Source organism: Ruegeria sp. CDSA021 (assembly GCF_059612325.1).
The window spans coordinates 1-56126 of record NZ_JBXWQJ010000007.1 but is presented as its reverse complement, the minus strand read 5'-3'; the positions used below and the strand labels follow the sequence as shown (position 1 = coordinate 56126).

Sequence of the window (56126 nt, the reverse complement as noted above, 5' to 3'; positions counted from 1 at the left end):
ACTTTGCACGGGTGCGGATCGCGGGGGAAGCGTCTGTCAACGCGCCAAACAGGCCGGTTCCGGTGGTAAAAACCAACCCGTCTGTCCCGGCGCCCAGGCCGCAGACATCCTCCAATACAAAGACCTTCGTAAAGCTCCCGCTGGCGACGTCGAACTGATGCAGTGCATTGCCGCGCGGGCAGGTGATGGCGATGGCCCCTCCGTCTGCCGAAAAGGCGACACTGCCCGCATAGCCCTGCAACGTGCTTTGATCCTTGTCGGGGGCTGACAGCAGACGCGGGTCTTCGCCCCGACGGTGCAGGCCCAGCAGAGGCGGATGTTCCGACGTGCTTCCCTGCCACTGCATGGCAAAACCCACCAGCCCGTCCTGCCGCACGGCCAGATGCCGGATTGAGTTCTTGTGCAGGTCGTGCGGCAACGAAACCTGATCCTGAACCGTGCCCGAAAGGCTCAGATAGGTCAGATTAGGGTCCATTACCGGCAGGTTCAGCTTGGTGCGTCCGGTTTCGGGATGCGTTTCGATCCCGCCATTGGCAATCACCAGCGTTTGCTCGTCGGGCATCAGGCGCATGTCATGCGGTCCGACGCCGCCCGAAGAAAACTCTCCTATCCTTGCAAAGTTCTGCGCGTCCCAGACGCTGATGACGCCGGTCCCGGCCTCATAGTCATTCTCGGTCGCGAAGAAAGTCGCACCATCCGCCGAGAACGTGCCATGGCCATAGAAATGGCGACCGTCAGGGGCAGTGAGTTGCGCAATCTGCGCGCCGGTGGCGCAGTCAACGACAACGGCAAATGTACCGGGGCGGCGGGCAAAGGCGACGGCCTGCGCTTTGAACGGGTGCGCTGCGGCGGCATGTCCACGAGCGGGCAAGGGCACCGAGAACAGGGTTTCGCCTTGTTCATCCAGCCCCGCCAGCCGGTATGAGCCATCAGAAAACAGCCCCGCCGCCAGAAAGTTTGGTGCACCAACTGAAGCCCATCCGCGGATTGGCGAGAGGGTGGCTGCGGCTAGACCGGCAAGGAAGTGGCGGCGCGACGGCATGGATCAATCCCCGTCCAGCGAATTAAAGCCCGCGCTGATCCCCAGTGTCGGGCCAAGCTCGGTTGAGGCAATGGCGCGGATGTCTTGTATAGATTGCTGCAAGGCTTCAATGCGGAACCGGGCTTGGGGATCTGTAACTCCGGCCAATGCCGGGTCGTCAATGGATTGGGCGTTCTCGATGGCGCGGGCAAAGGCAGCGTCCAGATCAGCGGCATTTTCGGGATGGTCAAAAGACAACCGTGCCGCCAGATCACGCAGGGCGATCAGCGACAGTTCCACATGCCGCAACGATCGCCCGGACCGACGTGCTTCGGCCCGGTTTGGGCGGGGGCGATCGAAGGTGCCCAAAGGGCGTCCCAACCGGGTATCGGCGGTGAACTCAAGACCAGTGGTCAGGGCTTTGAACAGCTCCTGCATCGCCTCATCCTGTGTTCGGTAGCGGCTGTCCTCTCCGGGCCGGGTCAGGCTTGGGGCATAGCTCTGCCAGTCTTCGGCCATCGCTTGCGCGCTGGCATCGATATCCGCCGTAATCGCCTGAACCAGTGCGCAGCGATATTCAGCTTTGCCCTGCTCTGCAATGACGGGGTCGAACAGCATCCGTTCGAGCGCAAAGAACCCACGCCCTGCGATGGACGTTTCGGAGTAAGCCTCAGGGCTTTGCACGGCGTCATCCTCAATCGCGATATGCTGGGAAAGGGCCTTAGAGGTGAACCCTTTCGTGTCGGGCCAAAAAGCCATGGCAAAAGCGCGATCATCGACCTCGGTCGGCCCAAACCGCAGATGGCTGGCGGAAATCCAGCTGTCAAAAGCGTCATCATATGCTGCACGCAACGCAGGCGAGGTCGGGGTGCAATCCACCAGCGCCGCGCTGACCAGCGCTCCGGTCGTTTCCGGCAGCTTTGCGAACCGGGGCAGGATATGCGTCTCAGCCACATCCATCAGGATCGGCGCACGATCTTGTGCCAGTGAAGCGACGGGCATTATCAACGCGGCGATTAGGGGCAGGTAACGCATGGGTCAAAGGCTCTCCAGAAAACGGATCAGGGCGTCGCGGTCCGTCTTTGGCAGCGACACAACGGTGTCCCGCGCAGCCTGTGCCTCACCGCCATGCCACAGGATCGCCTCTAGCAGATTGCGCGCCCGTCCGTCATGCAGGAATTGTGTGTGGCCCGATACACGCTCTGTCAGACCAATACCCCACAAGGGCGGTGTGCGCCATTCACGGCCCGTCGCGCGGGCCTCGGGGCGATTGTCGGCCAAACCGTCGCCCATGTCGTGAAGCAGCAGGTCGGTATAGGGCCAAATCAGCTGGAAACTGTGTTCGGGGCGATCTTCCATGCGGTGGGTGACATGTGACGGCGTATGGCAGGATGCGCAGCCGGTCGTGTGAAACACCTCTTTCCCGCGCAGCACCTCGGGATCGTCCACATTACGGCGACCGGGCACACCCAGATTGCGGCTGTAGAAATCAACCAGATCCATGCCCTGCTGATCGATCTCGAACCCGCGCACGTCATTGTCGCCATGCGGGGCCTCAACGCAGTTCACCTGCAAATCGGTGCAATCGCCGTGCGAAGCCGGATAGAGCGGGTTGGAAATGCCGATATCCCCGGCAAAGGCCGCAGCCGATTGTTCCATAATCGTCGGCATCCCGGCCTTGTACCCAAACCGGCCCATCATCGGCGCGCCGTATTCCACGGACCAGACGATGTTTGGACGGCCCGAAATGCCATCCCCATCCGCATCGTCAGGATCTGCTTTGACCAACAGATCCTCGACCGGGATCGCCTCTAGCAGGCCAAGCCCGATCATCTGAGGCGCGACCCGTGGGCTGAGCATTGCGTCCGGGTGCAGCGGGCCGTAGCCCAGATCGGCCGCCTGATAGGTCGGACTCCGCAACGTTGCGGTTTCGCCATCTGACAACTCTATCTGGATTTCCTCGTGCGAAATATCCAGTCGATATTCTGCCTGATGCCCTGTCAGTGCAAAATCCTGCATCTGTCCGCCATAATTGGGCTCGTGCAGGGTGGCGATGTAATCTGCGATCTCGGCATAGCCATCTTCCGGCGTGCCGGGAATCGAGACCCGAAGGAACATCGAAATCGCGTTGTCATCGTGCCCGTTCGGCGTATGCCCGCGCCCGTCCTTGATATGGCAACGCTGGCACGAGCGTGCGTTATAAAGCGGCCCCAATCCGTCAGAGGCCAGCGTTGATGACGGGGACGAGACCCAGATTTTCTTGAACAGCCCGTTGCCGACCTTGAAATCCAGCTCCTGATCGAAACTCAGATTGCCCGAGGGTTGCGAAAACGCATCGGCGTCATTGCGCACCCGGACTGTCGCGGCCCCGGCAGAGAGGTCTTCGAACGACTGCGGCGCGCTGAAATACTGCGGTGGCGCCGTCACAACGGCAATTCGAGCGCGCTCATCATCGGTGCGGGGGGTGATGTTCAAATGCAGATCCTGTAGCTCGGCTGACAGGGAAGGGGTGGCCGCAAGGGCGGCCACCGACAGGGCAAAAAGGCTACTCGCCTTCGTCCATTTTCGATGCGTTAAGTTGCGCATAATTGGCTTCGCCGATCCTTTCGTACAGGTCGAGCTGCGTTTCGAGGAAGTCGATATGCCCCTCTTCATCGGACATCAATTGCTCGAACAGCGACATTGAGACATAGTCGCCGGCCTCCCGACAATATTCGCGCGCTTCCTTGTACAAGGCCCTTGCATCGATCTCGGCCGCAAGGTCGCATTCCAGCGTTTCCTTGGGCGTCTGCCCGATCCGCAGCGGGTCCAGTTTCTGAAGGTTGGGGTGACCTTCCAAAAAGATGATCCGTTCGATCAGCTTGTCCGCGTGGCCCATCTCTTCGATGCTTTCCTCACGGCTTTTCTTGGCCATGTGGCCAAGGCCCCAGTCTTCCTGCAACCGGTAGTGCAACCAGTACTGACTGACTGCAGTCAGTTCATGCCGCAGAGATTTGTTGAGATATTCGATGACCTTTGGATCGCCCTTCATCTGCTTTCTCCTGTGATGCTCCGGCGCGTAAGGCGCGGAGCTGCATCGGTACTTCCAGATTATCGCTTGCCCGCATTGTGTCTAGGAAAAGAGGCATACACCCGCCACAATCCGCCGACTTTCCAAGAGCATGGTAGATTTTGCCGGGGGTGATGATTGTCCGCGGATCCGCTGTGCGCATCCAGTCGATGGCCGCGCGGATGTCGTGATCTGATATGTTTGTGCAGTGGCAGACAATCATTGTTGTTGGCTCTGTCTCGCGCCCCGATAGGCGATCAGGAGGGTTTGAAGGGACCGGAGAGTCGCTCTCCCCGGCCCGGTCGGAGATTACTGGAAGACGGCGTTGGGGTTATCCAGGCTGTCCGAACCTTCGAACGCGATCCCGTCCAGTTCCAGCGCTGACACGATGCGTTCGATTGTCTTGGTCTGATCCACCAGACCTTTGACACCACCCATGATCAGGGCCTCGCCACCTTCGTTGCCACGCTCCAGCATCTGGTCATAAGCAAAACCTGCCTCGGCGGTCGATTTGATGTTGCCCAGGGCCTGCATGGTGGCGCCCAGCTTCGCTTTCATCTCGGCATCCAGCGCCGGATCGGTCGCGATAACCAGATCGGCTAGCGATGCGCCCGAAACCGGAGTGCCATCGATGCGGGTATAGCTGCCCAGATAGACGTTCTGGATGCCCAGACCGTCATAGTAATGGCTGTTATGGGTGTTGTCCGAGAAGCAGTCATGCTCTTCCTCGGGGTCATTCAGCATCAGGCCCAGACGCATCCGTTCACCGGCCTGCTCACCATAAGACAGTGACCCCATGCCGGTCAGGATCGCACTGACACCTGCTGCTTCGTTCTCCATCAGTGCTGTGCGGGCCGCACCGCCTTCTTTCCACTGCTCCGCCATCCAGGCCAGATCGCTAACCAGCAGTTCGGTGGCGGCACTCAGATATTGACCGCGACGGTCACAATGGCCGCCAGTACAGTCGTCACCCGGCGCATAATCGGTGGCCGGTCGGTTGCCTGCGCCTGCGTCGTGGCCGTTCATGTCCTGACCCCACAGCAGGAACTCAATCGCGTGATAGCCGGTCGCCACGTTGGCTTCGATGCCATCGGCCTCGTGCAGCGTGTCGCTCAGCAGCTCGGGAGTAATTTCGCTGGCGTCGATGGTCTCACCTGACAGCTCGAAGCTGGGGTTGGCGATGACGTTTAAAACGGCGAATTCGTTTTCGTCAGTGGCGCCGCCATAGGCGGCATGCACATAATCAATCAGTCCTTCGTCCAGCGGCCAGGCATTCACTTTTCCTTCCCAGTCATCAACGATGGCATTGCCGAAACGGTAAACCTCGGTCTGCTGATAGGGCACGCGCGCCGCGATCCAGGCTGCTCGGGCTGCGTTCAGCGTGGCGTCTGTCGGATCAGCGATCAGTGTATTGACTGCTGCTTGCAAACGTTGCGCTGCAATCAGGCTGTCTTCAAATTTGGCCTCGGCAATATTGGTATATGTGTCCAGAACGTTGGCCTTCGACGGGACATCTTTGGCAAATGCGGTGGTTGTTGCGCAAAGAGCCAGAGTGCTGGCCGCTGCAAAAAACTTGGTCATGGAAGGTGGTACTTTCCTGTCTGATCGTGCGGGAATGTCCCGCTTTTGTTGTGGCGAAATATCTGAGTGAAAAAGTCGACAATGTCAACCTGAGTTTTATTGTCAGGTTAAGGGTGAAGCAAAGCGCGGCCGACCTCCCCATATCTGGCGGGGTCGAAACAGGTTGTTGAGATTGCGCGGCAGTTGATTCGCGCTAGAATCAACAACGTGATTCTGTTTGTGGTGTTCGGTTAATGAAGTGTGCAGTTTTGGCCATGTCCCTGTTTCCTGCAGTTCTTGCGGCGCAAGCGACGCAGATTGTTACGCCTCATAACCATGGTTCGGGCCAGTTGGATTTCGTGCTGTCTGAAACCGGGTTTTCTCTGACGCTCAAGGTCCCGAGCATGGATATCGTAGGGTTTGAGGCTCCGGCCGCCAGCGATGACGAGCGCACGCAAGTTGCTATTGCGATTTCCGAGCTGTCCAAGCCCTTGAACCTGTTCGTCGTGCCGTCCGAAGCGATGTGCTTCACCACGTCCGCCAATGTGATTCTAACTCATGAGATAACAGATCAAGGCACAGCGGGTGATGCCTCCAAAGGCGTGTCTGACGAAAGTCACGCAGAGTTTCAGGCGGACTATGTCATTCAGTGTCAGGACATCCGTGCGGTGAACAGCTTGGATCTTGCCTATTTCGAGCGTTTCAGCGGAACGGAAAAGCTGACTGTTCGCATTGCATCCAATGGGACAACACAATTCCATGAGACCACGCGCGCCACACCTCGTTTATCCTTACCGTAAACGTAAAGACCGCCGCTCCCGGTATCGAAGTGTTTCAATGGTCAGGAAGCGAGGCATTTTCGTAGATGATCGAGTGCAGAGACAGAAGTACCTCGGAGTTGCGGGTCACGATCATCGCTTGGTGAAACCCTCAGTCATATCGCGCGTGTAGGTTTCGCAATTTATCGTTTTCCTAAGGTGGATGACTGCGCATACCTGTCAAAGACGATGGTGACATGGTCGCGCCAATCTCTGATCTGGAAGAAACGGTGGGGATACGGATTGCAGATGGACAGCGAAGTACCCTTGCAAACCGCAACAATAAAGCATGCGGACGGGATAAGCACCGTGATCCGCGATGCCATCAAGCAGATCAATGCTAAAGATTATCCGCCATCTGAAGTTGATCGTTTGAGGCTGAATTTCCGAGCGACAAAGTCTTGGAGCTAATGGGCAAAAGGCAGACCTTGGTGGCAATGGCGGATGGCATTGTTTTTGGGACTGGAGCGCTCTAAGGCTCCGAAGTGAAATTGGTTTTCGTTTCTCCAGATTAGAAGGGTAAAGGCATTGGCACTGCTTTGATGAAAGAGCTGGAAGAGCATGCTGTTTGTTTCGTTCACGCCGTTCAGTAAATCAAATTGAGCATCAGCAAGGAAACCACCAAGAACAGAACTGTCATGACGCCTCCGGATCGCACAAAGTCCATTACCTTATAACCCGCCGGCCCCATAACGAGCGCATTTACCTGATGGGTCGGGATGATGAAGCTGTTCGAGGTCGAGATTGCCACTGTTAGCGCAAAGGCGGCTGGGTTTCCGCCTGCGGCTACGGCAATTGAAACGGCAAGCGGCACGAGCAGTACAGTGGCCCCGACATTTGACATAACCAGTGAAAACGCAGTGGCCAATATCGCGACACCGGCTTGAAGCGCCCAAATCGGCCAACCGTTCAAAATGAACATGATTTGCTGGGCGATCCAAGCTGCAGTGCCGGTGTTTTGTACTGCTTGTCCGAGAGGTATGAGGCATGCCAGCAGAAACACTGTGTTCCATCCGACCGCTCGATACGCCTCATCGACACTGAGTACACGCGTGAGCATCATTCCGGCTGCGCCTGTCAAAAGGCAAAGGGACAAGCGAACGTCGGTGAACAGTATCAGCGCCAACGAAATAGCGAAAAAGGCTAAAGCCCACCCGACCTTCTGAGGCCGTAATTCATCTTGTGGAAAATCCGTTGTAACGACCACAAAGTCAGGATCGCGTTTGATCCGCATCAGGTTGTCCCACCTTGTATGTGCAACAAGCATGTCACCCGCGTGAAATTCTTCGAGCCCGATTTGAGTGGACTGGTGCGTTTCAGTCTCGACATGGCTGAGCGTTTCTTCACCGCGATGAATAGCAAGCAGCGACATGCCGTATGTCTTGCGAAACAAAAGCTCGCGGGGGCATTTACCGATCAGCTTGCTGTCAGGTGTCACGACGACTTCGGCTATTCCGGCATTGGTTGGTGCAAACTCTTCTACGAAGATATCCAGTTCAGGAAGAACAGTCAGACCGAATTTCTCTGCAAACTGTTCGGCAACCAAGCGATTTCCTATGATGGCAAGCCTGCAAGGAGCAGCAATCTCGGCTGTCAGGACCTGTACCATAGACGTTTTTCCGCGATAAAACGTGGATATAATGTAGAGATGGTTTTCGTGGTTTATGTCAGCCAGAATCTGCCCAACCAGTGGGCTTTTTTTTGGCACGATCACCTCGAAAACATCCGCCTGCAACCCGTAAACCCGTCGCAGGTATTCCTGCGTACCTTGCCCTGTGCCAAGATTGTCAGACCCGGTATCTCGAGGCAGAACCCAGCGCCCAAGTAGAAGAAAATACCCGATCCCGGTTAGGATCAAAACCGCACCGATTGGCGTCACCGAGAACAGACCGAAAGGTTCAATTTTCTGACCTTCAGGCAGCCCTTCGTTTGCAGTTTGGACCAGGTCATTCAGCAAGATCAGCGGAGATGAGCCGACCATAGTCATCGTGCCGCCGAGAATGGCGCAAAATCCCATGGGCATCAGTAGGCGGGACAGGGGAATTCCAGATCTTGAGGAAATGCGGCTGACGACCGGCAGAAACAATGCAGCTGCCCCGACATTTTGCATGAATGATGAAATAACCCCGACCGTCCCTGAAACGATCGGCAACACCCGGTTTTCGGCCGTGCCACCATATTTGAGAATAACCGCAGCAACTTTGTTCATGATGCCAGTTTTGTCCAAACCGGCACCGACGATCATGACAGCGATGATAGAAATAACGGCATTCGACGCGAACCCATCGAATAGGTGCGTGACATCTGCCAGGTTCTCAAGCCCCGGTGCGTAGCTGAGAAGGCCAACGAGGACCAGAACCAATATGGCGGAGAGGTCAATTCTGACAATTTCTGAAACGAATAGAAAGACGGTGAAGGCCAACAAAGCGCAAACCACTCCCATCTCAAACGTAAAGGTAACTTGTTCCACGGAGTTCACCGAGACTTTGTTTTATGTTTAAAGTAAACACTTAGACTATCGCGCTTACCCTGTCATGATGTTTCGATTTTCATTGAGACAGCGCAACAAAGTTTCAAGGCATGTCAAGCAAAGACTCTGCCGTAAAGTTGTTATCGACCTCAAAATTGACGGCGCAATTTCAAAGAAATGCAATCCGACGCCTGTGCCGCGCGAAACTTGATTTACGTGAATTGAACGCGGATTTGTCTCTCCAACCGGGTGTGATTTCACTGTTTACAACGACCCGCTAGGCTCATCTTTAGACGCCTCCATTCAGGTAGTTGGCTAACCCACAATAGCACATCGAGAACAGTGGGGGCGTCTACACCTTCTGAACCGTTTAAATCTTTCACGCATTGATATCGGACACGGTAAAGCTGTCTTTGATTAGTCATTTGCGAACGCCTGCTTTTCCCGCTCAGCCGACCTTGATGCGGTCAGAACCGACTCTATGACCTATTGAAACCGTCAGATGACCGGTCTGAGCCCGATCAAGACATTCAAATCGATGTCTCGTCGGCGTCTGATAGGCCATTTGCTGTTGTTCGGAGTGCAGCAGGCTCATATTTACGGGCAAACAAGCCCGGACGAATACCCAAGCGATGCACGAGATTAATTTCACCCGATTGCCCGAGATCGATCCATCCGAGATCGTTGCGCACATGTCCGACCCGCGTGTGGCGGAACACATGCCTTTGCTGAATTTCGAATGGGATCAGGCCGCTGTCGCCAAGTTTGTCGCGACCAAAGAGGCGTGCTGGAACCGCGATGGGCTTGGCCATTGGGCTATATTGTCTAACGACAAGTATGTTGGTTGGGGTGGTTTTCAGAAAGAGGGGGACGAATGGGATTTCGGGTTGGTTCTCAAGCCGCGCTCATTCGGACTTGGTGCGCGCATTTCAAGAAAAGCGATCGACTTCGCCATTGCCGACAAGCGCATTCCATTCGTGACGTTTCTGCTGCCTCCGTCGCGCAAGAATCTTAGTGCGCTCGACCGACTTGGCGCGGTTTTTGTTGGTGAGCAGGAATATGATGGGGAGACCTTCCTCAAGTTTCTCCTGGAAACCGAATGACGGCTAAGTCCGCATAGCCGCTGTCTAAGACTACAAAGTGCTGCCCTTTGAGCCAAGTCCGCTTCCTGTGCATTGCCGCAGTCACTGAGGCCCAGTGCTGCATTCATATCGAGGGCCTGCATTGTGGCGTACAGACCGGATATTGAATCAGATTACAGCCAATAGTCGCGCCGCTGTCTGCAATAGACGCGCCGCGCCATACTCGCCGATGCAATTGTGAACGTGAGATTAAATGGTACAGATATGGTACCGGTAGCTTTCTAGAGGATGCACGCGCACGAACTGGATCGTCTAGGCATCTATTTTATGGATTTAATGGTAGCGGAGGTCCGTCTTGGACACAAACCCCACACATTAACACTCTGTAAAATATGGGTGCCGTGACCTTCAAGGGGTAAGCCGAAAGGTAAATTGTCGTAGCGGTGCCCTGACTGGCGAATTCGATCAAAAGAAATTGGCCTTCACCGGGGTGCTCTGCGTTGAAGGTTGTCGCTATTGTGGCAAGGGGAACGTCTTACATAGCCTCCAAGGTATGCTGGAGGCCATTTCGAATGTGATCTTCCAACAGCCTCTTCGCCGTGTCGGCGTCTCTGGCCAGCGCGGCATCGAACATGCCCTTGTGCTCCTTGACCGCCTCTTCGCCGCGATAAGTCAGCACAAGCATCTGATACCGCAAGTATTTGTCGTAGATGATGGAGTGCAGAGACAGAAGGTTTTTGGAGTTGCAGGCCGCGATCATCGCTTGGTGAAACTCCCAATCATATCGTTTCCAGGTTTCTTTCTCGGACTCGTCGCCCTTGAGAAGCTGCTGTTCCATCAGGTGCAGTTTGTGGTGTGCGGCAACGAGGTTGCCTTCCCAATCCGTGTCGCCATTCGCAATGGACAATTCCAACGCGTGGCATTCCAACAGGACCCGCAGCTCTGAAATCTCGGTCAGGTCTTCTCGTGAAACTGGTGTGACCAGGAAACCCCGTTGCTCGGGAGCTTCGACAAATCCGTCGCTGGCGAGCCTGTTCAGCGTTTCACGAAGTGTCGAAAGGCTTGCCGAGTAGCGTTCCTTCAAGGCGTCCAGCTTCAGTTTGGAGCCGGGCTGCAGCTCCCCGAAGATGATGTCCCGCTTGATGCGCTGATAGGTGCTTGCACCTATCGTAGACGGCTGTTTCGCCATGCGTTTCACCCGATATTATCAGTTTCCTCGTTCAATTAGCATTTTTCAGAGACATCAGCAATCCAAACTGATGTATGGTAAAAATAAAAATATCATACATTATTGCGGAATCGCGAAAACCCCAATACGGTCGTGGCCAAGTTGGGCAAAGCAGCCCGATCGCAATCATCGGTTTCGGGATTTTCCAGACCCTCCGAAAGGAAGCAAAGTGTCTAAGAATTTTCGCATTGCCATTGTCGGCATTGGTCTTGTTGGACGCCGCCACGCGGACGCTATCCGAGCGTTGCGCCATGTTGATCTCGTCTCGGTGGTCGACCCCAGCGATGAAGGTCGTGCTTACGCCGTTGAGCACGGGGTCGCATGTTACGAGACCCTTGAGGAAATGTTTGCAAATCAGACGCCGGACGGAGCTGTTCTTGCGACCCCGACCACGCTTCATGTTGAACAAGGCCTCACGTGTATTCGACATGGTTGTCCCGTTCTCGTCGAAAAGCCGATCGCCGTGGAAGCCACCGCTGCACTTGAGCTTGTTCAAGCAGCGGAGAAGGCCAATGTGCCACTGATGGTCGGACATCATCGTCGGCACAATCCTCTGATCCGGTCGGCTAAGGAAGCCGTTGTCGATGGGAAGATTGGAGATGTGCGCGCTGTCCATGCGAATTGCTGGTTCTATAAGCCAGACGAGTATTTTGATGCTGCGCCCTGGCGAAAGAAACCCGGTGCAGGGCCCATCTCGGTCAATCTTGTCCACGATGTGGATTTGCTGCGGTACCTGGCCGGAGAAGTCGTGACCGTTCAGGCTCAGTCGGCTTCATCGCAGCGGGGTTACGACAACGAAGATGTCGCCGGCGCGCTGTTGACGTTTGAAAGTGGGGCGATCGGGACCATAAGTGTGTCCGATAGCATCGTTGCTCCATGGAGCTGGGAGATGACGTCTCAGGAATATCCAATCTATCCGTCGACCACTGAGAGTAGCTACATGATAGGTGGCTCTCATGGTTCGTTGTCCGTTCCCGATCTTCGATTGTGGAGTTACCAGAGTGAGCAAAGGGACTGGTGGACACCTATTTCATCGACCGCGCTGAAGAAGGGTGCGTCTGACCCTCTGGTCAATCAGCTCAGGCACTTTGTTGAAGTAGCTCGGCACGAAGCAGTGCCGATTGTGTCTGGATGGGAAGGGTTCAGAACGCTTCAAGTTATTGAAGCTATTCAGAATTCTTGCAGAACTGGCGAGACTGTCAGGATAAGAAACCTTCAGGAAACGCAGCAACAGAGCTTGCAGGTAATGAAAAATATCTGATATTTTGTAAAACATCTTGCAAAATGTCCAAAATAGGTCAAAACTCTGAATCGCAAAAAAGAAGCATCATGATGTCTCAGGGAGGAGCAAAGTGATTACCAAACTTACCCGCCGGGCTGCTGTATCAGCCCTGGTCGCAACCGGTGTTCTGTTTAGCGCAACAAGTGGTGCGCTGGCGGAAGACAAAGTTCAACTTCGCCTCGCAACATCAGGATCGGAGACCGATCAGCGCTCGGTCGCAATGGCCGAGGTTTTCGCACCTATGGTCGCTGAATTTGCGGCGTATGAGCCCAGCTATAACGGGACAATCTTCGCCCAAGGTACGGAGTTGGACGCCATCAGCCGGGGCAACCTGGAAATGTCGATCACCTCGGCGCAGGAACTGGCACAGTTCTTCCCCGAGTTTTCGATCTTTACAGCAGGCTATGTCCACCAGGACGCCGCGCATCAGGTGGCTGTCTTCAACGATCCCTTGATGGATGCCTTCAAGCAAAAGGCCGAAGAAGAACTGGGCGTCAAACTGCTGTCGGTCATGTATCTGGGCCGTCGTCAGGTGAACCTGCGCCAACCCAAGGATGAACTGACCGTCAGCACCCCGGCTGATCTGGAGGGTGTGAACCTGCGGATGCCGGGCACAGATGCGTGGCAGTTCCTTGGCAAAGCGTTGGGTGCTGCCCCGACACCAATGGCGTTCTCAGAGGTTTACACAGCTCTGTCGACCGGCGCCGTTGACGGCCAGGACAACCCGTTGCCAACCGTGGTTGATGCCAAGTTTTACGAAGTGACCAATCAGATCATCCTGACATCGCACTTGGTCGACTTGAACTATATCGCCATTGGCAAAGAAGTTTGGGACGGGTTGACGCCGGAACAGCAAGCCAAGGTTCAGGAAGCTGCGGACGCAGCAGCTGAATCAGGCCGTCAGAAGCAACTTCAGAAAGAAGAGGATCTTGTCAGTTTTCTGAAAGAGCAAGGAATGGAGATCTACGAACCCGATCTCGCTGCGTTCCGCGATCAGGTACAGTCTATGTATCTGGACAGCGAATTCGCTGGCTCATGGCCCGAAGGCGTTCTGGATCAGATCAACGCTTTGGGCAACTGAGCCCAGTAAGACAAGGGAGGGAGAACCATAATGAAAGCCTTCATAAAGGGGTTCTCCCGACTGACCGAAGCGATTGCCGGTGGGATGCTGGCGGCAATCTTCCTGATCTTCCTATTGCAAATACTCTTGCGCTATTTCTTTACCCCCGCCGGATGGACGCTTGAACTCATCGGTATTCTGTGGGTCTGGGTGATCTTCTTTAGTTGCGCTTTCATAGTGCGCGAACGGGATCACGTGAAGTTCGACATCATCTACCTTTCCGTGCCGATGCGCGTGCGGCAGGTCTTTGCGATGCTGGCGGCCGCAGCGATCGTGGTCGGTATGCTCTACAGCTTCCTTCCAACATGGGACTACATCGATTGGATGAAAATCCGAAAGACATCGACTGTCCGCAATCCGTTTTCCGGCGAGAAGATACCTTTGCGCACAGTATTCTCGATTTACGCGGTATTCATGCTGGTCGTAGCAGCGCGCTACGCGTGGCTATTCTTCGACGTCATGCGCAATGGCCCCCCAAAGACAGAGTTGGAACTGGTTGTTGGGTACAACGTGGTTGACGACCATCCCCGTGTCGACGTCGAAGAGGACGAGGAAGTTAAGAAATGAGTTTTGAACTTCTTTCCTGCCTGCTCGCTCTCTTTCTTCTGGCAGGCATCGGGACACCTATTGGCTATTCCATCCTATTGGCCTCATTAGTGTACCTGGGCACGGCCGGATTGGACGTCGCACTCGCAGGCGAGAAGATCCTGCAGGGCTTCTACAAAAGCACGATCCTGCTTGCCGTGCCGTTGTTCATCGTCGCCGCGAATATCATGAATGCTGGTTCGATCACGGACCGTCTGCTGAACTTCTGCGTAGCCGCTGTCGGTCGTTTCAAGGGCGGCCTCGGGCACGTCAACGTGGTAGCGTCCCTGATCTTTTCCGGTATGTCCGGCTCGGCTGTCGCGGATGCCGCGGGGATCGGCAAGATCATCATTGAGATGATGACCAAGGATGGCCGCTACAGCCGAGGTTATGCTGCTGCTATTACCGCGGCGTCGGCGACGATTGGCCCGATCATTCCGCCCTCGATCCCAATGGTTTTGTACGCGCTCGTTTCCAAGGCCTCCATCGGATCTCTGTTCTTAGCCGGTATTCTGCCGGGCCTGATCATGGGCGTCGTCCTCATGGCGATGAACTACTATCTGGCCGGAAAGCGGAACTTTGCATTGGAAGAACCTGTTCCTCTGCGCGAATTGCCGGCTAAAACCGCCAACGCGTTTCCGGCACTGCTGATGCCCGCAATCCTGCTGTACGGCATATATGGCGGCGTCACCACTCCGACCGAGGCTGCAGCCGTGGCTGCGTTCTACGCCCTGCTACTTGCAGCGTTGTTCTACCGCGCACTGACCTTCCGTGGCCTTTATCAAGTGTTCGTCGACAGCGCGCGCTCTTCCGCGGCCGTCGGGGTGGTCATTGGTGGCGCGTTCATTCTGAACTTCATCGTCATTCAGGAGCAAATTCCTCAGTCGATCTCGGCGCTGCTGGAGGGTTCTGATGTAAGCCCGATTGTGTTCCTGATCCTGGTTAACCTGCTGATCCTTGCGTTGGGATGCGTGTTAGACGCAACAACGATCATCCTCGTGATTGTGCCCCTGTTCATTCCAACCTGCGAAGCGCTTGGGATTGATCTGGTGCATTTCGGAGTGCTGGTCGTCGTGAACTCGATGATCGGCCTGATCACTCCGCCTTATGGCATTCTACTCTTTGTGATCAACGCCGTGACGGACATTCCGCTGCGCGAAATCATCTCCGAAATCTGGGCCTTCCTCGCGGTTCTCATCTTCGCCCTGGTGATAATGATGCTGATGCCGGATCTGGTCCTGTGGTTGCCGCGTATGTTTGGATATCAGGGATAATGTGCCTCTCGGTTTCGACAACGTCGATCCCCGGTGATCTGGCCGAAAAACTGAGTGCTATCGCTGACGCGGGATTCGGAGGTGTCGAATTACACGAACCGGATTTGACCGCTTTTGACGGGCCGCCATCGCAAGTCCGCAAGATTGCATCGGACCTCGGCCTGAAGATATGCCTGTTACAACCCTTCCATAATCTTGAAGGCCAGCCCGAAGCCGGACGTGAGCGCGCCTTTGATCGACTGAAGCGCAAACTCGACCTGATGAGCGAGCTGGGAACGGAATTGCTGCTTATCGGGTCTGCCTTCGAGGTCGATGTCGCTGCGACCGAAGAACAGGTAGTCGCAGATCTTGGCGAAGCGGCCCAAATCGCGAAAGAGATGGGATTGCGTCTGGCCTATATGGGCTTGCCGTGGTCAGATCTTATTCACTCGGATGAACAGGCGTTAGGCGTCGTTGAAGCTGTCGACAGCCCTCATCTGGGGTTGGCTTTGAACTCATTCTTCTCGCTCGCTGACGGGTCTAAACCCGCCCGCCTTCGAGACATTCCCGGAGAGCGGTTGTTCCATGTGCAACTGTCCGATGCACCCCGGCTTGAGATGGATATCCGCAGGCTCAAGCGGCACTTCGGGCTTTTGCCCGGTCTGGGATCGCTGAACCTTGCGGGCTTCGTGCGGGTGCTGTCCCGCGCCGGGTACAAGGGGCCGTGGTCCATCGCGCGCGTCAACGAAGCGGCCCCGCAACCGGGTGGTCGAACACTGGCCCGAGACAGCTACAGATCGCTGGTCAATCTGCTGGACGAGGTGTCGCGGACCGAGCCGGGAACCGATTTCGGCATCCCGAACCTGCCGGAACGCGTTTACGCGTCAGGCTTTGAGTTCGTCGAATTTACAGCCGACGAAACAAGCGGCGCGCAGCTGGCAGATATGCTGTCAGCAATGTGTTTTCGAATGGAGCGAAAACACGTCGCCAAGTCCGTCGAGCTGTGGCGGCAAGGCGCGATCAACATCGTTGTGAATACCGAAAAGGAAGGTTTTGCCCATTCGGCCTTCCTGGGTCACGGCCCTTCCGTTTGTGATATGGGGTTGCGTGTCAAAGATGCGGATCAGACGGTTCAGCGCGCCAACGCGTTGGGCGCGCCGAATTTCTCACAGCCGGTGGGAACAGGGGAACTGGATATCCCGGCCATTCGGGGCGTTGGTGGCAATGTTGTCCATTTCATCGATGAGAAATCCGATCTGCATCGGGTGTGGGATATCGAGTTCGAGCCAGTCGCCAAGACCAAAGCGATCCAGCCCGCCGGTCTGCGCCGCATCGACCATCTGGCACAGACGATGCGTAACGATGAGATGCAAAGCTGGCTGCTCTATTACATCTCGACTTTTGAGATGGCAAAATCCCCGATCGTGAACGTTGCCGACCCGTTGGGTGTTGTGCAAAGCCAAGCCATCGAAAGCCCCGAAGGCGAAGTGCGTTTAAACCTGAATGGTGCAGTTGGGCGTCGAACACTGGCGGCTTCATTCCTTGAAGACGGTTTTGGTGCCGGTGTTCAGCACATCGCCTTCCAGTCGGACGACATATTTGAAACCTCAGCCCAATTGCGGAAGTCCGGTTTTCCCAGCCTGTCTATCCCAGAAAACTACTACGCTGATCTGCAAGCGACATTCGGGTTAAGTGAAGACCTGATCGCCCAAATGCGCAGGGATAACATACTCTACGATCAGGCGGCGGGTGCCGAGTACTTTCAGATCTACAGTCGCCCCATTTTTAACGGCTTTTTCTTTGAAATTGTTGAGCGCCGAACTGCTTACGCCGGCTATGGCGCGCGTAACGCTGCGTTTCGATTAGCGGCGCAAACGCGACACCACGTGGCGGAAGGAACAACCTAATATGAAGGCCGCACTAATCGGACAAGGGATTTCTGGCTCCATGACGCCTGAGATGCACGAGGCGGAGGGCCGGGCGCAGGGTATCGATCTGAGCTACGGTAGGATCGACACGGCAAAAGAGCCATTTCGTGGAATGTCGGTCGCTGATTTACTGCATTATTCCGTTGAATTAGGCTGTGCGGCGGTCAACGTGACACACCCCTACAAAGCGTCGGTCATTGATCATCTCGATGAGCTTTCCAAGACTGCTGAGGAGCTTCAAGCTGTCAACGCGGTGGTTTTTTGTGACGACCGAATGGTTGGCCACAACACCGATTACATAGGTTTCCACAGTGCCTTCGGAGATTTTTTGGGATCATCGAAGACTGAAACGGTTCTCATGTTTGGTGCTGGTGGCGCGGGCAGTGCAGTCTCTTTGGCTTTGCTTGATTCAGGTGTTCGAGATCTGGAGATCATCGATCCTGACTTCCACCGAGCGCAGGCGCTGGTCAGTCGACTAAAGGTCTTGCGCCCTTGTGCGAAGCTTCAGGGTTCCCCCTCGATTTCGTTGGAACGGGTCAAATTTGTGGACGGAGTGGTCAATGCAACACCGCTCGGGATGGATAAGTACCCCGGGTCGGTAATTGATCCATCATTGTTGCGGCCGGATGCTTGGGTGGCAGATATAGTATATTTCCCGCTCGAGACACATCTTCTGAGCAGCGCCCGCACAACTGGGTTAAAAGTGATGAATGGTGCTGGAATGGCAGTTCATCAGGCTGCAGCGTCTTTTGAAATCTTCACCGGCTGCACCGCCTCAATCAGTCGTCTTCAAAACGTTTTCGATTCACTTCGTCAGCAGCGCATGCGCGAGTTTAGAGGTGCAACGGTATGACAAACGACGAGCAAGCTATCCGCCAATGGTGGCGTACCTCCATCATCGACATGAAGCCCGGTCAGATCGCTTTTCGTGGCAACGCCATAGAGGACCTGATCGGGAACGTATCTTTCCCGCAGATGATCTGGCTGATGGTGCGGGGTGATCTGCCCAGCGACGCACAAGCGCGCTTGTTCGAAGCTGCTTTGGTCGCAGGCGTGGATCACGGCCCACAGGCTCCCTCAATCGCGGCTGCGCGTATGGCCGCCACCTGCGGGGTAGGTCTCAATAATGCGATGGCGACTGCGGTGAACATGCTGGGCGACGTGCACGGCGGGGCAGGAGAGCAGTGTGCAGAGCTGTACTATGATATTGCGGGCCGAATGGATGCGGGAGCATCGTTGAATGACGCTGTTCGGGATGGCTTGGACAGCTGGCGCGAGACCTACGGCAAGATCGTATCGGGCTTTGGTCACAGGTTTCACAAGCCTGTGGACCCACGCGCACCACGATTGATGCAACTTGTTCGTGATGCCGCGGCAGAAGGCACAGTTTCTGGCCGGTTTGCCGATATCGGAGAAGAGGTTCAGGCCGAACTCGGCCGTCAACGCGGAGGTCGGCCCATCGCCATGAATATCGATGGCGCGACAGCTGTGATCTTCTGCGAACTTGGCTTTCCTGCACCCTTGTCGCGAGGGCTGTTCTGCCTGTCCCGTTCGGTCGGAATACTCGCCCACGCCTGGGAGCAGATGGGGCAGGGCGGTCGGAACAAAGGGCCCATGCCACCGAATTACTTACCCCTTTACGAAGACAGGAATGATGACACGTGAGACATCGAAATCCTTCCGGGTCGGCCTTATTGGTTGTGGTCGTATCAGCGACATCTATCTAAAAACACTATCCAATTTTTCGAGCGTCGAGGTTGTGGCCTGCGCAAGCCTCGATCCTTTAGAAAGCCGCGCCAAGGCGGATCAATACGGCATCGTCAAGGCCTGCACGCCGGATGACGTGTTTGACGACCCGGCGATTGATTGCGTTCTGAACCTGACAATTCCGGCGGCGCATGCCGAAATCAGCCTGCGCGCGTTAGAGGCGGGCAAGCACGTCTATTCCGAAAAGCCACTGGTCATGAACCGATCGGATGGAAAGGCGATCCTGCACACGGCCTCTGAAAAGGGGCGACTGGTTGGTTGCGCGCCCGACACGTTTCTGGGCGGTCGTTGGCAGACCGTTCGGCGTTTGATCGATGAAGGCGCTATCGGGAAGCCAACAGGGGTTTTTGCCCATGTTGGCACCCACGGCACGGAACGCCATCACCCCAACCCGGATTTCTACTATCAGGCGGGTGGAGGACCTTTGCTGGACCTTGGGCCATATTATCTGACCGCCATGATCTGCTGTCTTGGGCCTGTTGACCGTGTCGCCGGAATGGCGCGGCGAACATTTGACCAGCGGATGATCGAAAACGGTCCGCGCAACGGAGAGTGGATGGATGTCGAGGTCAACACGCACTCCCTAAGCCTACTGCAGTTCTCGTCCGGCGCCATCGGGTCAATGACAATGAGTTTTGATGTCTGGGACAGCGAAACGCCCCGTTTCGAGATCTATGGCGAAGACGGAACTATAAGCATCCCTGACCCTGACCCGGTTCATGGCGCCAATATCTTTCAAGGGGATGTCTGGTTGAAAACGCGGGAGACCTCGCGCTGGTCTCATCAACCTCGTCCAACCGGTCGTGGGGACTGGCAGGTGGTCGAAAACAAACAAGGGTTTAACGAAGACAGCCGTGGCCTCGGCTTATTGGACCTGGCCCTGGCGGCACAAGAAGGCCGCCAACCCCGCGCGAGTGGAGCGCTTGCCTACCATGTGTTTGAGGTCATGGACGCGATTGAACGGGCGCCGAAATTTGGTGCTTACCAGACAATAGAAAGCCGTTGCGCAGCACCGAAACCTCTGCCGGTCGATTTCCTGAACGAAGAGAGGAAGGAGTTGGCGCATGCCGATTGAGACACTCGACTTTGCCCAGCCATTCTTTCGCGTCCAGCACATAACTGACGAAGACAGAATATCTGTCGAGGGTCGTGCAATTGTTCTGAACCTTGGGGGACGAGACCTTTCAGTCGTGGATCAGACCGTTGCACCGCTTTCGTCCGTTATCGTGCAAGATAGCACGCTTAACGGCGTGGAACATGCAGTCATTGTCCACGGTTTCGACGCCCATGCCGATGAGAACGAGTTATTTGAATGGGTGAAAGATACGTGGCCATCTGCTTTTGATATCCGCCAAGAGGAGCGTCTGCGCGGTGTCAGCCATTACATGTCGCCAAAGGTCTTTGTGGGTAACGTTGGATTGACTATGTACCACTCGGGCTCGGTTCCACTGAATGTTGGATTGCACAAGGAACATCCGTTCTGTCCGGTGCCGGGGTTCCGCGAAGTGCATACGCAAATTGTGGGCTTTGGTAAAATGCAGCAATGCCGCGAATGGGACGTTGAAACCCTTTACCTCGAAGAATTCATGGCCCCCGGCACGACGCACAAGCCGATGTATGACGCCGACGGCAACTATCCCTGGCATCAATACGAGACGATTACCCCCAGCATCTTCATGGCTGTCGAAATACTGCCAGAAGGCGCGCAGGTTCCTGAGATGGAGGTTCAGAATGGCTGAGAGACTTTTACCCGAAAATCTGAACTTTGACGGACCTTTCCCCCGCCTGTCTCGCCGTTTGCGGCTGGGTGTTGTTGGCGGCGGACGTATCTCTGTCACGCAGGCAACGGCCGCGCGGATGACCGACCGGTGGGAGGTCGTTGCAGGAGCGCTCAGTTCTAACGCCATGCGAAGCAAGGCGCGCGGGGCCGAGTGGTTCCTGCCGGCCTACCGGTGCTATGCGTCCTTCGACGAGATGGCAAAGGCCGAGGCGGCACGCCCGGATGGCGTAGATGCCGTCATGATCACCACCCCGAACCACGTTCATTTCGAAGCGGCCAAAGCCTTTCTGGAGGCGGGCATTGATGTACTATGCGACAAGCCCCTGACCAACAAAGTTGCCGAGGCCGAGGGGCTTGAGAAGATCGCCGCGCGCACGGGACAGGTCTTTGCCGTCGGATATGCGATGTCGTGCTTTCCGGTCATCCGTCAGGCCAAACAAATCGTGGCGGAAGGCGGCATCGGTAAAATCAACCAAATCCACGTCGAGTTCATGCAAGACTGGATGACGCCCGATGATGTGGCTGATGCGCCCCATGTCAAATGGCGGCTGGACCCAAAGATTTCTGGTCCGACCAGCTGTGTCGGCGATATCGGAACCCATGCCGCGCATCTGGCCAGTTTTGTCTCGGGCCTGCCCTTGACCAACCTACGGGCCGAGTTTCATGTCTGCGGCGCGCCAAAGCCTTTGGAAGACACAGCATTCATGTTCACCCGCTATCAAAACGAGGTTCCGGGAACCCTGATGGCGACACGCCTTGCCCCCGGGAATCGGGGAGGGTTGCGGTTGCGGATATATGGGAACGAGGGAGGTCTCGAGTGGGACCTGGAGAATTCGGAACAGCTGAAGTTCAATCGGTTTGGTGAGCCGGATCGTATCATTAGCCGAGGTCACGGGCACGGCATCGGACCTGGTGCGGAGCGTCTGATCCGTACGGCGCGCGGCTTTCCCGAAGGGATTATCGAAGCCTGGGCCAACCTCTATACGGAATTTGCCATGGCCGTAGCCGCGCGTCGGGATGGCGTTACCGTTCCGGCCGATTGGCTTGCTTATCCCAGTGTTGAACAAGGTGCAGACGGTGTCCGATTCATTGAAGCCTCTGTGCGCTCTCACCAGTCCGGTGGGGAATGGGTCACTCTCTAAGGTTCTGCCAACACGAATGTAAAACACGCCCGGGCAGTTGCCCGGGCGCTTTCATTTCCTGCTCAGCATTAAAAGTTGATATTTTAAAAAATATCAGATATTTTTTACTACGTGTGATGAAATTGAGATTCGCAGACACGTGGAGCTGTCGTTCATGGCGAAACCCGAAGAGGCTGGCGCAAGCCCCTCTCTTTACTCCTTGGCGCATCTGACGCTGATCGGCTGTACGCCGCCCGAGCTGGTCTATATCGCCGCGCGGGCCGGTTACGATGCCGTCAGCCCCCGGTTTATCCCGATGCATGTACCCGGTGAGTTCACTCAATCTCCAATCGACAAGGCACAGGTGCAAGCCACCAAAACTGCTCTCTCTACCACTGGCTTGAAAGTCCTCGATGTCGAACTTGCGCGCATCACAGAAGATGTCGATCCGCGCAGTTTTGAGCCTTCTCTTGAGATTGGCGGGGAACTGGGCGCCAAGCGCATGATCATGAGTGCGTGGACCAACACCCGCGATGATCGTGACTTTCTGATCGACGTCTATTCCGAGACCTGCGAGTTGGCAGCGACCTATGGGCTGACAGTCGATTTGGAGTTTCCAAGCTTCTCTCGCTTGCGCACTCTGGATGAGGCATTGGATATTGTCCGTGCCTCCGACCAGTCGAATGGCGGTATTCTGGTCGATACGCTTTATCTGCACCTCAGCCGCGTTGATCTCGGAGAGCTTTTGCACGTCCCCTCGGATCTGTTTCATTTCCTGCATATCTCTGATTGCCTGCCCGGCATTGCCGATACGCGCGAGGGCATGATCCAGCTGGCCCGTGATGCAAGGTTGTACCCCGGCGAAGGCTGGATCGATTTCACCGGCATCATCGAACGGATGCCGCCCGTCGACTATTCCATCGAACTGCCCAACCAAAGCCGCGTTGCCGAGTTGGGATATGAAGAACACGCGCGTCGCTGTCTCAGCCACGCCAAGCGAACATTCGGCCAGGCGCGGTCACAGCGTCGTATGTCCGATGCTGCAATTCCAAAACACCAAGAGGATCATCATGGGCAAAGAGCTCACTGAAAACGACCGCAACATGGCGGCCGATATGCTGGCACGCGCACGCGCTGCAATGGCCGAAATCGAGGATTGGGATCAGGACAGGCTGGACCGCCTGTCTCAGGCCATTGCGTGGTATGCGGGGAACGAGAAAACCTTCACGCGTCTGGCTCAGCAAGGCGTGGATGAAAGCGGTATCGGAGATCGCGAAGGACGCCCTGCGAAGCGTTTCAAGGTTCACATGGTATTGCGTGATGTCTTGCGCACTCCATCGACCGGTATCGTCGAGGTGGATGAGGAAAAAGGTCTGGTGAAATATGCCAAACCTGCCGGGGTGATCGCATCCTTGATCCCAATGACCAACCCGGCGATGACACCACCAGTGACCGGTGTTTCCGCCGCCAACGCGCGAAATGCGGTCATCTTCAGCCCGCACCCGCGAACCGCCCATACCACCTATGAAATGGTCGAGGTCATGCGTGCAGCTTGTCGTGCCGCCGGAGCCCCCGAAGATCTGTTTCAATCCATTCGCAAACCGTCGATCCCATTGACGCAACATCTGATGGAGATCTGCGACCTGACGCTGGCGACTGGCGGCAAGCCTATGGTCAAAGCGGCCTACAGTTCGGGGCGTCCAGCCTATGGCGTAGGCGCGGGCAATTCATCCATCGTTATCGATGAAACAGCCGACTTGGACATCGCCGCGCAGAACACGCGCATTTCAAAGACGTCTGACTTTGGGTCGGGTTGTTCGGCTGACGGTAACATCATTATCCAGCGCTCGGTTTATGACGATATGATCAAGGCGCTGGAGGCCGAAGGCGGGTACCTGTGTTCGGATGAAGAGAAGGCTATGCTCGAAGCCACTATGTGGGACGAAAAGGGCAACCGTACGTTCCCGACTATCGCCTGTCCGCCTCAGCAAACGGCTAAGGTCGCCGGGTTCTCGATCCCCGAAGATCGCAAGTTTCTGATGGTTGAAAATCAGAACCAAATCGGGCCGCAGCACAAGTTCTCAAAGGAAAAGCTGACCACGCTGATGGCGCTATATCACTTCGACACGTTCGATGACGCGTTGGAAACGGTCAGCCAGATCTACAACACCGGAGGTAAGGGCCATTCCTGCGGGATTTATAGCCACAATGACGATCACATCGATCGGTTGGCGCGTCTGGCTCCGGTCAGCCGTATGATGGTCCGGCAGCCACAATCTAAGGCTAATGCAGGTGCCTGGACCAATGGCATGCCGATGACCAGCAGCCTCGGCTGCGGCATCTGGGGCGGGAACATCACCAACGAAAACGTCACAATGAAACACATGATGAACTACACCTGGGTCAGCCGCCCGATCCCGGAGGATCGCCCCTCGGAGCCGGAGCTGTTCGGTGAGTTCTACGGACAGGAGGTCGCGTGATGGACGGAGCGAAACTGGACGGCAAAACCGTTGCCGAACATATCGTTGACTTTCTCGAACGCCGTGAGGTCAAGCACGTTTTCGGCCTGTGCGGGCACACGAACATTGCGGTTCTGGCTGCGCTGGCGGAAAGTCCCATCGATTTCGTCACAGTACGACACGAACAAATCGCCAGCCACGCGGCGGATGCATATGCCCGCGTGACGGGCAAGGCCTCGGTGGTGCTGTCCCATCTCTCCCCGGGGCTGACCAATTGCGCCACCGGGGTCGCCAACGCCGCACTGGACTGTATCCCGATGGTCGTGATCGCGGGTGACATTCCCACGCATTACTACGGTAAACATCCGCATCAGGAAGTGAACCTGCATGCAGACGCAGCCCAATGGGAGATTTACCGACCCTTCGTGAAGCGCGCTTGGCGCGTGGATCGCGCCGACCTGATGGCCGAGATTCTGGAGAAGGCGTTTCACCTCGCGGAAAGCGGTCAGCCTGGCCCCGTGTTGGTCAATGTGCCGATGGACATCTTCTCGGAAGTCATCCCGTCGGACAGCTTTGATCGTATTCTCGGTAACACGAACGCGCTCAAGAAACCATCGATCGACGACGAAACCGCGCGTGAGATTGTCGAGGCACTTGCGAAGGCCGAAAACCCAGTAGCTTATGTCGGAGGTGGTATTCTTCTGGCACAGGCCAGCGAGGAGTTGCGAAAATTTGTTGAACATATGGGCCTTCCAGTCGCGCATTCCCTGATGGGTAAAGGCGCGTTGCGAGACGACCATCCGCTTGTGCTGGGAATGACCGGGTTTTGGGGCACCGAATTGGTCAACCAGTCCTGCTTGAATGCGGACTACATCTTTGCCGTGGGCACTCGGTTCAAAGAGGCTGATTGTTCAAGTTGGTACCCTGGCTACACGTTCAACATTCCCGGATCGAAGGTCATTCATATCGACATTGAGCCGCAGGAGATCGGTCGGAACTATCCCACCGAGATCGGAGTCGTTGCTGACGCCAAGGCCGCTTTGTTCGTCCTCAACCGGGTCGCCCGCGAGATGTATCCGGACGGCTTCAAGCGCCCCACGCTGGAGCAGAAAATCGCTGGCTTCCGGACGGACTTCAAAGCGCGCAATGTTGAAATGGTGACCTCATCTACCTTTCCAATGATGCCTGAGCGTATTCTGGCAGATACCCGCAAGGCACTGCCCGAGGATGCCATCATCACCACGGACGTTGGATGGAACAAGAACGGTGTCGGGCAACAGTTCGACATTTTGACGCCGGGTTCAATCCTGACCCCGGGCGGGTTCGCGACGATGGGTTTCGGTCCTCCAGGCGCGATCGGCGCGAAACTTGCGGCACCTGATCGCGTGGTGCTTAGCCTGGTTGGCGATGGTGGATTCGGTCAAAATCCTTCGATGCTCGCGACTGCCGTCGAACTCGATCTGGGCATCATCTGGCTGGTTATGAACAACAACGCCTTCGGAACTATCGCCGGCCTTCAAAAAGCGCACTACGGTCTGACCTATGGAACGACGTTCCCCGGATCAGCCGCCGCACCCGCAAACGGACCGGGCTATGCCGACATAGCGCGAGCCTACGGCGCGGAAGGGCACAGACTCGGCGCTGCTGACGAGTTGTTGCCTGCATTGGAAGCGGCAATCGCCAGCGGCAAACCAACCGTGCTGGATGTGCCAATGATCAACAACCCGACACCAACGACCGGTCATTGGAACATCCTGGACATTTATTCGCCGGACAAGGATGTTTCTCACGTCGCGACCTGACGATACTGAGCGCGGTAAGCCGCGCCAGTTTTTTTCTTTCAATAGGCCCAAGTCAGCCAACCCTTCTGAGAGCGGGCAGTGCCTCAAGAAGATCTAACTGGGTTTACAGCCCTAACAGCTCTCGATCTGAGTCGCGTGAGATACGTTCGTGCAGAAGCTTGAGCAACCGATCAGCTTTGTCTCTCTCAATTTCCTCGAGAAGCTTCAAAACAGCGGCGCCATAGATAATCTTTTTGCGCGTTTCATTACGTCGTCGTTGTTTGCTCGCCCGTGCCTGCAGGTCCCTGAGTCTCGCGCGCGCCTGTTCGATTTGTTGATCCAGATCCGCCATTTCGTTCTCCCTTGATCGTGGTGGTCGAACAGGAAATGCGGCCTGGACCCCGGCTTCGCCACCCGGGCGCGAAAATGTGGCTTCGCCAGGCCGCTTGTGAGCGACCGTCCGCATGCCCGTTGGGCAATGCGCGCAGTTACGCAAACTTGGGGTTTGCCTGCGCGCCTGCCCCGGGCTTTTTTGTGCGGAGATCGGGTTGGGGCCCGATGTCCTTTACATGATACACCCCGCCAGCAGACTCGAAGTCATCCTGCATTCTCGTGCCGACGGTCGCTCCGCCGTCAAATCCGCCGCTTACACCGCGCGCACCACCTTCCGGGATGCGCGGGTTGGACGACGGTTTTCGCCGGGCAGAAAGGGTGGCCTACTGTCTCATGAATTGATCAACTGGACAGGAAACGCCGAGGAGCTCTGGAACGCTGCCGAGCGTTCGGAACGCCGAAAGAATGCAAGAGTCATCCGCGAACTGCGCCCATCCCTGCCGCGCGAGCTACCGCTTCCCGAGCAGGTCCGGCTTGTCCGCAGCTTCTGCCTCTGGCTTCGCGATAAATACGGCGTTGCCGTTCAAGCCGACATTCACGCGCCGCGTTTCTTGTGCCCTGAGGAAGAGAAACGGCACAGCGCGGGCAAACTCGAACTGACGCGAGAAGACTACGAGCGGAGGCTCTTCAATCCATCGAAGACCAACCTGAATTTCCACGCCCACATCCTGGTGACGACCCGGAAGGTTGATAGGATCACAGGCGACTTTGGTGAGAAAACGCGTATTTTTGACGACAGAACCTCAGGCCCAGGAGAAATCAAGCGTATCCGTGGAGAATGGGAAAAGCGGACCAACGCGGCCCTGCGCAGGATTGGCTCTCCAGCGCGGGTTGATCTTCGTTCGTATGCCGAAATGGCCAAGACGGGCGATGCACCGCAAGGCCTGGCAAGACAAGATCATGTCGGGCCACGCAGATCTGCAAGGTCGCGCCGCAGACTGCAAGAAAGCGGAAGCGACGACACAGTTGCCGGAGTACGGCGCCAGGCTGTCCAAGAACACAATTCAACACTCTGGCACTCTTGGTTGCAGCTGCGCGCCCTGGAGCGTCAGAGAGATGACCTCGAAGCGGAGCGTATCGCGCGGGAGAGAGAGGCTGTCCGCAAGAAAATGGCCAGCGATGAGAAACGTCGAATGATGGAGGCGAGATCCGAGCGCGAAGTGAATGCTGCGCTGGAAGCTTCGTCGCAAATAGAATGTCTCAGAACTGAAACAGCATACCAGAAAGCGGTACGATGGGCGACAGAAGGTATAGAAGCCGATCCATTAGATACCCTCGATGAGGAATTCTCCTCTGATGTCGACCTTGAGGCGTATCACCTACCTCAGCTCCAGCAGAATGATCGGGTTTCCAACATACGGCGTGTAAGAACACGCAAGCCGCGTCAGCGTACAAGATGACACCGAATCCCGTTTTTGCAGGGCACAATACTGGATGCGATCGATATTGTTTGGACTCGAGCCGTTGATCGGTTGACGAGCATGGGACGTCACCCGGGCCTTGCCTTTCTTTGCTTGGATTTTTCTGTGCCTACAACCGTAGAGCCAATTCCCGCGGATGAAGCACACCGATCCGCGCGACTTTGCCCCGCATTCAGATGACACCCACACCGTTTCGCCAGAGGAGTATGTTCAGCTTCTCCATCCCGTCGGTGCGGTTGGTAAGCCTGCCGTTCTGATCAAGAATTCCGGGGAGGCCAGCCAACAATTCACCCGCTCTCCGGATGGGATTGTAGCGTGCCTTCATGCGCTGCTGGATCGCACATCGTTCATCTCGTTGAACCGGTTCAATGGTCGACGCAGGAACTCCAGCCTGGCAAGTCTGAATACGCTCTATGTCGATCTGGACTTTCACAACGATCCCGGCTGGCGCGCTGAGGGTGAAGAGAACGTTCAGGCAGCCGTCGCGGGCCATCTTCTGATGCGCGGTGTCTCTGAGCCATCATTCTATTTGCGAACGGGACGGGGACTGGCTGCAATCTGGTTGATCCATTCGATGCCACCTGCTGCACTATCCCGCTGGCAGGCGGCAATCCGGGCATTGATGGATCTGCTTGCTCCCTTTGCTTCGGATCGTTCTTGCAACGACCCAGCTCGCGTCTTTCGCATTCCCGGCACTCGAAACGAGAAACCGGGTCGGGTCGTTCGGGTCTCTGGTGGGAATTGCCAACGCCAGGATTTTGATGTCCTTGCTGATCAGATTTTTGTCGCCGTCGGGCGGCCCACCCGTTCCGAGCTTACGGAGCGCCGCAAGCAGCGGCAGGATCGGGTGCCGGGTAGCCGGACAATGCCTCGAGGTTTGACGCAAGCTGAGCGCTTTGAACAGATACGGAAAGATCTCGAGGCTTACCGGATTCACCATGGTGGGGTGATCCCCGAGGGATACCGAAACACATGGCTGCATTTCTATGCGACCTGCCTGACTCATCAGTCAGATACCAAGGGCATCGAGGGTCGCATTCAACGAGCGGCAGATACGGCAACCCCCAGGCTATGCAGGAATGAAACAAACGCAATCATCAAGCAGGCTCTTGCGAAGTCAAAGCTGCAAGCCTCCGACAACGCACGCGAGAGTGAGAGATATTGTTACCGGGGTTCGACTGTCGCGGAGCGTCTCGACGTATCGGCCGATATGGCGCGTCAGTTGAACATGCGCCAAGTGATGCCAGCCGAAGAGCGACAACGCAGAAAGGCTAAACAGGAACGAGAGCGACGTGCTGCGCAGGGGAGTGTCTCTCGAGACCAGTACCTGCTGGAAAACAGCGCGTCGAGAAACAAGCCCTGGCTGAACTATGGTCTTGGTAGGTCCCAGTATTACGCGCGCAAGAAGGCAGGAACACTCCCAGAGCTGCCCGTTGCTCCGGACCGGACAGGTCCATGTCCTCTACAGGGGAACCATTCTGGACACAGAGAACTCTGTGGCCCTCCAACAGAGGCGCAGCGGTCAGAAACACCCGTCAACCGACCCATTGGAAACACTTCGAACACGCTGGCGACAGATCGGAAAGCTGCAACAGACCAGACAACAGCGCACGGGCAAGGACCGAAACGGCGGAAAGGGCAGGCTTCCCACTTTCGACTGCGCAGTCCGGATGTCGCGCAGCCGAAAGTGGGAACCAGCCCAAACAAGGTGGAAGACGCGGCTCTTTGCAACTTCGATGAAGGATGTCCCATGACACTTCAAACTGAAATCGCGCTGCCCTGTGAGAACTGGAAATCCCGTTTGAAAGTTGGCGATGTCGTCGCGTTTCGCTTTCCCCATGAAACGATGGGAGAGGATGATCCCAAGGTTCGGCCGTCGCTGGTAATTGATGTCGAGGAAATGGCGGGTGAGCGCTTTGCGGTTCTGGCCTACGGCACCACGAACCCGTGTCCACGCAAACAGGCCTATTGCGTTGATGTGCGGTCGGAAGAGGAGCGCGAACAGGCATCATTGCGGGCGCCGACACGCTTCAATGCCGCTCGACGCGTCTCCGTCTCCGTCAACAACAGCGGCTTCGACAGAAACTCCGCGGGGACGCCCGTATTGGGTGAACTCGCCGACGCAGCGCTGGATCGGCTTCATCGCGTTCGCGCACGACTACATGCAGAACGAGATATCCGGCGCTCCCGCAGGTTCGGACGCAGAGGCTCGGGTCGTAAGATACGCGCCGTCACGGTTGAAACGCGTCGCAAGGGACGGCCGGATACGCAGGAGGTGCGCTATGTATGATAGCAACGCGCAGCAGTTATTGCCGATCGAAGCGGCGATCCTCGAAGCGCTGAACATGGTGCCCTCAGCGTCAAAGGCACTCGACATGCTGATCGACAATCTGGAACCCAGCGGCGCGCGCATAGCCTATCGTTTTGGCTCGCGCCTCCGTGCGGGCGAAATGTTCGGTGATCGCGATCTCGACGATCTCGAATCTCTGCTCCAGCCTGTCTTGGCTGAGATAGAAGATGGATGGGTAAGCGAGGTGATCGCAGACGAGCATTGCCCGGGCGGTGCTTGGATCAACAAGCGGCTGACAAATCGGGCAGCCGAACTGAACCTGACGGTTGAACCTTTGGTAACGCTTCGCAGGCGTCTTCAACTCATCCAGAACCTGCGTCGTGCCGACCGCATATCTCGTCGAGTGATCGCAGAAGCGCAGACTTAGCCTGCCGCTATCGGAGAGCGTTTCTCGCTCTCCGAACCGTTCGGATTAAACTGCGTTTCTAAATTTTCTAAAGGAGACCGATCTCACGCTCGTTGAAACATAAAGCGAGCACCATGACAGTTCAAAAACCGATCCAAACCGATTTTTCGATTTGTGAAGAGATCACCAAGTCCCCAGCAGCAAAGCAAAACCCGACGCCAGATGTTGGTTTGCTTGAGCTCGTCCGGGAATTGGCCCGGGCGGCAGCACAACAAGACGCGAGGAACTCGAGAGAATGCAACGCCGCGCTGCGATCTACGCCCGCTATTCGACCACGCTCCAGTCGGAGCGCTCCATTGAAGATCAGGTGGAGCTCTGCCGACGCTACCTGACAAGTGAAGGCTATAGGGAGGTCCGGACATTCGAAGACAGGGCCAAAACCTCTGAGACTCTGATTGGGCGAGTTGGTTTTGCTAATCTTCTCGAAGCGGCGAGTGCGGGGGAAATTGATGCACTGGTCGTGGAGTGTGTTGATCGGATCAGCCGGGACGCAGGTGATCTTCATAAGGTGCATAAACTGCTTAGCTACGCTGGCGTCGAAATCATTTCAGCCAGCGAGGGGGTACAGTCGGAACTCCAGATTGGCCTTCGCGGCTTCGTCGGTACGGTTTTCCTCAAAGATCTGCGTGAAAAAGTGCATCGCGGAATGTCAGGCAACATAGCCAAAGGTTTGAGTGCCGGCGGTAAGGCTTATGGTTACTCACCTATTGCGGGAAAACCCGGGGAGCTCCAGGTCAAGGCACACGAAGCGGAAGTTATTTGCCAAATCTATAAGGCCTACGCAGAAGGAGCCTCCCCGCGAGATATTGCTCATGATCTCAACGCTCGCGGTGAGTTACCGCCTCGTGGGACGAAGTGGAACGCGTCAACGCTGAACGGAAACGGCAAGCGCGGCTACGGTATTCTCAGAAATTCCCTTTATGCTGGCATACTCGTTTGGGATCGCGTCAAAATGGTACGAAACCCGACAACAGGCAAAAGGGTCAGCCGTGAAAAGCCGGTCAAAGACTGGAAATTTGCGGAAGTTCCGCACCTTCGTATTGTCGAAGAGGAACTTTGGGACGCAGTTCAGCGGCGTTTGGCCACGCAGTCTGCGGCCAAGCGATCGGGAAAATCGACCCGAAACCCTGTGCGCCCGTTCTCGGGGCTGATCAAATGCGGGTGCTGCGGTGGCGGCATGTCGATTCATGACAGAAACGGCAATACCATCCGCATCCGTTGCTCAACGGCCAAAGAGAGTGGCTCCTGCAACAATAACGGGAAGGTTCGCCTCGACAAGATCGAGAGCGCTCTGCTGACCGAACTGCGAAAGGAGTTGTCTGAGCCAACCTACATCGATGAGTTCATCCGCACCTACAATGAAGAACGTCGCAAACTCAACGCAGCGGACAAACCGGACAGGAAGAAGCTCGAACGCGCTTTAGCAGAAGCTAACAAGCTGCTATCGCGCCGTATCGAGCTTTTTGAGATGGAAATTCTTGAAGGAGTCGAAGGCGAGGCAAAGTTGACCGAGGCCAAAGAACGCGCCTCAGTTGCCGCGGACGTATTGGCCAGCTTTGACGAGAAGGAGAAGGCGCTCGAATTCAATCCTGCGACAGCATCCAGTTATGTCACGGCACTGGATGAAATGATCTCTTCCATGCAGTCGCATGACGGCAATCCGAATCCAAAAGCACGTGATGCGGTGCGCGGCTTGATTTCGGAGATCGTTGTGTCTCCGACCGAGGAAGGCGGCGTGCCGGTCGAAGTGAAAGGCCGCCTTAGCGCCCTGGTTTCAAACCGTTCCAAAAAAGTGGGGGGTTTAGTGGTAGCGGAGGAGGGACTTGAACCCCCGACACGCGGATTATGATTCCGCTGCTCTAACCAACTGAGCTACTCCGCCTTGAGTGAGAGGCGATGTAAGCGAGGGGCCGGTGAGGGTCAAGAGGGAAATCACGCTACTTGGGGATTTCTTTCAAAGGCTCAGGCACCCGGTTCTGCTTGGGCGGCTTCGAAGCGGTCGTGGCGTTCACCATCTTGCGGATAAACGCCGCACATATCTCTGGTTCCGTGATCAGGATCATATGCCCTAACCCGTCCAGCTCTTCATAACTCAGGCCAAACTTGGTCATCGGTGGCCCGTGAAGGGCAGGGGACAGGAGCGCGTCTTGACGGCCATACAATATACCCCCGGGCACGGACAGTTCCGGATATCTGGCAACCTGTGCATCGCAACTGGCATCCAGCCCCGCAACGTCTTGCGAGGCCGTGACAAAGGCCGATGGGCGCAACCCAAGCGCACCGCCTGCACGGTCAAGAAAGTCATTTGGTGGGGTTTCAGGGCCAAATGCCACGCCCAGACTGTACGGCGCTGTTTTTGAGGCCATGGGCACCGCAATTGTGTTGGCGATCAGGCTGCGCAGCCATTCTGACCGGATATTGAGCGGTTTAAAGATCACCGGAGTTTCGGGCAGCCTGTGCGTCACGGGGGCCAGCAACGCCAGCCCCGATATTCGTTCGGGGTGGTCCAAAGCCAGCGCCAGCGACACTGCGCCACCCAGTGAATGTCCGACCAGTACGGCCTGATCCACACGTTTGATTTCGAGAAACTCGGCAATCATCGCCGCCTGATGCGGCAATTGTGCCAGTTCTGCCGTGTCGCGGGTTGAATATCCGCAGCCGGGACGATCCAGCGCAATGACGTGGTATTCTTCGGCCAGTTGATCGGCCAAGGCGTAGGTGAAATGCTGTAATTGTCCCGCCAAACCATGGATAAGGACCAGCGTTTGTGCGTCAGGATTGCCCTTTTCCACATAGTGGATGCTGCCGCCCTGCACAGGCACGATCTGGCCCATTTGTGGCACGGTTCTAAGCCCCTGACGCGTAATCAGCCGGGTCCACAGAGCCATAGCCAGAAGAAAAACGACACAGGCTGCAATCAGGCTTAGAATAAGTGTCATCTGGCTGGCTCCTGCCCAACGAGGGTGTATTGTTCCAATCCCGACTGTGCCATACGCGCTTGAAATTCGCCAACAGTCCCTGGCCATAAAGTCGTGTTCTTGCCGTCTTCGTCAATGTACCAGGATGTACATCCCCCGGTCTGCCAGACACTGTCGGCGTGACGGTCCTGCATCTCTTGCGTGAAACCCGCCTGTTTCGTCGCATCCGGTGTGATTGCGGAAAACCCCTTACGCTGCATCTCGCTTAGGACGCGGCCGATATGACCGACCTGCGCCTCGATCATCAGCACGACCGAGTTGTGGCCCAGACTTGTATGCGGGCCCAGAAGGGTAAAGAAATTGGGAAAGCCTGAAATTGCTGTGCCCAGATGTGCGTTCATGCCGTCTGCCCAGGCTGTTCGTAGTGTCACGCCATCTGCGCCAGTGATGTCCAGCCGCTCGACCACATTGGTCACGTGAAACCCGGTGCCCCAGATCAGCGCATCGGCTTGGACTTCAGTGCCATCCGACGCGATGAGAGTATCCCCATCGATGCGGGCAACACCCTGTGGCACAACGCTGACATTGTCGCGGGCCAGGGCTGGATACCAGTCGTTCGAGCTGAGGATACGTTTGCAACCAATCTGATAGTCGGGTGTCAGAATACGCCGTTCTTCGGGGTCGGTAATCGCCCGCTCCAGCGATTTGCGCCACATCTTTAGGGCAAAGTTCATCGCCCGTTCCTCGCCCCTGAAAACGCGGTGGCGGAACTCGAAAAACATGAAAATCAGTTTGCGCCGGATACGTGGCAGTAAGGGAAGGCGGGCATATAGCTTGCGCACCCAAGGCGCGATTGCGCCATCCGGGCGCGGCATGACGTAAGGCGCGCTGCGCTGAAAGATGGTGACGTGACGCGCAACCTTGGCAATCTCTGGTACGAATTGAACGGCCGACGCCCCGGTGCCCACAACCGCCACGCGTTTTCCAGTTAGATCAACGTCGTGATCCCACTGGGCCGAGTGGAAACAGGGGCCGGGAAAACTGTCCGCGCCGGGAAGATTTGGAATGCTGGGATGATGCAGCGCTCCGATGGCCGAAACCAGAAACCGGGCCGACCACAGCTGCCCGTCGACGGTTTCAACCTGCCAGCGCGCGCCATCCCATCTGGCCGATTTCAGTTCCTGCCCGAAATGGCACAGGTCATACAGCTGCTCTCGCTGCGTGACATCCTTCAGGTAGGCCTGAATTTCAGCGCCTTCGGCATAAGCGCGGCTCCAGTGCGGATTAGGGTGGGTCGCCATGGAATAAAGATGCGACGGCACATCGCAGGCGACACCGGGATAGGTGTTTTCGCGCCACGTACCACCGATATCATCGGCTTTTTCCAGAATGGCGATATCCTTGATGCCGCGTTTGCGTGCCTCAAGCGCCATCGTCAGCCCAGAAAACCCGGCGCCAACAATCAGCATCTCTGTCATGTGGTGCATTTCTGCGCCCCTCCCGAAACAACCATACGGGTACCTGTTGCAGATGTATGCACATGATTGACTGTGAAGCAGGTCACTTAACGAAAGGTAAACAAAGGTTCATTTGCGCTGCGCGAGCTAAAATCGTGGAATGTGGTCAGTGTCGCTTCCTGCAAGCACATATCGCAATCAGAGAGGTGATCGCTCTGCGAATCCGCCAATTTGTTTGAAAATTGGAGGATTGCCCTTTGACTACTCGCACTGCCGCGCGGTCCGGCGGACGCTCCGCCCGCCGCGCCCAACGTACCGCTCCGAATTTTACCATGCTGCCGGGTCTGACCCGGGGCATTCCTGTCTGTGAAGTCATGGACGGAAGTCAGGTCGAACGCATCGACAATGCGGCGATGGATATTCTGGAAAACGTGGGCGTTCAGTTTCGCGACCCCATCGCGCTGGAAGACTGGAAGAAAGCTGGCGCCAAAGTTGACGGAGAGCTGGTCTATCTGGATCGCAACATGGTGCGCGAGCTGATTTCGACCATTCCGGCGCAATTCACGTACCATGCGCGTGATCCGCAAAAGAACCTTGCGCTGGGCGGCAAGCACTCAATTTTTGTGCCGATGACCGGGGCCCCCTTCTTGCGCGATCTGGATGACGTGCGCCGGAACCCGACGCTGGACGACTTGGCGATGTTCCACAAACTGTCGCACATGATGCCCGCACTGCACAGTTCGGCCCACCATATCGTTGAGCCCTACGATCACCCGATCAGTCAGCGGCATCTGCGCATCACCTATTCGTCGATGAAATACTCGGACAAGACCTTTATGGGCATGACCACCTCGCCCAAGAATGCCGAGGACGTGATGGATATGTGCGCCATTCTGTTCGGCGAGGATTTCATCGATGACCATCCAGTCACCACCGGCAACTGCAACGGCAACAGCCCTCTGGTCTGGGATGAAACAATGCTGGGCGCGATGCGGGCCTTCTGCCGTCGCAACCAGCCGGTTTTGTGCTCGCCCTTCGTTCTGGGTGGCGCGAACACCCCCGCATCGGTGCCCGCGACCGTGGCACAATTGACCGCCGAGGCGCTGTCGGCGCTGGCCTACACACAGGTGGTTCGCAAAGGATGCCCGGCAATTTGGGGGCATTACCTGTCGACCGTGTCGATGAAATCCGGTGCGCCGATGGCAGGTACGCCTGAAATCAGCCTGATGAATTTCATGATCGGTCAGATGGCGCGGTACTATGACGTGCCATGGCGCACCTCGAATACGCTGGGCGGGGCCAAGACGTTTGACGCGCAGGCGGGATACGAATCCGCCACAACGCTTAGCGCGGTTATCCACGCCGGAGCCAACTATATCTGGCATTCGGCAGGCTGGAACGAGGCGGGCATGCACTGCTCGACCGCCAAGTTCATCGTTGACGCGGAACAATGCGCGATGGCCTACCGGATGGCGGAAGGTCCGAAATGGCACGACTTCGATCAGGCCCTGGCAGCGGTTCCGGATGTCGGCCCTGGCGGCCACTATCTGGGTCATCCGCACACGCAGGACAATTTCCAGACCGCATTCTTCATGCCGGAACTGTTCGACAATAACTCGATCGAACAATGGGTGGCGGAAGGTGAGGTGGAAATCACCGAGCGCGCCTTGAAACATGCCCGGAAATTGCTGTCTGAGTATCAAGAACCCAAACTGGACGAAGCCAAAAACGAAGCGCTTCTGGACTATATCGCGCGCCGCGAGAGGGAAATTCCGGCTGCGGATGAGTTGAACCAGACATACTAACATATACTCCCCGTACTGGCCCGCCCGCATTCCGGGCGGCTCCTTTTTCGTTCAGGACAAGTAAACAACATGAAGATCGCAGAACTCCACATCTACAGCCACGACCTGCCGGTCAAAGACGGACCCTATACTATGGCCAATGCCGAGGTTTGGTCGCTTGATACCACGCTGGTGAAAGTTGTGGCCGATAACGGGTTGGTGGGTTGGGGCGAAACCTGCCCGGTTGGTCCGACGTATGCTGAGGCGCACGCTAGAGGTGCCCGCGCTGCGTTAATTGAAATGGCCCCCGGCCTGGTCGGCACCGAAGCGTTGCCCCTGACCCTGCACCGCCGGATGAATGGACTGTTGAACGGGCACTCGTATGCGAAAGCGGCTATCGATATCGCGGTGCATGATCTGTTGGGCAAGCATCTAAACGTTCCGGTCTGCGATCTGCTGGGTGGAGCAACCACGGACAAGGTGCCGTCCTACTATGCCACTGGCGTCGGCGCGCCCGACGACATTGCCCGACTGGTCGCCGAGAAAATGGCCGAAGGCTACCCGCGTCTGCAGATCAAGGTCGGGGGTCGCCCGGTCGAGATTGACATCGAAACCATCCGCAAGGTTTGGGACGTCGTCAAAGGGTCGGGTGTGCGTCTGGCCGTGGACGGCAACCGGGGCTGGACCACGCGCGACGCTTTGCGGGTTAGCCGCGAGTGCCCGGAAATCCCTTTCATCATGGAACAGCCCTGCAATACTATCGAGGATCTGCAGAAGATCCGGCATCAGGTCACACATGGCATCTACATGGACGAAAATAGCACCAGCCTGAACACGGTGATTTCGGCAGCGGGGACGGGTTTGGTCGACGGGTTCGGGATGAAAGTTACTCGGATCGGCGGTTTGCACCCCATGCGCGCGTTCCGCGATATCTGCGAGGCCGGCAACCTGCCGCATACCTGTGATGACAGTTGGGGTGGAGACATTGTCGCCGCAGCCTGCACCCATATCGGCGCAACCGTTCGACCCGGCCTTCTGGAAGGCGTCTGGCTTGCCGCGCCTTATATCGAAGGAAATTACGATCCCGAAAATGGCATTCAGATCAAAGGCGGACATATCGAACTGCCGACCGGGCCGGGGCTGGGCGTGGTGCCTGATGAAAGCCAACTCGGCAACCCGATTGCATCGTTTTAATTGTGGATGACTTTATGAACCTGAATGGAAAATCGGCTCTGGTCACTGGCGCAGCCGGTGGTATCGGGGCGTCAATCGTTGAACGCTTGCGCGAAGCTGGTGCCCGGGTCTCCGTCGCAGATCGGTCAGTCGATGATATCGAAGCCGAAGCGCATTTGCCCGGAGATCTGCTTGATCCAAACTATGCCGACAACCTACCTCAGGCCGCCGCTGCGGCGCTGGGTGGGCTCGACATCGTGATCAACAACGCCGGCGTCATCACGCGCGGGTCGGTCGCGGATACATCCGATGCGGATTGGTCGCTGTCACTGGGTGTCAATGTCGAAGCCCCTTTCCGCATCTGTCGCGCTGCAATTCCGATCATGGCTGAAACTGGCGGTGGCGCCATCGTCAACACCGCGTCGTGCTGGGGTCTGCGCCCGGGGCCTGATCACGCGGTCTACTGCATGACCAAGGCCGCCATCGCCTCTTTGACTCAATGCATGGGCATGGACCACGCGCATCAGGGAATCCGCATCAATGCCGTATGCCCGAACGAAGTGAATACTCCGATGCTGCGTTCAGGTTTTGAAAAGCGCGGCTTTGATCCCGATACGGCCGTGGCCGAGCTGGGCCAGACCGTGCCGCTGGGCCGCATAGCCGAGCCAGAGGATATCGCGGACGTCATCATGTTCCTTGTCTCGGACGCGTCGCGCTATGTTTGCGGCACGCTGGTTGAGGTCAACGGAGGGAAACCCGTTTCATGAAGCGGTACGATGGAAAAGTGGCGTTGGTCACAGGCGGGCGCAGCGGTATTGGCCAAGCCATCGCCCGACGTTTGCAGGACGACGGCGCACAGGTCTTCACCGCCCAACGTGGCGAGGACACGGAATTCCACGGCATCGCTGCGGATTTCACCGATCCTGACAGCCCTGCGCAAGTGATCGACGATGTGATTGCCCAAGCCGGACGCCTTGACGTGTTGGTCAATAATGCGGGAATGATGCAGGAAGCCACGGTCGAGGACATGAGCCTTGACGATTGGCACCGTAACCTGATGGTCAACCTGACTGTTCCGTTCCTGATGATCAAAGCTGCGCTGCCTTATTTGCGCGAAACTAAAGGCAGCATCGTCAACACCGGATCAATCGAAGGTTTGGGCAGCAACCCGGGTCACGCTGCCTATTGCGCATCAAAGGCGGGACTGCACGGCCTGACCCGTGCCGTAGCAGTGGATCATGGGAGTGAGGGCATCCGCTGCAATGCCGTTGCGCCCGGTTGGATAGATACCGATCTAAACGAAGATTTCATCGAGTCTATGGCCGATCCCGTTGCATTCCGCCGTGACATTGCCAACATTCATCCCGTCGCCCGCACGGGTCGGCCCGAGGAGGTTGCGGCCCTGGTTGCATTTCTGGCCTCGGAAGACGCAGCCTTTATAACCGGTCAGGTCTATACGGTGGATGGCGGGCGCATGGTCAAGCTCAGCTTGCCTTGACGCCCATTTGTCACTCTTTTCCGGATCGCCCTTCATTCCAGATCAGATAATTGTTCGCGCGAAGCGAGGCGAATGGCTCGGACGGTAGGCGCTGAAGGTCGGGCCGCGCCGGAAAGTGTTTCGCAATCTCTGAGCCACATTGCAGTACCAGTTCTGCGATGCCCATAGCTGCCGGAAATGCGTCGCACCGATGTGCCCATCGGATCCGCCGGTATCACCGACCAGCGCGATTGCTCGCCCAGGGTCTTGATTTGCGCCTCGGTCAACGGTGCCGAGATCGAGGTGTAGAGGCAGATGTGCATAAGCTGTCGCTGAAGAAAACCTAAGCTTTCCAGATGGCCATTGTTGGCCAGAATAATCCGTCCGGTGTTGACCTTAGCCTTGCCCGTGTGAACCACCCAGCCTGCGCGCAGTTTGGTCAGATGCTCGGCAAAGGCGCGATTATGCGCATCGCCCGCTTTGGTCGCGGCGGCATTGTATTTGTCGCAGGGGTCGAACATTTCCTGGGGCAGGGCGCAGTCTGCGGCCACCTCGGTCGCAAAGGCGATGGCTATTCGGTTCAAATCGCGTCATTCGACTGCCTCGTCCGCATCATCGGCCAGATCGATCCAGATGATTTTTAGCTGGATGTACTGATCATGCGCGTGGACCGAGTTGTCACGACCGCCATAGCCCGACTGCTTATAGCCGCCGAAGGGTGTGGAGATGTCGCCCTTGCCAAAGCAGTTGACCGTGACGGTACCTGCCCGGATCGCCCGCGCGCCACGAATGGCATTGGCGGTGAAGATCGAGGCGCACAGGCCGTATTCGGTGTCATTGGCGATCTTGATGGCCTTGTCAAAACCCGACGCTTCAATCACCGACAGGACCGGGCCAAAGATCCCTTCCCGCGCCAGGGTCGCGTCGTTGCCGGACACTTCAACGACTGTGGCCTCAACAAAGCCTTTATTGGCCTTGCCACCGATCACCACTGTCTCAGCCTGATCCAGATAACCGCAAACCTTGTTATAGTGGCCTTCGCTCACCAACGCGCTCCAACAGGTCCGCTTTGACGTCCTTATGCACAATCAGAAGGGGCGAGGCCGAACACCCCGCCGCCAGTGGCTGGGTTCACTGTCTCAAAGGTCTCGCCTGAGATCGCAGGGCGGAATGCGCCGTCGATGAAAGCCCCGGTCGGCAGGGTCAGGCCTGCGGCGATGGATTTGTCTTCGTCCTGTGTCAGCAGATTTATGTCTCTTACCCTTCAGCCACGATGTCAGCGATTGTCTTCTTCAGCACGCGCGTTACCTGTTCCAGCGCACGCTTGTCGTCTTTGGTCAGACCCTTCAGCGGGGGCCGCATCGCGCCCGCGTCGATCCCGTTCATGGTGACGCCGTGTTTGATGGTCTAGATGAACTTGCCACCCTGTTCCAACACCCGCATCAGCGGCAACATCGCGGGCCAGCAGATGGATCCGGTTGATGTCGCCCGAGCTTTCCTTGATGCCGCAGAAGTTCCGGCAGCGGCCCACGCGGTCAAGGAATTCCCTGCCCATCATTGTGCCGGTGCGGTGCGGATAATTGTACAGCACCACCGGAAGATCAGCGGCCTTGTCGGTGGCCAGCGCGTTCAACGCGTTTTCCCGGTCGGTTGGTACCGAATAGGGCGGGCTGGCCAGCAGGATCACATCTGCACCGATCTCACGCGCGCCCAGACGCAGGATCGCCCCGTACACCATTGGTGCGGCAAGGAAGAAGTCGCGCAGCGTGGTATGAGACATCTCGGATTCGCGGGCGCTGCGGTTTGTGCGCAGATCAAGATAGCCTTCCCCTGCCAATTGCCGGAACACCTCGCGCAGCGGGGTGCGCGACAGGCCAAACTCATCGGACAAATGCGCCTCGTCCAGATCCGTACCTGGCTGCAATCGTCACGTCAGGATGGATGTTTTCAGATGCTCTCGTAATGCGTCCTTGCGCGATTTGGCTTCGTCTTTCATGCCCAGAACTCGTCCCTTCTGCATGGCGTTCGATTCGCGTGCGGTCGCCGTTATGTATCCTAAGAAAATATAACTTTTATACAGAAAAAATCCGTGCAGCATGGGCCCCGCAAAATAGACTCACCTTCGGGCGCTGCCCCAAGATCAAAACGGGAAAGCTCATGCCAAAGACGCGGCGCATCACATTTGTCCTGGTCGAGGAGTTCTCGCACCTCGCGTTCTCCTGCGCGGTCGAGCCATTGCGGATTGCAAACCTCGTCAGCGGGGAAGAACTTTACAGTTGGAACTTCGTGTCCGGGCACGGTGAACAGGCAGTTTGTTCCAATGGATCAGTCACGTTGGTGCATTCCGGGCTGGAAAACCTGACCAAATGCGATCAGCTATTTGTGCTGTCGGGTATTCACATGCGTAAGCACGTGACCCGACCCCTATTGGCAACCCTGCGACGCGAACGCGCCCGTGGCACGCCCATCGGGGCCCTGTGTTCGGGTGCCTGGGTATTGGCCGAGGCCGGCTTTCTGGGCGGAATGCAGGCTGCGATCCACTGGGAGTACCACGACGCCTTCATGGAGGCGTTTCCCGAGGTCAATCTGGTCCGCAGCGTGTTTGTGGCAGACGAAAAGCACATTACTGCGTCTGGTGGTACTGCGACAGCAGACCTGATGCTGCACCTTATCGAGCGCGATCATGGCGAAGAGCTGGCGATCGATGTGGCCGATCAGATGGTCTATAACGCGGTACGAAATGCAACGGCGAAGCAGCGGGTTTCGCTGCAATCACGCAACGGGATGCGCAACGCGCACCTCGCCAAAGCGATCAACATCATGCAGGACAGTATCGAAACTCCGGTCTCGCCGTCGTTCATCGCAGAAGAGCTTGGCATTTCCACCCGACAGCTTGAGCGGCTGTTTGGCAAGTACCTGAACACCTCTCCCAAGAAGTACTTTATGGAAATGCGGCTGGAGCGCGCCCAGAAGTTGCTGCTGCAAACCGAGGCTTCGGTCACCGAGATCGCCATCGCGTGCGGTTTCGAAAACCCGGGCCACTTTTCGCGCGTGTACCGATCCAGCTTTGGTGTCACCCCTCATGCGCAGCGCAACAAGATCGACTAAGTCTTTGTGAAAGATAATTTCGGTATCCAATACGGCAGGGGATGCCGCGCTTTGTGGTCCTCGGTGAACCTGAACGGGCATCCCCCTAACCCTGCCGAGATACCCCCTCATTAAAACTGGACTAGTCAACAGATCGGCAGAATGATGCATCAATAGATATGGAAATTGGCATAAGTATTACGAGAACTTGTCATACATGAGTTTCTTATGCCCTTATTCCTTAATCTTTGCCTCAATTCGTCGCGTAGGACTTCAGATGGAGGGCTGCGAAACAGCAGAAATGCCCGTAAATCGGAGCGTTCACTACTGTTTCGGACATTGTTTTGTGGGGGATGGTGCTGCTGGAGAGAATTGAACTCTCGACCTCTCCCTTACCAAGGGGTAGGCACTGATTTTCCCTAGTTTCGCAAAATGCCGTTTAGCCCTTGTAAATAAGGAGTTTGATCTCTATCTCCGACCGTAAGGCCCCGCCGATATTCGGGGCGTTTCGCTGCAAAAGTCCGGAAAAAGTCCGGAAATTTTCCGGATGAATAGGGATTTTATAATGTCCGTCAGTCTCGTTTCGGCCCGCGCCCGTGCCAGTTTGGCCCCGCGTCGTGAGCCGTATTATGTGCGCCTTGGCGATGGTGTTTCGCTTGGCCTGTATGTGGGGGCCAAGGGTGGCCGCTGGACCGCCCGTGTCGCTAATCCCGTTGGTCGCCCTAAGTGGCTGACCGCAACCATTGGTGCCGAGTCGTCCCTGTCCTATGCCGAGGCGTCCGACGCTGCCCGAGCTTGGGCCGCTGGTGCCGTTGTTCCTTCCCATGATCCGACTCCGACTGTCCGTCAGGCTGTCGACTCGTGGGTGGCTGGTAAGGCCGCTGACAATCCCCGTGCTGCGTCTAAGACGCGCGCCGGGTGGCAATCCCATGCTGACCGCTTGGCCGCGTTTCTGGGTGAGGGTGCGCGCCTGTCCGATGTGACTGCTGCCGACCTGACTCGGTTCCGTGACCGTCCCGCCGACCGTGGCGCAGTCCGTGCCGCCGCAACCGGGAATCGTGACCTCGCCGCCGCCAAGGCAATGCTGACCGCAGGGGCCGACGCTGCCGGGTATCAGGGGCCGCGCGCTTGGCAGGACGCCCGTGCCCATTCGTCCACCGTGGTCAATCTGGCCCGCGCCGATCAGACCGACGCCGCAGAGGGACTCGGGGGCCGCGCTTTGGGTTTGGATGATATGCGCCTGTTTCTCGAATCCGCTGCTGAGTTTGTCAGTCCTGAGTTTGCGACGTTCTGCCGGGTGATGTTCCTGACCATGCAGCGACCCCGCGCCCTGATGATGGCCGATTGCCGCGACTTCTATTCGCGCGACGGTCGCTGTTTCCTGCGTCTGCGCTATGGCAAGAATAGCCGTAAGCGTGGCGCTATTGAGATTGAGCTTTTCGATGAGGTGGCCGCGCTGTTGATCGAACTGACCGATGGACGCCCGCGCAATGCGCCGATCCTGACCGATGAGACCGGGGCGCGATGGTCCGAGGATTTCCAGAGGTATAGATTCCCCCGCGCGCTGGACGCTGCCGGGATCGACCCCGAGGGCCTGACCTTCTATTCGCTGAGACATTCGGGGATTAGTTGGGCCGCGCTGCCCTTGGCGCAGGGTGGGGGCGGTCTGGACGTGCTGACGATTGCACAGTGTGCGGACTCCTCGCCTGAGATTATCGGTAGGCATTATTTCCGCCGCCAGACCGGGATAGGGCCGGGGCCGGGACTTTGACGGCTTAATCAGATTTTCGGATGATCTGGGTGGTAAAGTCGATTTGTAATCAGTAAAGGATTCAGTGGGTTGGCGCGCGATCAAGGTTCCAATGGTTAAAGGATTACGATTGGCCTTGACTGCCGCCGATAGACCAAACTCGGAGCCAAAATAGTCCATGAATGAGATACGGAAGAAGTTCACCAGTGAACCGGTAGGTTCGATTGGATTGCTGATCGCGATCGCTGCTGTAATACCTGCGTATTTAACGCTTTTTAAGAGTCAAAACTACGCGTTCGACTTCACATGCACTGAAGTTACTCCCGACTCAGAAGCGGTTTTGATCCCCGGCCACGGGCAATATCACGACTTCATTGGAATTCGTACGCGGTGCGACTTCAGTAATCTTGACGATCAAACGATCTCAATAAAGTCCTTTGAAGCGACAGCCATTTATGAGGGTTACGAAGACTATACCTATGTGTTCGAAACTCCATATGGAGAGATCCCGGAGGACTTGGGCTTTGATTTCCCCAATGACAAAGCCGCACGTGCCATTTCAGCAGGTGAAGCTTATCTTTTCGACGAGGTTTTCATGGTGCCGGTTAATAATGATTGGGCGGAGAGTGAGAATTGTTCAGAGGTGAGTTATTACGGTTCTATGCCACTCTGGAAGGCCTCGAATTGTTTTCGGGACGTCCAAAGGCACTGTTTCAAGGACTACTTGGACGGGATGGAGTTTTGGGGTGGAGCTGGTGGCGCAAAGCCTTACCGCGCTTTGGCACTTCGTTTGAAACTGGGGAATAATACCTACGCACGTGCGTCACTCGAATTGAGTTGGGCGTACGATTTGCATGACAGTCCGTCTCTGGTTCCAGAATGTCCAAACCCTGACAAAACTTTGCCGGTGGAGGGTAGAGAACTGAAACTGGGGGATTAGCCTGTATCGGCTGCTTAAGCTGAAGGGGGCCGCAAGGCCCCTTATTCTTGCGAATTCGGCCTGGGCCTGTGTTAGGTCGCCAGTTTGAGGGCTTCGACCTTTTGCAGATCGTCCCGCAGGTCCGAGTTTGTGATGGCTGCAAGCCACGCGCCGAAATCGGTAAAGGTCTGGACCTTAACCGAGCCCGCGTATGTTTCGGTTTTGATGGTGTAGCGCGCCCGTGGTTTGCGCGCTGCCTTTCGTGGTCTGGTCATATGAATTCCCCCTGTTCTGCCGCTTTGGCCCGGTTATAGGCAATCAAGGCTTTGGCCGTTTTCATTGATTGGGTTTCGTGACCTTGTTTCCCTAGGGCGATGTGCGCCTTGTGCAGATCGTTCAACAGACCAAGCAAGGTCACATGAATCACTTTTGCGTCTGTCTGTTCTGTGGTGTTCATGCCGCCTTTCCCTTGCTGGTGATCTTGGAAACGTAAGCCTGACTGCACCCGAGAAATTCCGCGATCTGGCGTTGTGTCGGTTCTTTCCCGTCGCGCTGAGTGAGCAATGCCCGCGCATCGTCAACGGTCTGCGCCGTGATCTTGCCCGCGTCCATTGGTTCCGGTTCTTTCCCGGCTTCGAAGTCCGCCGCCTTGTCACTGGCAAAGATCAGGTGAATCGCGCTTTCCTGCGCTGTCGCCGCTGCCCTGTAGAGTGTGGCTGAGGTGAATAGATTCCGGATCACCTCAGTTTTAGCCGCGTCACGTTCTGGCCCGTCCAGTTTCAAGGCCGCGTTATAGGCCGCTTCACACATACGGACCACCGACTCGGCTTTGTCCCTGAGTGCTGCAGACCGTTCCGATTCGGCAATCGCAACGGTCTTTAACCCTGCCGCGCTGGTTACGTCAGGTTGATCTGACATTGTTTTCCCCTTTGGTTGTCAAAGCGAAATCAATCTAGCCGCGAAACGATACGAAAGGCAACGTAAAACAGCGAGAAAACCCCAAAGAAATATAGGGTTTTACTTTTTATTTTGGGAAAAAATTCGCTTGGCTAGGCGGTTATCGCGAGATTATCTTTGATTAAAACACGCCGCAAAAGGCGCGACCCTCTAAAGGATGTTACGAAATGTCAAAAGCTCAAAGGGTATACGCACGGTTTGAAAATGACCTTGGCCTAGGCCCGACCAAAACCGCCGAAATTCTGAAATCCGGGCAAGGCCCTGAAACCTTCCAACTTGGCCGCAACCGCATGGTGCGGGATGATGTTTGGCAAGAATGGGTTGACCGCGTAAGCGCGGGTGAAATCGACCTGAGTAAGTCCGCCCTGACCAAATCGGCTTAACCGCCGACCCTCCGACAACCTGAAACCCTCAACCTGGCCCGTGCCGGGACACACTCGGAGTCTGTCTGATGATCTGCACCGCCGCCGAACTTGCCCGCGTCCTGCCCCGTTCCAAGCGATCAGGCCGGGGCTATTCGGCACCCTGTCCCGCACACAATGACCGCCGCGCGTCTTTCACTTTCACCGACGCGCCGGGGGGTGGCATTCTGACCTGCTGTCACGCCGAATGCACACAAAAGGCGATCAGGAAAGCCCTGTCCGATCTGGGCCGGATCAAGTGGGCGAGGGGTGGCCGTTCCGGGTGGGTGGACCCTGTGCCAGACTTTCCGACCGGGGCCGATGATCTGGAACGGATCGACGCCGCCGCGCGCCTCTGGCACACGTCCCGCCGCATTGTCGAAAACGACCACGCCGACCGATACCTAAAAGGCCGGGGCCTGTCTGGACCGTGGCCCGTGACCTTGGGCTATCGACCGAACACGATGCACCCGGATGGGGTGGCGCTGCCCGCGATGGTGGCCCGTGTCGATTACGCGCAGGACGGGCGATTTCTGGGCGTTCACAGAACCTTTTTGACACTGGTCGGGGGTAAGACCACCCGCGACCCCGCAAAGGCTGCACACGGCCCAATTTCCGGGGGTGTGGTGCGTCTGGGTGCGCCGACTCCCGAACTGGCGATAGCTGAGGGGATCGAGTCCGCCCTGAGCGTGACTCAACTCTATGGCCTGACCTGTTGGGCGACACTCGGAACAAAGGGCCTGCTGGCCTTTGAACCGCCGCCCGATGTGCGAACCGTCCGCCTGTTTCTGGATGGTGACGAACCGGGGCGCAAAGCCGCCCGCCGATTGGCTGGCCGATTGGCCCGTGACGCTCTGCACGTCCTGTCACACGACCCCGGCCAAGGAAAAGATTTCAACGACATTCTGCAAGAGGAGTCCGCCGCATGAAACTGCCGGAAACAACGCCCGCCCGATCTGTTGAATTTATCGACCAATGCCGGGGCTTGGTGGCCGCTGATAACTGGTCCTATGCGCTGGACGAACTGCAAACGCCAGACGCACCCGCACACCTTCAACACTTCCGAACCCACCACCCGCAAGCGTGGATTCTGTTCTGCCGTTTCATGTCCCGTGTTGGCGGTATCCGTGCCGCGTGGCTGGCAAAGACTGCAAAGCGTGGCCGTTGGGGGGCTGGTTGCTATGAGTAAAAAGCAAACCCTGGGCCCACAACCACCTAAACCTAAAGAGGAAATCGACCCCCTAAAAGGGCTGATTGACCGCTGTAGACTGGACGCCGGGGCGATCTATGAACCGGAAACGCTGGACGCTCTGGCCGAACTGGAAGCCACCGACCGCGCGGCATTTGAGCGCCTGCGCGCCGACCTCAAGAGCAAGGCAAAGGTGGCGTTAACCCGGCTGGATGATGCCTTGAAACAGGCCACCGGGGGAAGCGCGCAGGATGAGGATTCCGCCGCCCGCGTCATGTCCGAAATCATAGCCGAGTCCGCGTCCCTGTATGTGGATCAGGACAACGAAGCCTTTGCCGATGTTTGGCGATTGGGCCACCGGGAAACACACGCCGTTTTGTCCAAGAATTTCCGGCATTGGCTCCGCACCGAATTTAAAAAGGTGACGGAATACCCGGCACCGCCTGACGCGCTGAACGCCGCCGCCGCTGATGCCGAGGCAATGGCGATTGAAGGGGGAGAACGCAGGGAAGTCTACACCCGAACCGCCCGCCTGCCTGACGCGCTTTATATTGATCCAACTTGGCCCGATTGGTCCGCTATCCGGGTGACTGCGACCGGGTGGGAAATCGACCCGGAACCGCCTGTCAGGTTCCGCCGTTCCAAGTCTCAACGCCCGTTGCCAATGCCCGAAATCGGGGGCGACATAACGCGGCTAAAACCGTTCCTGAACGTGGCCGCTGAATCTGACTTTACGCTGATTGTCGGATTCATCCTGTCCGCCTTTATGGGCCGGGGGCCGTATGCGGTTTTGCAGATGCTAGGCGAACACGGTTCTAGCAAGTCCACCGCCTGCGAAATCATTAAGGCCCTGACCGACCCGACAAAGGCCCCGCTGCGCAATATCCACATGACCGATGAGTCGCTGTTCATCATGGCGCAATCGTCCCTTGTGATGGGCTTTGACAACGTGTCGGGCATGTCTGCCGAAATGTCCGATAACCTGTGCCGCCTGACCTCTGGCGGGGGCCTGTCCAAGCGCGAGCTTTACACCAATGACGGGGAAACGATTTTAGAGGCCGAGCGGCCCATATTGTTGAACGGGATCACGCAACACGTCACCCGCGCCGATTTGGCGTCAAGATTGATCCGGGTAAGGCTGGCCCACATTCCCGACGAAAACCGAAAAATCCGGGGCCGGGTTTGGGCCGAGTTTGGAAAGGTCCGTCCGGTGATATTCGGGGCCATTCTGGAAGCCTTGGCCGAGGGTATGGCAAACGCTGAAAAGGTCGCCCGGTTAAATCGAAACCTGCCCCGGCTGGCCGATGTAACGCTGTGGGTGGAAGCCTGCGAAACTGCGTTTCAACCGTTTGGCACCTTCTATCAGGCATTCAATGAATCGCTTGATCTGGGCAATTGGGAATTGATCGAAGCCGACCCCGTGGCCGAGGCCGTGATTTCCCTTGGCGGGGATCAACCGGGCGAGTGGGAAGGGTCTGCAACCGACCTATTAGCGACACTGGCCCGCCTGACCCCGGACTCGGTCATTCAATCGAAGGCTTGGCCGAGCCTGCCAAACGTCCTTAGCAACCGCATCCGACGCGCCGAACCTGTGCTGAGGGGTGCGGGGGTGACTGTCGAATTTAACCGGGAAGGTGGAACGGGTAGCCGCACCATAAAATTTTATTTTTCCCGGCCCCCGGTCTGGGCTGGTGACGCGTCACACCTGTCACACCCGTCACAAAGAACCCCCGAGGGTGACGCCAGTGACGTAGATGACGCGTCACACGCGCAAAGTGGGGGGGCAGAAAAAAAAGAAAACGGGCAGGGGGCCTTTGACATATGACGCCCGCCGATTTCCTGGCCCGCGCCCGGTCAAACGGGTTCACCTTTGAACTGCAAGGCGACCGCATCCGGGTAACGCCGCCAGAGGGCCGCGAACCGCGCCCCGAGGGCTTGGCCTATCTGCGCGAAAACAAAGCCGCCTTTGTGCGTCTGCTACAGGCCGAAAACCTCGCCCGTTTGGAAGGGGTTAAGCCCACCAAAACCAAACCCAGGATTTCAAAGCCCCGGATTCCTGAGCTTCTACCGACACTTAAAGGCACGCTGAAAACCTGCCCGAGCCTGCGCCCGTCTAGCATCCTGTGGCGCGCGTTCTGGACCGTCCGCGATGGGGCGTATTACCCGACCCCGAAAGGGTGGGCCGAGGGCAACCCGCGCCCGATGCTGCGCGACTGTTTCAGGGAAACACACCGGGGCCGTTTGATCGTCCTGCGCCGTGTCGCTGCCAGGATCAATCTGCGCCCTGTGCCGCCCGATCTGGTGCGCGCTTGGATCACGATTTTAAGCCGCCTGATTATCGACCTTCACAACAAGCCACAGAGGGAATCCGCCAATGCGTGACCGATACAGAGTAACCGCAACGTGTGAATGTCCGACCGACAACACACACGGTTTTACCGCCGACGAACTGGACGGTTTGTCATTCATCACAACCGGACCCGACCGCCGAGTCTTTGGCCTGCCGGATCACTGGCGCGCTGTGATGGGCGACACCCGGAACGATCCGACCCAAGGCGACCTATTTGAAATGGACGCAAGCCAAAGGGCCATTTTCGGCCAAGCCAAATCCCGAAACTTTCAATCCGTTGTGGGCGTGACCTGTGACCTCTGCAACGCAACCGTGTGGAGTGCCAAATAATGCCGAAATATACCTTTGACGAACTAGCACTAGCGACCAAGGCCGCTTGCGCCCCTGTGCCTGAATATATCGGCCCGCTGGTCCCGTTTGCCGCCGATCTGGCAAAGGCCCACATTCCGCGCGTTCCGGTGATCCATAACACCGCGTCCGCCCTGACCGTTGACCACATTATGAACCGCGATCTAGCCCCGCGTTTTGCTGTCCGTCTGGCGACCGCGATTCAGGTGGCGCAAGGTGATCCGGCTGTGATTGTCCGTGCCTGTGAGTGGGCCGGGTTGAGCAATGGCCGGGTGTGGGTGGACAAGCTGGCCGACCTGACCCCGGATTTTGGCCGATGCTATCCGGCACCAGGGGAAAGCTGGCGGAACCTGCTTAAGCGCATTGAACGGGCAACCTGTGACCTGTCCACCGCAGAGCATGACCCCAAGCTAGTCCGCGCCCGTCTGGTCTGGGAAGGGGTGCCGAACCTGTCCGCTGATTATGGGGCGTTTCTGGCCGCTGTGGCGCTGCGCTGGCCGCATCAGGATTTCATGCAAACCAACACGCCGGGGCCTGTCCGAATTGCCCCTGTGTTTGGCCTGTCATTCGAGTCCGCCGTGGCTGTCCTGCGTGGCCTGTTTCACTCGTCCCTGTGTTCTTTCGATTGCTGCGCCTTGGCCTGTGAAATGCTGAGAATGCACGAACACGCACAAGGCAAAACCAAGCTGCACGAGAAACGCCCGCGCCGGGAAAAGCCTGTTGAACCGGGCAAGGCCGACAAGGTGGATTCCGTCCTGCAATACAATCCGGGTGAGGTGTCCAAGCCATGACCGCCAAAGCCAAAGACCCGGCCATGTACGAGTCGAATTTTGACCGTGCGCCCGCCGATCTGTACCCCACGCCGCCAGACCTTGCCCACGCCCTGACAATCGACCCACTAAGGCCCCTGATCGAAGGGGCCGAGGTGTGGGAACCCTGCCAAGGAACGCGCGCCCTGTGGCCCGCCCTGACCGCTGCCGGGGCCGCTTCTATCGTGGGTTCTGATCTGGTGGATTATGGGTGGCCTGATGCTGCGCCGACTGACTTTCTGGACGTGCTGTTTCCCCATGCCCGAACCATTGTCACGAACCCGCCATATAGCGCCGACTTTCCCCGGCTTATGGCCGAAAGGGCCTGTGAGTGGATCGACAAAGGAAAGGCCGATTCATTGGTGATGCTGTGCCGCTGTGATTGGGATTTAGCCAAGGGCAGAAAAGGGGTGCTGTCACACCCGGCTTATATGGGGGCCGTGCGTATGTGCTGGCGTCCATACTGGACAGAGAACCGCACCGCGTCCCCACGCCATAGCTACCAATGGCTTGCGTGGTCTGCCTCTGCCCTGCCTCACCTTGTCAGGCAATGGCACCACTACAGGCCAAGTGATGCTGACCTTGTGTCATTGGCCTAGGCCCTGACCGATGCAATGCGCGCGCTCTGTTTGCCAGTAGTTATGATAAGATCGACTCATGATAAGGATTCGTTATCATGTGATCGAATGTGTATACGATGCACATACACGCAACCCACTGACCAACCACGATATACTAACCCTTGGACGATTGACGTGGCAACAAAACACGGGGGGGTAGAGTTATGGCTATAGGCTTTGCTGCCAAGCGCGTCCCCAAGTTTTCGTGAATCGCTAATCCGAGTTGAAACCCCACTTTTGAGGCCCACCGATGCCAAGTAAACAACGCAAGCCGCACAAGAGCCGCAGCGATAGTTACGCCGCCGCCAATGAAGCCGCGAACCGTCCCGACCGTTCGCTGACCATGCCGGAAATCGAAACGATGCCGGGGGCCGATGGGCTGTCAGAATGGGGCGTCAACTTTGCCCGCAATTTGTGGCTGTCCCGCGATCAATGGACCGTTGCCGATCTGGCAGTGATTACTCAGGCCGCTTTGTGTGCCCAAAAGCTGCACGAAATGACCGCCGAATTAATGGCCGCGCCCCCTACCATTATGGCCGCAACGGGTGCGCCGAAACCGAACCCGATTTTTGCCGTGGCCGATACCCACCGGAACCGCCTTGGCCTGATGTTCCGCGACCTAGGAGTCCGGTTCAAAGACCGTGACACCCGCGCGAAAGAGGCCCCCGCACCGGACGAAATGCACATTCCCGAGGCCCGCGCCGATGATTGGCTGAAACGTCTACAGAAAGCCGGGGCCAAACAATGACCGAGATAAACGCCGCGCAATTGGAACGCTTGGCGGGTGGCCCTGTGGTCTGGCCTGATCAGGACCGCGAACCGCTGCTGTTTATCGCCTATGGGCGTTATTTGGCGGGGCGAATTGCCGAGGTTTTCGGGGCCGACATGGGCCTGCGCGCAAGCCTGCTTTACGGCACCGTTGCCGACCCGAAATGGTGGGATTGGTGCCGCGCCGATTCCGAGTGGATCAACCGCCGCCTAAAGGCTGATCTGCTCGCCTGTACAGAGGCATTGATTGCCGAAATCCAAGCAACAGAGGAGTCCGCCTGATGGAAATCGTAAACCCGTTTAAGAAATCGAAAGCGGCCACCTCGCCACCACACCCGCGCCGGGTGCTGCCAAAGCCCAAAGACCCAGACGCGGGGCAGATGTTCACCGCCTTGCGAAAATCCGGAATGACCACCACCGAAATAGGCGATTTGGTCGCGCAACGGCCCGACTATTGGGAAGGCAAATTGACCGCACCGGGCAAGGCAATGCTGGCCGACCTGAAAGCCGACATTGACCGCCGCCTAGATGGTCTGGAAGGCGACGAAAGGGCCGCAGAAATCGCCCGAATTGAGGCCGAACTTGACGCCAAATCAGGGGCCGCGCCGACCACCGAGGCCGAGGCCGACCACGCCGCCGAAAGGACGCTGCGCAAGGTGGCTGAATTTTGGTCTGTCCGGAACCGGAACCAAACCCAGGATTTAGGAATGTCCCCTAAAAATATGGCCGAAACGCCAAAACCACGGGTGCGCCTGCGCGCCGTTAACACTCGCAAATATTGAAAGGGGAAGTCATGAATAAACCACTGGTGAAAGGCGATCTGCACGACCCGCAGAACGAAGCCAAGGCGAAAAAGGCCCTATCAGATGCCGCCTATTCGTCCGCGCTGGAATTTGAGGCCGCAGGAATGCGCGACAAGGCCGGATTAACCAAGGCGCAAATCGCGCTGGAACGCCGAGTCGACGCGCTGGAAAGCCGCCCATTTGATGCAAAAGCAACCGTCAAACTGTTGCCGCCAGATCAGCCGAAAGATGTTGACCCGCTGGCAAAACTGCCCGACCCGAAAGCCGCTTTGGTGGCCGCGACCGCCGCTGAGTTTATGCGCCGGGTGAAGGGTTACGGAACCCATGCCGAATGGGTGGCAAAGTTTGTGCCGAAAGGCCCGAACTGTGAGGCGACAAAGACCGCCGCAAATAGCCTGTTGTTCAAATCTGCCACCAACCCCGGCACCACGACCGCCGCAGGATTTGGGGCCGAATTGGTGGATTCTGGCGTCCTGCCGATCTGGTTTGAAAGCCTGAATAATTCGGTTTACGCCGCGCTTGTGGCCCGTGGTCTGCGTCTAGAATTTGGAAAGGGCAACAATGGCCTCACAATGCCGCAAATGGCCGCTAACACAATGGCCGCAACGTGGGTTACTGAGGGCGGAACAATCCCCGTTGTTTCGGGTGCTGTTGGGTCGCAAGTGTTCTGGCGGAACAAGCTGGCCGCGATCAGCGTTTATTCAAACGAACTGGCCGAAACGTCGATTCCACACATTGCCCGCGTGATTGAATATGGCCTGTTGTCCGCTGTCAGTATGGCGATTGATGGGGCGCTGTTGGATCAACAGAACCAGATCCCCGCCGTGCGTCCAAAGTCCATTTTGTTCGGGATGCCAAACCAAGCAGGCACCGGGGCAACGCTGGCAAACATTATGGATGATCTGAAATATTTGTTAGGCCAAGCCGACGCACAAAAGATGATCGACCCGGTTCTAATCATGCACCCGGCGCGCGTCCGCGCCCTGCAAATGATCCGCGATGGTGAGGGTTTTGTTTTCCGTGATGAGATTGAACGAGGCGAGCTTTTCAGCCTGCCGTTGATCGTATCGAACAACGTCCCGTCTTCCGTGGTTTCGATTGTGGACGCCGACAAGTTTGCCGGGGCAACAGAGGTGCCGCAAATCGACGTTTCAAGCTCTGCAACTGTGGTTTTGGCCTCAGATGAAAACCCGGCCCCGGTCTATGGTACGGGTGACGATTCCATTGTTGGCGATGGTGACTCAATTCACATTGACGATGCCGCCGCCGCTGGTGCTGTCGCGCGCTCCACATTCCAGACGAATTGCCAAGCTCTGCGCGTGGTCGCGCCTGTGTCGTGGGGAATGCTGCGCGCGTCTGGCGTTGCGTACATGACCGGAACGGCATGGTGAGGGGGTGAGTGATGAGCAAACACCTTTCCACCGCCGCACCGGAACCGCGCCCGAACTATGCGCCTAACGTCGCTTGGAAGGAGTCCAGATGGTCGCCCGCTGGCTACCTGTTTCGATATGGCCGCGCCGATGGGTCCGCCTATCTGATGGTCACTGACAAAGCCGCCGGGGATTTGCTGATTTGTCAGGCCAGACAAGAGGGGCAAAGCATGGCCGTTGAATGGGTAATCGAACCGCCCGAGGCCGCGCGAAAGACGATCACGCAACACCTGAACGCACACTTTCAGGCAATGCTAGGGGGCCGCATCTGATGGAAACGCCGACCAAACCGAAACCCGCACCTGTGGCCGAGTCTCCGACTCTGATTGTCTCGCCGGATTACTGTATGCGCACCGGGCAACCGTCAGAGGATGCCGTTTGGCTTGGCGTCCAACGCGCGCACCGGGTAGGGCGATTATTCCGGGGCGATGGTCTGACACTGGCCGAGTCCGTGCTGCACCAAATCACCGAATTTGGCCTGCCCGATGAAACCCAAATCATTTGGCAGAACCTATTCAGCACCACGAAGGAAACGCTAGGCGCGATTCGCCGCCGATCTGCCGAGGTGCTAGACGAAAGGGCAAAGTCTGACGCGCTGAAACTCTACACGCCAAGTCACCCGAAACACCCCGCCCACACGGGCCGGGGAAGGCCCCCAAAGCGAAAGCGGAATTGACCGGAAACGCCGCAGACCCAACAAGGGGCGAAGCCGCCCGTGTGGCAGTCAAGTTCAATGCCGGTACGGCCCATTATGAAATTTTTGGTAGCTTCAATGGGAACTCAGTGTAGATGCAGCGACTTTCGACCAAAGCCGCTGCTGATCCGCTTTTTATCTGTGGTAAGCGTGCATTGCATATAAAGCTGCGATGAGCAGGTATGGAATCTTGGAAGCAGGGCATAAAAACAGCACGACATAACACATGGCAAGTGAGCCATAGATTAATTTATTCATTGTTGGGAATCCTTTAAATATATAGATTAAAATGCAACTTTTGTTGCTTTTCTATATAGC

Annotated in this window: 57 protein-coding genes, 1 tRNA gene and 1 pseudogene (1 of these 59 running past the window's edge); 41 read left to right on the top strand and 18 right to left on the bottom strand. The window is 56.9% G+C overall.

Annotation, left to right across the window (positions count from 1 at the left end; translation table 11 throughout):
- From AC2FLD_RS11110 to AC2FLD_RS11085, 6 genes are all read right to left on the bottom strand, one after another.
- Positions 1 to 1042 carry the 5' portion of a DUF1513 domain-containing protein gene (locus AC2FLD_RS11110; protein WP_496669578.1) on the bottom strand. 44 nt of this gene lie to the left of the window's left edge, so only the first 1042 of its 1086 coding nucleotides appear in the window; its start codon is at positions 1040 to 1042; its stop codon lies beyond the left edge, outside the window.
- Positions 1043 to 1045: 3 nt separating this feature from the next.
- A complete protein-coding gene (locus tag AC2FLD_RS11105; RefSeq protein WP_496669580.1) occupies positions 1046 to 2056 on the bottom strand; it encodes an imelysin family protein in 1011 nt (336 codons plus the stop codon).
- A gap of 3 nt (positions 2057 to 2059) precedes the next feature.
- Positions 2060 to 3607: a di-heme oxidoreductase family protein gene (locus AC2FLD_RS11100; RefSeq protein WP_496669582.1), complete on the bottom strand. Its 1548-nt coding sequence runs from the start codon at positions 3605 to 3607 to the stop codon at positions 2060 to 2062.
- On the bottom strand, positions 3567 to 4052 hold the full coding sequence (bfr, locus tag AC2FLD_RS11095; RefSeq protein WP_050604713.1) for a bacterioferritin: 486 nt from the start codon (positions 4050 to 4052) through the stop codon (positions 3567 to 3569). The genes AC2FLD_RS11100 and bfr overlap by 41 nt, the downstream gene beginning before the upstream one ends.
- Complete coding sequence (locus tag AC2FLD_RS11090) at positions 4000 to 4293, bottom strand: (2Fe-2S)-binding protein (RefSeq protein WP_496669584.1); 294 nt, start codon at positions 4291 to 4293, stop codon at positions 4000 to 4002. The genes bfr and AC2FLD_RS11090 overlap by 53 nt, the downstream gene beginning before the upstream one ends.
- 86 nt (positions 4294 to 4379) lie before the next feature.
- Positions 4380 to 5651: an imelysin family protein gene (locus AC2FLD_RS11085; protein ID WP_496669586.1), complete on the bottom strand. Its 1272-nt coding sequence runs from the start codon at positions 5649 to 5651 to the stop codon at positions 4380 to 4382.
- Positions 5652 to 5905: 254 nt separating this feature from the next.
- On the opposite strand from AC2FLD_RS11085, the gene AC2FLD_RS11080 reads away from it, so the two are divergent.
- A complete protein-coding gene (locus tag AC2FLD_RS11080) occupies positions 5906 to 6430 on the top strand; it encodes a ZrgA family zinc uptake protein (RefSeq protein WP_496669587.1) in 525 nt (174 codons plus the stop codon).
- 267 nt (positions 6431 to 6697) lie between these two features.
- Complete coding sequence (locus tag AC2FLD_RS11075) at positions 6698 to 6859, top strand: hypothetical protein (RefSeq protein ID WP_496803719.1); 162 nt, start codon at positions 6698 to 6700, stop codon at positions 6857 to 6859.
- Between the two features lie 175 nt (positions 6860 to 7034).
- Here the strand turns inward: AC2FLD_RS11075 and AC2FLD_RS11070 are convergent, their stop codons facing one another.
- A complete protein-coding gene (locus AC2FLD_RS11070) occupies positions 7035 to 8918 on the bottom strand; it encodes an SLC13 family permease (protein WP_496669588.1) in 1884 nt (627 codons plus the stop codon).
- Between the two features lie 632 nt (positions 8919 to 9550).
- Here AC2FLD_RS11070 and AC2FLD_RS11065 point away from each other — a divergent pair.
- Complete coding sequence (locus tag AC2FLD_RS11065) at positions 9551 to 10021, top strand: GNAT family N-acetyltransferase (RefSeq protein ID WP_496669589.1); 471 nt, start codon at positions 9551 to 9553, stop codon at positions 10019 to 10021.
- A gap of 514 nt (positions 10022 to 10535) precedes the next feature.
- On the opposite strand, the gene AC2FLD_RS11060 is transcribed toward AC2FLD_RS11065, so the two are convergent.
- Positions 10536 to 11189, bottom strand: a complete 654-nt coding sequence (locus AC2FLD_RS11060; protein WP_170353340.1) for a GntR family transcriptional regulator — start codon at positions 11187 to 11189, stop codon at positions 10536 to 10538.
- Between AC2FLD_RS11060 and AC2FLD_RS11055 the strand changes: the two genes are divergently transcribed.
- From AC2FLD_RS11055 to AC2FLD_RS10995, 13 genes are all read left to right on the top strand, one after another.
- Positions 11188 to 12489 (top strand): Gfo/Idh/MocA family protein, encoded by a 1302-nt coding sequence (locus AC2FLD_RS11055; RefSeq protein ID WP_496669591.1) that lies wholly within the window; start codon positions 11188 to 11190, stop codon positions 12487 to 12489. The genes AC2FLD_RS11060 and AC2FLD_RS11055 overlap by 2 nt on opposite strands.
- Positions 12490 to 12580: 91 nt before the next feature.
- A complete protein-coding gene (dctP, locus tag AC2FLD_RS11050) occupies positions 12581 to 13591 on the top strand; it encodes a TRAP transporter substrate-binding protein DctP (protein ID WP_496669593.1) in 1011 nt (336 codons plus the stop codon).
- A gap of 30 nt (positions 13592 to 13621) precedes the next feature.
- Positions 13622 to 14197 (top strand): TRAP transporter small permease, encoded by a 576-nt coding sequence (locus AC2FLD_RS11045; RefSeq protein WP_170460347.1) that lies wholly within the window; start codon positions 13622 to 13624, stop codon positions 14195 to 14197.
- Positions 14194 to 15489 carry a TRAP transporter large permease gene (locus AC2FLD_RS11040; RefSeq protein ID WP_170328647.1) on the top strand — a complete coding sequence of 432 codons (1296 nt, stop codon included), beginning with the start codon at positions 14194 to 14196 and terminating at the stop codon, positions 15487 to 15489. The genes AC2FLD_RS11045 and AC2FLD_RS11040 overlap by 4 nt, the downstream gene beginning before the upstream one ends.
- A complete protein-coding gene (locus tag AC2FLD_RS11035; protein WP_496669595.1) occupies positions 15489 to 17375 on the top strand; it encodes a bifunctional sugar phosphate isomerase/epimerase/4-hydroxyphenylpyruvate dioxygenase family protein in 1887 nt (628 codons plus the stop codon). The genes AC2FLD_RS11040 and AC2FLD_RS11035 overlap by 1 nt, the downstream gene beginning before the upstream one ends.
- Before the next feature lies 1 nt (position 17376).
- Positions 17377 to 18249, top strand: coding sequence for a shikimate dehydrogenase (locus AC2FLD_RS11030; RefSeq protein WP_108859947.1), 873 nt, complete (start codon positions 17377 to 17379; stop codon positions 18247 to 18249).
- Entirely contained in the window at positions 18246 to 19061 is an 816-nt protein-coding gene (locus tag AC2FLD_RS11025) for a citryl-CoA lyase (RefSeq protein WP_496669597.1), read from the top strand. The genes AC2FLD_RS11030 and AC2FLD_RS11025 overlap by 4 nt, the downstream gene beginning before the upstream one ends.
- Positions 19051 to 20238, top strand: coding sequence for a Gfo/Idh/MocA family protein (locus AC2FLD_RS11020; protein WP_496669599.1), 1188 nt, complete (start codon positions 19051 to 19053; stop codon positions 20236 to 20238). Before AC2FLD_RS11025 ends, AC2FLD_RS11020 begins: the two co-directional genes overlap by 11 nt.
- Positions 20228 to 20902 (top strand): hypothetical protein, encoded by a 675-nt coding sequence (locus tag AC2FLD_RS11015; RefSeq protein WP_496669601.1) that lies wholly within the window; start codon positions 20228 to 20230, stop codon positions 20900 to 20902. The genes AC2FLD_RS11020 and AC2FLD_RS11015 overlap by 11 nt, the downstream gene beginning before the upstream one ends.
- Positions 20895 to 22085, top strand: coding sequence for a Gfo/Idh/MocA family protein (locus AC2FLD_RS11010; protein WP_496669603.1), 1191 nt, complete (start codon positions 20895 to 20897; stop codon positions 22083 to 22085). The genes AC2FLD_RS11015 and AC2FLD_RS11010 overlap by 8 nt, the downstream gene beginning before the upstream one ends.
- A gap of 154 nt (positions 22086 to 22239) precedes the next feature.
- Complete coding sequence (locus AC2FLD_RS11005; RefSeq protein ID WP_496669605.1) at positions 22240 to 23154, top strand: sugar phosphate isomerase/epimerase family protein; 915 nt, start codon at positions 22240 to 22242, stop codon at positions 23152 to 23154.
- A complete protein-coding gene (locus AC2FLD_RS11000; protein WP_496669607.1) occupies positions 23135 to 24544 on the top strand; it encodes an aldehyde dehydrogenase family protein in 1410 nt (469 codons plus the stop codon). Before AC2FLD_RS11005 ends, AC2FLD_RS11000 begins: the two co-directional genes overlap by 20 nt.
- Positions 24544 to 26325, top strand: coding sequence for a thiamine pyrophosphate-binding protein (locus AC2FLD_RS10995; RefSeq protein WP_496669609.1), 1782 nt, complete (start codon positions 24544 to 24546; stop codon positions 26323 to 26325). Before AC2FLD_RS11000 ends, AC2FLD_RS10995 begins: the two co-directional genes overlap by 1 nt.
- Positions 26326 to 26428: 103 nt before the next feature.
- Here the strand turns inward: AC2FLD_RS10995 and AC2FLD_RS10990 are convergent, their stop codons facing one another.
- Positions 26429 to 26656, bottom strand: coding sequence for a hypothetical protein (locus AC2FLD_RS10990; RefSeq protein ID WP_496669611.1), 228 nt, complete (start codon positions 26654 to 26656; stop codon positions 26429 to 26431).
- Between the two features lie 217 nt (positions 26657 to 26873).
- On the opposite strand from AC2FLD_RS10990, the gene AC2FLD_RS10985 reads away from it, so the two are divergent.
- The 4 genes from AC2FLD_RS10985 to AC2FLD_RS10970 all read left to right on the top strand — a co-directional run bounded on the left by AC2FLD_RS10985 (position 26874) and on the right by AC2FLD_RS10970 (position 32723).
- Positions 26874 to 28097 carry a MobA/MobL family protein gene (locus tag AC2FLD_RS10985; protein WP_496669613.1) on the top strand — a complete coding sequence of 408 codons (1224 nt, stop codon included), beginning with the start codon at positions 26874 to 26876 and terminating at the stop codon, positions 28095 to 28097.
- A gap of 157 nt (positions 28098 to 28254) precedes the next feature.
- The gene (locus tag AC2FLD_RS10980; RefSeq protein ID WP_496669615.1) at positions 28255 to 30408 is read left to right on the top strand and encodes a hypothetical protein; all 2154 of its coding nucleotides are present in this window, start codon (positions 28255 to 28257) and stop codon (positions 30406 to 30408) included.
- A complete protein-coding gene (locus AC2FLD_RS10975; RefSeq protein ID WP_496669617.1) occupies positions 30401 to 30835 on the top strand; it encodes a hypothetical protein in 435 nt (144 codons plus the stop codon). Before AC2FLD_RS10980 ends, AC2FLD_RS10975 begins: the two co-directional genes overlap by 8 nt.
- A gap of 274 nt (positions 30836 to 31109) precedes the next feature.
- The gene (locus AC2FLD_RS10970) at positions 31110 to 32723 is read left to right on the top strand and encodes a recombinase family protein (protein WP_496669669.1); all 1614 of its coding nucleotides are present in this window, start codon (positions 31110 to 31112) and stop codon (positions 32721 to 32723) included.
- Here AC2FLD_RS10970 and AC2FLD_RS10965 read toward each other — a convergent pair.
- The 3 genes from AC2FLD_RS10965 to AC2FLD_RS10955 form a co-directional block, all read right to left on the bottom strand.
- Positions 32680 to 32756: transfer RNA gene (locus tag AC2FLD_RS10965), tRNA-Met, on the bottom strand. The genes AC2FLD_RS10970 and AC2FLD_RS10965 overlap by 44 nt on opposite strands.
- Before the next feature lie 55 nt (positions 32757 to 32811).
- Positions 32812 to 33813: an alpha/beta fold hydrolase gene (locus AC2FLD_RS10960; protein ID WP_496669618.1), complete on the bottom strand. Its 1002-nt coding sequence runs from the start codon at positions 33811 to 33813 to the stop codon at positions 32812 to 32814.
- Complete coding sequence (locus tag AC2FLD_RS10955) at positions 33810 to 35279, bottom strand: flavin-containing monooxygenase (protein WP_496669620.1); 1470 nt, start codon at positions 35277 to 35279, stop codon at positions 33810 to 33812. Before AC2FLD_RS10955 ends, AC2FLD_RS10960 begins: the two co-directional genes overlap by 4 nt.
- 227 nt (positions 35280 to 35506) lie before the next feature.
- Between AC2FLD_RS10955 and AC2FLD_RS10950 the strand changes: the two genes are divergently transcribed.
- The 4 genes from AC2FLD_RS10950 to AC2FLD_RS10935 all read left to right on the top strand — a co-directional run bounded on the left by AC2FLD_RS10950 (position 35507) and on the right by AC2FLD_RS10935 (position 39704).
- Complete coding sequence (locus tag AC2FLD_RS10950; RefSeq protein ID WP_496669622.1) at positions 35507 to 37054, top strand: trimethylamine methyltransferase family protein; 1548 nt, start codon at positions 35507 to 35509, stop codon at positions 37052 to 37054.
- Positions 37055 to 37123: 69 nt separating this feature from the next.
- Positions 37124 to 38227 carry a mandelate racemase/muconate lactonizing enzyme family protein gene (locus tag AC2FLD_RS10945; protein ID WP_496669624.1) on the top strand — a complete coding sequence of 368 codons (1104 nt, stop codon included), beginning with the start codon at positions 37124 to 37126 and terminating at the stop codon, positions 38225 to 38227.
- A 14-nt stretch (positions 38228 to 38241) separates the two neighbouring features.
- Positions 38242 to 38973: an SDR family NAD(P)-dependent oxidoreductase gene (locus tag AC2FLD_RS10940; RefSeq protein ID WP_496669626.1), complete on the top strand. Its 732-nt coding sequence runs from the start codon at positions 38242 to 38244 to the stop codon at positions 38971 to 38973.
- Complete coding sequence (locus tag AC2FLD_RS10935) at positions 38970 to 39704, top strand: SDR family NAD(P)-dependent oxidoreductase (RefSeq protein ID WP_496669627.1); 735 nt, start codon at positions 38970 to 38972, stop codon at positions 39702 to 39704. Before AC2FLD_RS10940 ends, AC2FLD_RS10935 begins: the two co-directional genes overlap by 4 nt.
- 32 nt (positions 39705 to 39736) lie before the next feature.
- Here the strand turns inward: AC2FLD_RS10935 and AC2FLD_RS10930 are convergent, their stop codons facing one another.
- The 3 genes and pseudogenes from AC2FLD_RS10930 to AC2FLD_RS10920 all read right to left on the bottom strand — a co-directional run bounded on the left by AC2FLD_RS10930 (position 39737) and on the right by AC2FLD_RS10920 (position 41607).
- Positions 39737 to 40267, bottom strand: a complete 531-nt coding sequence (locus AC2FLD_RS10930; RefSeq protein WP_496669629.1) for a hypothetical protein — start codon at positions 40265 to 40267, stop codon at positions 39737 to 39739.
- Positions 40268 to 40273: 6 nt separating this feature from the next.
- The gene (locus tag AC2FLD_RS10925; RefSeq protein ID WP_496669631.1) at positions 40274 to 40729 is read right to left on the bottom strand and encodes an aldehyde dehydrogenase family protein; all 456 of its coding nucleotides are present in this window, start codon (positions 40727 to 40729) and stop codon (positions 40274 to 40276) included.
- 211 nt (positions 40730 to 40940) lie between these two features.
- Positions 40941 to 41607: pseudogene (locus AC2FLD_RS10920) on the bottom strand (dihydrodipicolinate synthase family protein).
- 233 nt (positions 41608 to 41840) lie between these two features.
- Between AC2FLD_RS10920 and AC2FLD_RS10915 the strand changes: the two are divergent.
- The 3 genes from AC2FLD_RS10915 (at position 41841) to AC2FLD_RS10905 (ending at position 45460) form a co-directional block, all read left to right on the top strand.
- Complete coding sequence (locus AC2FLD_RS10915) at positions 41841 to 42791, top strand: GlxA family transcriptional regulator (RefSeq protein WP_496669633.1); 951 nt, start codon at positions 41841 to 41843, stop codon at positions 42789 to 42791.
- A 544-nt stretch (positions 42792 to 43335) separates the two neighbouring features.
- Positions 43336 to 44541 carry a hypothetical protein gene (locus AC2FLD_RS10910; protein ID WP_496669635.1) on the top strand — a complete coding sequence of 402 codons (1206 nt, stop codon included), beginning with the start codon at positions 43336 to 43338 and terminating at the stop codon, positions 44539 to 44541.
- Between the two features lie 157 nt (positions 44542 to 44698).
- A complete protein-coding gene (locus tag AC2FLD_RS10905) occupies positions 44699 to 45460 on the top strand; it encodes a hypothetical protein (RefSeq protein WP_496669636.1) in 762 nt (253 codons plus the stop codon).
- A gap of 71 nt (positions 45461 to 45531) precedes the next feature.
- Here the strand turns inward: AC2FLD_RS10905 and AC2FLD_RS10900 are convergent, their stop codons facing one another.
- From AC2FLD_RS10900 to AC2FLD_RS10890, 3 genes are read right to left on the bottom strand one after another with little or no spacing between them, the layout of a single operon-like run.
- Positions 45532 to 45714, bottom strand: a complete 183-nt coding sequence (locus AC2FLD_RS10900) for a hypothetical protein (RefSeq protein WP_496669638.1) — start codon at positions 45712 to 45714, stop codon at positions 45532 to 45534.
- Positions 45711 to 45896 (bottom strand): hypothetical protein, encoded by a 186-nt coding sequence (locus tag AC2FLD_RS10895; protein ID WP_496669640.1) that lies wholly within the window; start codon positions 45894 to 45896, stop codon positions 45711 to 45713. The genes AC2FLD_RS10900 and AC2FLD_RS10895 overlap by 4 nt, the downstream gene beginning before the upstream one ends.
- Positions 45893 to 46357, bottom strand: a complete 465-nt coding sequence (locus tag AC2FLD_RS10890; RefSeq protein WP_496669642.1) for a hypothetical protein — start codon at positions 46355 to 46357, stop codon at positions 45893 to 45895. Before AC2FLD_RS10890 ends, AC2FLD_RS10895 begins: the two co-directional genes overlap by 4 nt.
- 206 nt (positions 46358 to 46563) lie before the next feature.
- Between AC2FLD_RS10890 and AC2FLD_RS10885 the strand changes: the two genes are divergently transcribed.
- The 14 genes from AC2FLD_RS10885 to AC2FLD_RS10820 all read left to right on the top strand — a co-directional run bounded on the left by AC2FLD_RS10885 (position 46564) and on the right by AC2FLD_RS10820 (position 55790).
- Entirely contained in the window at positions 46564 to 46779 is a 216-nt protein-coding gene (locus AC2FLD_RS10885; protein ID WP_170559149.1) for a hypothetical protein, read from the top strand.
- 68 nt (positions 46780 to 46847) lie between these two features.
- Positions 46848 to 47726: a DUF7146 domain-containing protein gene (locus AC2FLD_RS10880; RefSeq protein ID WP_496669644.1), complete on the top strand. Its 879-nt coding sequence runs from the start codon at positions 46848 to 46850 to the stop codon at positions 47724 to 47726.
- Positions 47723 to 47986 (top strand): hypothetical protein, encoded by a 264-nt coding sequence (locus AC2FLD_RS10875; RefSeq protein WP_496669645.1) that lies wholly within the window; start codon positions 47723 to 47725, stop codon positions 47984 to 47986. The genes AC2FLD_RS10880 and AC2FLD_RS10875 overlap by 4 nt, the downstream gene beginning before the upstream one ends.
- A complete protein-coding gene (locus AC2FLD_RS10870) occupies positions 47979 to 49811 on the top strand; it encodes an AICE element replication initiation protein (RefSeq protein WP_496669647.1) in 1833 nt (610 codons plus the stop codon). Before AC2FLD_RS10875 ends, AC2FLD_RS10870 begins: the two co-directional genes overlap by 8 nt.
- A complete protein-coding gene (locus tag AC2FLD_RS10865; RefSeq protein WP_496669649.1) occupies positions 49808 to 50368 on the top strand; it encodes a hypothetical protein in 561 nt (186 codons plus the stop codon). The genes AC2FLD_RS10870 and AC2FLD_RS10865 overlap by 4 nt, the downstream gene beginning before the upstream one ends.
- Positions 50361 to 50666, top strand: coding sequence for a hypothetical protein (locus AC2FLD_RS10860; protein WP_496669651.1), 306 nt, complete (start codon positions 50361 to 50363; stop codon positions 50664 to 50666). The genes AC2FLD_RS10865 and AC2FLD_RS10860 overlap by 8 nt, the downstream gene beginning before the upstream one ends.
- On the top strand, positions 50666 to 51475 hold the full coding sequence (locus tag AC2FLD_RS10855) for a hypothetical protein (protein ID WP_496669653.1): 810 nt from the start codon (positions 50666 to 50668) through the stop codon (positions 51473 to 51475). Before AC2FLD_RS10860 ends, AC2FLD_RS10855 begins: the two co-directional genes overlap by 1 nt.
- Positions 51472 to 52092, top strand: coding sequence for a hypothetical protein (locus tag AC2FLD_RS10850; RefSeq protein WP_496669655.1), 621 nt, complete (start codon positions 51472 to 51474; stop codon positions 52090 to 52092). The genes AC2FLD_RS10855 and AC2FLD_RS10850 overlap by 4 nt, the downstream gene beginning before the upstream one ends.
- 271 nt (positions 52093 to 52363) lie before the next feature.
- A complete protein-coding gene (locus AC2FLD_RS10845) occupies positions 52364 to 52861 on the top strand; it encodes a hypothetical protein (RefSeq protein WP_496669656.1) in 498 nt (165 codons plus the stop codon).
- Positions 52858 to 53163, top strand: a complete 306-nt coding sequence (locus AC2FLD_RS10840) for a hypothetical protein (RefSeq protein WP_496669657.1) — start codon at positions 52858 to 52860, stop codon at positions 53161 to 53163. The genes AC2FLD_RS10845 and AC2FLD_RS10840 overlap by 4 nt, the downstream gene beginning before the upstream one ends.
- A complete protein-coding gene (locus tag AC2FLD_RS10835) occupies positions 53163 to 53663 on the top strand; it encodes a hypothetical protein (RefSeq protein ID WP_496669659.1) in 501 nt (166 codons plus the stop codon). Before AC2FLD_RS10840 ends, AC2FLD_RS10835 begins: the two co-directional genes overlap by 1 nt.
- A gap of 11 nt (positions 53664 to 53674) precedes the next feature.
- Complete coding sequence (locus AC2FLD_RS10830) at positions 53675 to 55075, top strand: phage major capsid protein (RefSeq protein ID WP_496726428.1); 1401 nt, start codon at positions 53675 to 53677, stop codon at positions 55073 to 55075.
- 11 nt (positions 55076 to 55086) lie between these two features.
- Complete coding sequence (locus AC2FLD_RS10825; protein WP_496674339.1) at positions 55087 to 55386, top strand: hypothetical protein; 300 nt, start codon at positions 55087 to 55089, stop codon at positions 55384 to 55386.
- The gene (locus AC2FLD_RS10820; RefSeq protein WP_496674342.1) at positions 55386 to 55790 is read left to right on the top strand and encodes a hypothetical protein; all 405 of its coding nucleotides are present in this window, start codon (positions 55386 to 55388) and stop codon (positions 55788 to 55790) included. The genes AC2FLD_RS10825 and AC2FLD_RS10820 overlap by 1 nt, the downstream gene beginning before the upstream one ends.
- The last annotated feature ends 336 nt before the right edge of the window (positions 55791 to 56126 follow it).

Bases quoted from the DNA above. Each gene is read 5' to 3' on its own strand.
- AC2FLD_RS10835 (WP_496669659.1), top strand. From the start codon at position 53,163: ATGGAAATCGTAAACCCGTTTAAGAAATCGAAAGCGGCCACCTCGCCA.
- AC2FLD_RS10830 (WP_496726428.1), top strand. From the start codon at position 53,675: ATGAATAAACCACTGGTGAAAGGCGATCTGCACGACCCGCAGAACGAA.
- AC2FLD_RS10895 (WP_496669640.1), bottom strand. From the start codon at position 45,896: ATGAACACCACAGAACAGACAGACGCAAAAGTGATTCATGTGACCTTG.
- AC2FLD_RS10885 (WP_170559149.1), top strand. From the start codon at position 46,564: ATGTCAAAAGCTCAAAGGGTATACGCACGGTTTGAAAATGACCTTGGC.
- AC2FLD_RS11045 (WP_170460347.1), top strand. From the start codon at position 13,622: ATGAAAGCCTTCATAAAGGGGTTCTCCCGACTGACCGAAGCGATTGCC.
- AC2FLD_RS11090 (WP_496669584.1), bottom strand. From the start codon at position 4,293: ATGATTGTCTGCCACTGCACAAACATATCAGATCACGACATCCGCGCG.
- AC2FLD_RS11100 (WP_496669582.1), bottom strand. From the start codon at position 3,607: ATGCGCAACTTAACGCATCGAAAATGGACGAAGGCGAGTAGCCTTTTT.
- AC2FLD_RS10865 (WP_496669649.1), top strand. From the start codon at position 49,808: ATGACGCCCGCCGATTTCCTGGCCCGCGCCCGGTCAAACGGGTTCACC.
- AC2FLD_RS11085 (WP_496669586.1), bottom strand. From the start codon at position 5,651: ATGACCAAGTTTTTTGCAGCGGCCAGCACTCTGGCTCTTTGCGCAACA.
- AC2FLD_RS11040 (WP_170328647.1), top strand. From the start codon at position 14,194: ATGAGTTTTGAACTTCTTTCCTGCCTGCTCGCTCTCTTTCTTCTGGCA.
- AC2FLD_RS10910 (WP_496669635.1), top strand. From the start codon at position 43,336: ATGTCCGTCAGTCTCGTTTCGGCCCGCGCCCGTGCCAGTTTGGCCCCG.
- AC2FLD_RS10935 (WP_496669627.1), top strand. From the start codon at position 38,970: ATGAAGCGGTACGATGGAAAAGTGGCGTTGGTCACAGGCGGGCGCAGC.
- AC2FLD_RS10985 (WP_496669613.1), top strand. From the start codon at position 26,874: ATGATACACCCCGCCAGCAGACTCGAAGTCATCCTGCATTCTCGTGCC.
- AC2FLD_RS11065 (WP_496669589.1), top strand. From the start codon at position 9,551: ATGCACGAGATTAATTTCACCCGATTGCCCGAGATCGATCCATCCGAG.
- AC2FLD_RS10945 (WP_496669624.1), top strand. From the start codon at position 37,124: ATGAAGATCGCAGAACTCCACATCTACAGCCACGACCTGCCGGTCAAA.
- AC2FLD_RS10995 (WP_496669609.1), top strand. From the start codon at position 24,544: ATGGACGGAGCGAAACTGGACGGCAAAACCGTTGCCGAACATATCGTT.
- AC2FLD_RS10820 (WP_496674342.1), top strand. From the start codon at position 55,386: ATGGAAACGCCGACCAAACCGAAACCCGCACCTGTGGCCGAGTCTCCG.
- AC2FLD_RS11015 (WP_496669601.1), top strand. From the start codon at position 20,228: ATGCCGATTGAGACACTCGACTTTGCCCAGCCATTCTTTCGCGTCCAG.
- bfr (WP_050604713.1), bottom strand. From the start codon at position 4,052: ATGAAGGGCGATCCAAAGGTCATCGAATATCTCAACAAATCTCTGCGG.
- AC2FLD_RS11080 (WP_496669587.1), top strand. From the start codon at position 5,906: ATGTCCCTGTTTCCTGCAGTTCTTGCGGCGCAAGCGACGCAGATTGTT.
- AC2FLD_RS10915 (WP_496669633.1), top strand. From the start codon at position 41,841: ATGCCAAAGACGCGGCGCATCACATTTGTCCTGGTCGAGGAGTTCTCG.
- AC2FLD_RS10970 (WP_496669669.1), top strand. From the start codon at position 31,110: ATGCAACGCCGCGCTGCGATCTACGCCCGCTATTCGACCACGCTCCAG.
- AC2FLD_RS11055 (WP_496669591.1), top strand. From the start codon at position 11,188: ATGCGTTTCACCCGATATTATCAGTTTCCTCGTTCAATTAGCATTTTT.
- AC2FLD_RS10845 (WP_496669656.1), top strand. From the start codon at position 52,364: ATGCCAAGTAAACAACGCAAGCCGCACAAGAGCCGCAGCGATAGTTAC.
- AC2FLD_RS10955 (WP_496669620.1), bottom strand. From the start codon at position 35,279: ATGCACCACATGACAGAGATGCTGATTGTTGGCGCCGGGTTTTCTGGG.
- AC2FLD_RS11020 (WP_496669599.1), top strand. From the start codon at position 19,051: ATGACACGTGAGACATCGAAATCCTTCCGGGTCGGCCTTATTGGTTGT.
- AC2FLD_RS11000 (WP_496669607.1), top strand. From the start codon at position 23,135: ATGGGCAAAGAGCTCACTGAAAACGACCGCAACATGGCGGCCGATATG.
- AC2FLD_RS10905 (WP_496669636.1), top strand. From the start codon at position 44,699: ATGAATGAGATACGGAAGAAGTTCACCAGTGAACCGGTAGGTTCGATT.
- AC2FLD_RS10900 (WP_496669638.1), bottom strand. From the start codon at position 45,714: ATGACCAGACCACGAAAGGCAGCGCGCAAACCACGGGCGCGCTACACC.
- AC2FLD_RS10940 (WP_496669626.1), top strand. From the start codon at position 38,242: ATGAACCTGAATGGAAAATCGGCTCTGGTCACTGGCGCAGCCGGTGGT.
- AC2FLD_RS11035 (WP_496669595.1), top strand. From the start codon at position 15,489: ATGTGCCTCTCGGTTTCGACAACGTCGATCCCCGGTGATCTGGCCGAA.
- AC2FLD_RS11075 (WP_496803719.1), top strand. From the start codon at position 6,698: ATGGACAGCGAAGTACCCTTGCAAACCGCAACAATAAAGCATGCGGAC.
- AC2FLD_RS10825 (WP_496674339.1), top strand. From the start codon at position 55,087: ATGAGCAAACACCTTTCCACCGCCGCACCGGAACCGCGCCCGAACTAT.
- AC2FLD_RS11060 (WP_170353340.1), bottom strand. From the start codon at position 11,189: ATGGCGAAACAGCCGTCTACGATAGGTGCAAGCACCTATCAGCGCATC.
- AC2FLD_RS10850 (WP_496669655.1), top strand. From the start codon at position 51,472: ATGACCGCCAAAGCCAAAGACCCGGCCATGTACGAGTCGAATTTTGAC.
- AC2FLD_RS11010 (WP_496669603.1), top strand. From the start codon at position 20,895: ATGGCTGAGAGACTTTTACCCGAAAATCTGAACTTTGACGGACCTTTC.
- AC2FLD_RS10980 (WP_496669615.1), top strand. From the start codon at position 28,255: ATGAAGCACACCGATCCGCGCGACTTTGCCCCGCATTCAGATGACACC.
- AC2FLD_RS10975 (WP_496669617.1), top strand. From the start codon at position 30,401: ATGTATGATAGCAACGCGCAGCAGTTATTGCCGATCGAAGCGGCGATC.
- AC2FLD_RS10840 (WP_496669657.1), top strand. From the start codon at position 52,858: ATGACCGAGATAAACGCCGCGCAATTGGAACGCTTGGCGGGTGGCCCT.
- AC2FLD_RS10860 (WP_496669651.1), top strand. From the start codon at position 50,361: ATGCGTGACCGATACAGAGTAACCGCAACGTGTGAATGTCCGACCGAC.
- AC2FLD_RS11025 (WP_496669597.1), top strand. From the start codon at position 18,246: ATGACAAACGACGAGCAAGCTATCCGCCAATGGTGGCGTACCTCCATC.
- AC2FLD_RS10875 (WP_496669645.1), top strand. From the start codon at position 47,723: ATGAAACTGCCGGAAACAACGCCCGCCCGATCTGTTGAATTTATCGAC.
- AC2FLD_RS11030 (WP_108859947.1), top strand. From the start codon at position 17,377: ATGAAGGCCGCACTAATCGGACAAGGGATTTCTGGCTCCATGACGCCT.
- AC2FLD_RS10880 (WP_496669644.1), top strand. From the start codon at position 46,848: ATGATCTGCACCGCCGCCGAACTTGCCCGCGTCCTGCCCCGTTCCAAG.
- AC2FLD_RS10855 (WP_496669653.1), top strand. From the start codon at position 50,666: ATGCCGAAATATACCTTTGACGAACTAGCACTAGCGACCAAGGCCGCT.
- AC2FLD_RS10990 (WP_496669611.1), bottom strand. From the start codon at position 26,656: ATGGCGGATCTGGATCAACAAATCGAACAGGCGCGCGCGAGACTCAGG.
- AC2FLD_RS11105 (WP_496669580.1), bottom strand. From the start codon at position 2,056: ATGCGTTACCTGCCCCTAATCGCCGCGTTGATAATGCCCGTCGCTTCA.
- AC2FLD_RS11005 (WP_496669605.1), top strand. From the start codon at position 22,240: ATGGCGAAACCCGAAGAGGCTGGCGCAAGCCCCTCTCTTTACTCCTTG.
- AC2FLD_RS10960 (WP_496669618.1), bottom strand. From the start codon at position 33,813: ATGACACTTATTCTAAGCCTGATTGCAGCCTGTGTCGTTTTTCTTCTG.
- AC2FLD_RS10890 (WP_496669642.1), bottom strand. From the start codon at position 46,357: ATGTCAGATCAACCTGACGTAACCAGCGCGGCAGGGTTAAAGACCGTT.
- AC2FLD_RS10870 (WP_496669647.1), top strand. From the start codon at position 47,979: ATGAGTAAAAAGCAAACCCTGGGCCCACAACCACCTAAACCTAAAGAG.